This is a genomic window from Pseudomonas sp., assembly GCF_030147005.1.
Taxonomy (GTDB): Bacteria; Pseudomonadota; Gammaproteobacteria; order Pseudomonadales; family Pseudomonadaceae; genus Aquipseudomonas.
In genome coordinates this window covers 1-44,872 of record NZ_JASLAW010000070.1, presented here as the reverse complement: position 1 = coordinate 44,872, position 44,872 = coordinate 1, and the positions used below count along the sequence as shown (strand labels likewise).

The window sequence follows — 44,872 nt, the reverse complement described above, 5'->3', positions numbered from 1 at the left end:
CGCCACAGGTCGCAGGTTTTTCTGCTTTAGCGCTTAACTGACCGGCATTAGGGCAAGCGGCAAGCCCGCTCCCACAGTCGGGTTTTATGCCAGGCTTACATTACTTCTTGGCTTTAGCCTTGGCACCGCGCTGACGCCGGGCTTCAAACAGGCACACACCCGTCGCTACCGAAACGTTCAGACTGCTGACGCTGCCGGCCATCGGCAAATGCACCAGGTAGTCGCAATGCTCACGAGTCAAACGACGCATGCCTTTGCCTTCGGCGCCCATGATCAGGATGGTTGGGCCGGTGAGGTCCTGGTCATAAATGCTGACGTCGGCCTCCCCCGCCGTGCCGACAACCCACAAGCCACGCTGCTGGAGCTTTTCCAGGGTGCGCGCCAGGTTGGTCACTGCCACCAGCGGAATCACTTCCGCCGCGCCGCAGGCCACTTTACGCACTACCGGTGTCAGGGTCGCTGACTTGTCTTTAGGCACGATCACCGCCAGCGCGCCGGCAGCGTCCGCCGAACGCAGACAGGCGCCGAGGTTGTGCGGGTCGGTCACGCCGTCGAGCACCAGCAGCAACGGCGCGCCTTCGGTACGGTCGAGCAGCTCGTCGAGCATGGCTTCGCCCCACACCTGGCTCGGGCTGACATCAGCAACCACACCTTGGTGAACGCCTTCTACCCACACGTCCATTTCACGGCGTTCAGCCTGGCCGATGGCGACCTTGTTCTGGGTGGCGAGCTCCACCAGCGCTTGCACGCGTGGCTCGCTGCGACCCTCCGCCAGCCATACTTGCTTGACGCGCTTGGGGTGGTGACGCAGCAGTGCTTCTACGGCGTGCACGCCGTAGATTTTTTCCAGACTCATGACTTGGCCTTAGGTTTGCGCGACCCGCCGCTTTTCGCGGGGGCCGAACCCGCTTTGGGCGGGCCTTTACGGTGTTTACTGGGTTTGCTCGACGGTTTTTCCGCCCCTTGGGACTTTCCCCCAGACGCCGCTTTACCACCGCTTTTGGCTTCGTTGAGCAACTGCTGCTTCAACTCGCGGCTCTTGCGCAGCTCGGCGTTTTTCGCCGCAGCGTCGCTTGGGCGATAGGCTTCCGGGGCCTTTTCCTTGGCGGAAGAACGGCGACCAGCCTTGGCTGGCGCAGACTCGACGGCCGCCGCTTTCGCTGGAGCCCCTTTGCCTTTGGCAGCCGGTGCGGTGGTTTCGCCGCCACGTTTTTTACGACCCGTCGGCTCGACGGGCTTGTCAGGCATGCCGAAGTCGATCTTGCGTTCGTCGAGGTCGACGCGCATGACCTGCACTTCCACCGTGTCACCCAGGCGGAAGCTGCGACCGCTGCGCTCGCCCGCCAGGCGGTGATGCACAGGATCGAAGTGGTAGTAGTCGCCCGGCAAGGCGGTGACGTGCACCAGGCCCTCGACGTAGATGTCGGTCAGTTCGACGAACAGGCCGAAACCGGTCACGGCGGTGATCACGCCCGGGAACGACTCGCCCACGCGATCCTTCATGAATTCGCACTTGAGCCAATTCACCACATCACGGGTGGCTTCATCGGCGCGGCGCTCGCTCATGGAGCACTGCTCGCCCAACTGCTCCAGGGCCGCTTCGTCGTACGGATAGATCCGTGCCTTCGGAATGGTCATGGCACCGGCGCGCTTGACGTGCGGGGTGTTCTGCTTGGAGTGGATCACGCTGCGGATCGCGCGGTGCGTGAGCAGGTCCGGGTAGCGACGAATCGGCGAGGTGAAGTGGGTGTACGCTTCATAATTAAGGCCGAAGTGGCCCTGGTTATCGGCGCTGTACACCGCCTGGCTCAACGAGCGCAGCATCACGGTCTGGATGACGTGGTAATCCGGACGGTCCTTGATGCTGGCCAACAAGGCCTGGTAATCCTTCGGCGTCGGGCCGTCCTTGCCTTTGTGCAGGGACAGCCCGAGTTCGCCGAGGAATGCGCGCAGTTTTTCCAGGCGCTCCGGCGGCGGACCGTCGTGCACCCGGTACAACGCGGGAATTTCGTGCTTTTTCAGGAATTCAGCGGTGGCCACGTTGGCCGCCAGCATGCATTCCTCGATCAGCTTGTGCGCATCGTTACGCGTCGTCGGGGTGATCGCGGCGATTTTGCGCTCGGAGCCGAAGACAATCCGGGTTTCCTGAGTTTCGAAATCGATCGCGCCACGCGTATGACGGGCGCCCAGCAATACCTTGTACAGCGAGTAGAGCTGCTTGAGGTGCGGTACCACGTCGGCGTATTCGCTGCGCAGGGCCTTCGCTTCGCTGGTCTTCGGCGTTTCCAGGATAGTGCTGACTTTGTTGTAGGTCAGGCGGGCCTGGGAATGGATTACCGCTTCGTAGAACTGGTAGTCGGTCATTTCGCCGGTTTTGGAGATGGTCATCTCGCACACCATGGCCAAGCGGTCGACTTTCGGATTCAACGAGCAGAGGCCGTTGGACAGCTGCTCGGGCAGCATCGGGATCACGCGCTCAGGGAAGTACACGGAGTTGCCGCGCACCTGGGCTTCGTTATCCAGGGCCGAACCGATCTTCACGTAACTGGACACGTCGGCAATCGCGACGAACAACTTCCAGCCGCCGGAGAACAGCCGCAGCTTGCCCGGCTTGGCTTCGCAATAGACCGCATCGTCGAAGTCGCGGGCATCTTCGCCGTCGATGGTGACGAACGGCAGATGGCGCAGGTCGATGCGCTTCTCTTTGTCTTTATCTTCAACTTCAGGCTTGAGCTTGGCGGCTTCCTTGAGCACGGCATCAGGCCAGACGTGGGGAATATCGTAGGTGCGCAGCGCGACGTCGATTTCCATGCCCGGCGCCATGTAGTTGCCGACCACTTCAACGATATCGCCCTGCGGCTGGAAACGCGCGGTAGGCCAGTGGGTGATTTTCACCTCGACGAACTGGCCGACTTTGGCGGCGCCATTGCGGCCCGGGGTGATCAGCACTTCCTGCTGGACCTTCGGGTTATCCGGCACCACGAAGCCGATGCCGCCTTCTTCGAAGTAACGACCGACGATCGACTCGTGGGCACGGGACACCACTTCGACGATCACGCCTTCACGACGGCCACGACGGTCCAGGCCGGAAACACGTGCCAGTGCACGGTCGCCATCGAACACCAGGCGCATTTGCGCCGGGCTCATAAACAGGTCGTCGCTGCCGTCATCCGGGATCAGGAAGCCGAAGCCGTCCCGGTGACCGGCGATGCGGCCGAGGATCAGGTCAAGCTTGTCGACCGGCGCGTAAGTGCCACGGCGGGTGTAGATCAATTGAGCATCGCGCTCCATCGCACGCAAACGGCGGCGCAGGGCCTCGAGCTGGTCTTCGGTGGTCAGACCGAATTCTTCAACCAGCTGCTCGCGGCTAGCAGGCGAACCACGATCGGCGAGGTGCGCCAGGATCAGTTCGCGGCTAGGAATAGGGTTTTCGTATTTTTCCGCTTCACGAGCGGCCTCGGGATCGAGGGACTGCCAATCGGCCATTAGAGAGTTTTCACCTTGTCTATATGCGGGTTAGTTTGGCATACGCGTATTGAAACGGGAAATTTCAGGCATCAACAAGTGTTTAAAAGCCCTTTGTAGCCCACTCACGCACACCTTGCACGACCATTGACGAAATTTTCCAGGCTTTTTTCATAGCAGGGGTTTACAGCTTAAAAGGGGCTCCGTATAGTGCGCGCCATCAACAGCGGCAACGTTGTTCGATAATGCCCAGGTGGTGAAATTGGTAGACACGCCAGCTTCAGGTGCTGGTGATCGCAAGGTCGTGGAAGTTCGAGTCTTCTCCTGGGCACCAAATTCAGATAAAACCCGCGAAAGCGGGTTTTTTCGTTTCAGGCCTTTGATTTTTAACGAAAAACTTGATTTATTTTTTTGAATCAGGGGTTTACAGATCAAAAAGCCCGCCGTATAGTTCGCCCATCAACAGCGGCAACGTTGTTTGATAATGCCCAGGTGGTGAAATTGGTAGACACGCCAGCTTCAGGTGCTGGTGATCGCAAGGTCGTGGAAGTTCGAGTCTTCTCCTGGGCACCAAATTCAGATCAAACCCGCGAAAGCGGGTTTTTTCGTTTCCGGCGTTCGAAAACTTCATCCGCGATTATCCCCTCGGTCCGCACTTGAGAAGCTTTATCGTTTATCCTTGTAGTGATTTGTTGCACATAAGCGAGGAATACTTCGGATGATGATCCGCGACAACCGACTCAAAACATCCCTTCTGCGTGGCCTGACCCTCACCCTGCTCGGCCTGACCCTGCTCTCGCCCACCGCCTACAGCGCCGACAAGTTCTCCCTGACCCTGTACAACGGCCAGCACAAAGAGGTCGGCGATGAACTTGCCAAAGCCTTTGAAGCCAAGACCGGCATTCACGTCAATGTACGCAAAGGCAGCAGCAACCAATTGGCCAGCCAAGTCGTCGAAGAAGGCGACCGCTCGCCTGCCGACGTGATCTACACCGAAGAATCACCGCCGCTGAACAAACTCGGCGAGCAAGGTTTATTGGCGAAGATCGATGCCGACACCCTCGATGTACTGCCCCAGGATTACGTCGGCCGTAACGGCGATTGGATGGGCGTGACCGCGCGCACCCGGGTCGTCGCCTTCAACCCCAAACTGATTGCCGAAAAAGACCTGCCCAAATCGGTGCTGGATTTCGCCGGCCCCGAGTGGCAAGGCAAGGTTGGCTTCGTACCCACCAGTGGTGCGTTCCAGGAACAGGCTGTGGCGATCATCAAGCTGCACGGACGTGAAGCCGCCGAAGAATGGCTGACTGGCCTGCGCGCATTCGGCAAGGTGTACAGCAATAATATGGTTGCGCTCAAAGCCGTGGAAAACGGCGAAGTGGCCACCGTGCTGGTGAACAACTATTACTGGTTTGCCCTGAAGAAAGAAAAAACCAATCTCGACTCGCAACTGCACTATTTCACCGACGGCGATGCCGGCGGCCTGGTTACGGTGTCTTCCGCCGCCGCGCTGAAATCCAGCAAACACCCCAAGGAAGCCCAACAACTGTTGGCTTTCATGGCCAGTGAAGAAGGCCAGCGCGTGATCACCAACACCTCGGCTGAATACCCGCTGCGCAAGGGCATGCAATCGAATCGCGGCCTCAAGCCTTTCAGCGAACTGCAGCCACCAAAAGTCACCCCCGCCGACCTGGGCAATGCAGAAGAAGCCCTGGAACTGGAACGTGAGGTTGGCCTGAACTGATGAACCCATCGCTCAGCGCCGCAGGTTTCCGCCCCCGACGCAAACGCCCTTCAATCTGGCTGATGTTGCCGGTGCTGTTGCTGGTTGGCCTGAGCCTGCTGCCGCTGGCCTATGTCGGTCTCAAGGCCTGGCAGGCAGGCTGGGCGCAGGCGGTGCACCTGCTGTGGCGGCCTTATGTCTTCGGACTGCTGCGCAACACCTTGGCGCTGATGGTTGGCGTGACGGTGGTGTGCGGCGTGGTCGGCCTGTCCCTGGCCTGGTTGCTGGAGCGCAGCAACCTGCCTGGGCGACGCATCTGGGGGGTGATCCTGTGCCTGCCGTTTGCAGTGCCGGCGTTTGTCAGCAGCTTCACCTGGGTGTCGCTGAGCGCCAACTTCGAAGGCCTCGGCGGCGCGATACTGGTGATGAGCCTGTCCAAATATCCGCTGGTTTTCCTGCCGGTGGCCGCCACGCTGCGCAACCTTGATCCCGCCCTGGAAGAATCGGCGCGGACCCTGGGACTGAATCGCTGGGGCGTATTTTGGCGCATCACCTTGCCTCTGCTGTGGCCATCGCTGGTGGCCGGGGCGCTGCTGATTGCGTTGCACATGCTGGTGGAGTTTGGCGCCCTGTCGATCATCGGCTTGCAAACCTTTACCACCGCGATCTATCAGCAGTTCGAACTGGAGTTCAGCAATGCCAATGCGGCGATGCTCTCGGCGGTGCTGCTGGCGATGTGCCTGACTCTGCTGTGGCTGGAGTTGCGCGTGCGCGGCAAGGGCCGCCATGTGCGTATCGGCCAGGGCGCTGCGCGGCATGCCGAACAGGTGAAACTAGGCAAATGGGCGCCGTTTGGGCAACTGTATTGCCTGGCGCTGGCCATTATCGGCAGCGGCATCCCCCTGGGCATGCTCGGTTATTGGCTGGCCGTGGGTTCATCGGCGGCGTTTCCGGTAGCCGAAATCAGCGAAGCGTTGTTGTCGTCCCTGGCACTTTCCCTTGGCGGCGCAGCGTTGTGCCTGGCGCTGGCAGTGCCGGTCGGCTTGCTGGTGGTGCGCTATAAAGGTCAACTGGCGATCTGGGCCGAGCGCCTGCCGTACCTGCTGCACGCCCTGCCCGGCCTGGTGATTGCACTAACCCTGGTGTATTTCGCACTGCATTACGTGCCGGCGCTGTATCAGACGTCAGCGCTGCTGCTCATCGCGTACGCGCTGTTGTTTTTGCCCCTGGCCCAGGCGCCGATTCGCACGGCGCTGAACAAGGCCGCACCCCAGCTGGAAGAAGCGGCGCGGACGCTGGGCGCATCGTCGTTCAGTGCGTTTTGCCGGGTGACGTTGCCAATTATTTTCCCGGCTTTGGGCGCGGCGTTTGCGTTGGTGTTTCTGGATGCGATGAAGGAATTGACGGCGACATTGCTGCTGAGCCCGACCGGGCTGAATACCTTGGCAACGGCGGTGTGGGCGCATACGTCGAATGTGGAATTTGCAGCGGCGGCGCCTTATGCGGCGTTGTTGATCCTGGTGTCGGGGCTGCCGGTGTATCTGCTCACGACGCGGATGTATCTGAGCCGCTGAGACCGCTTTCGCGAGCAAGCCCACTCCAACGCCTGACCGCGTTCCAACTTTGGAATGCGATCAAGTGTGGGAGCGGGCTTGCTCGCGAAAGGGCCCGACCAGACGACGTTAGGCCCGGAACTGCCCCAGGCTGGCCTTCAACTGCGCCGCCAACCCATCCAGCACCTTGCCACTGGCCGTAGTCTCCACCACCGCCTGCGCGGCGCGCTCAGCCTGGGCATGGATCACTTCAACGCGCCCACGCACCGCCTGTGCGCCCTGGGCCTGATGCTCGGCCGCGCGTGTCGCCAGGCCGATCGCCGCATGCACCTGTTCCACCGAAGCCTGCACCGACTGCTGCAAGCGCACGCTGTCGCGCAGCACCCGCAACCCCTCATCGGCCTGGCGCCCGGCCTTGCCGATGGTGTCTACCGCCTCACGCGCGCCCTGTTGCAACGCCACGATATGCGCCTGGATGTCGCCGGTTGAGCTTTGGGTTTTACTGGCCAGTGCACGCACCTCATCCGCAACCACCGCAAAACCGCGGCCCGTTTCACCGGCGCGGGCCGCTTCAATGGCGGCGTTCAGAGCGAGCAGGTTGGTTTGCTCGGCGATGCCGTGAATCACCGTCAGCACCACCTCAATCTGCTCGCTTTGCTGCGCCAATCGCTCGATCACCTGAGAGCCTGCCTGCACCTGGCCCGCCAACGCCTCGATCAGGCCGCCCACTTCGGCTGAAGTACGCGAGTTCTCATCCGTCGCCTGGCGAATATCCACTACCTGTTGCAGCGCCGCCTGCATGGCATGGCTTTCGGCCTGGGCTTCATCGGCCATTTGCGACAATGCGCGCAGACTCTGCGCCACCTCATCACGCTGCAACCCGGCCGCTGCATCGGCACCGGCATTGCGCAAGGTCATCGCGCCGATTTCCACACCAGTGCGCTGGGCCACATCACCCGCCTCGCGCACGATGGGCTGCAACTTATCCACAAAGCGGTTGACCGCCGAAGCCATATCGCCGATTTCGTCCTTGCTGCTGATCTGGACGCGCTTGGTGAGGTCGCCCTCGCCCGCTGCCAGGTCATCCATGGCAGCGATCAACAGCTTCAGACGGTTGACCACGCGGCGGCCGAGCACGATTGCGATCAGCAGCAATACCCCGAGACCGACCATCGCCAGGCCCATGCCGATACGCCAGCGCAACGTGCCGGCAGCCTCCTGAACCGCGCTGGTGGTGTTGGCGGCCATCTGGGTGGCGGTGGTTTGCGCCGATTGCAGGCGCGCGCCCATGGCGGCAGCGCTATCGGCCGCTGCGCCTTTGAGGCTGTCGCCGACCAACTGATCACCGCTGGCAATCAGCGCGGCGAAACGCTTGTCCAGTGCTTGCAGATCCGCCTCGACCGATGCGGTCGACACCCCCATGCGGACTTTGCCGATTTCCACCCCGTTGGGGCTGATGGACGCCTCGACGTAGTACACGGAAGGATCAGTGCGAGCCGCGTCCAACACCTTATCCAACGCTCGGTCACCCGCGCCCTTGGCCAGCAGCGCCTGGTTGATCGGATTTTCGCGATTCAGGTAGCGGGTCAAATGCTCACCCGCCGCGTCGTCATAGACCACGAACAACACGTTGGGATTGCGCTGCGCCCGCCGGGCAAATTCCGACAATGTCGGCACATCGCTGTCCCACATGGCACGCGGCGCCACCGAAGCCAGCAGCTGCGCCATGTCATTGGCGGAATCCCGCAAGTCTTTTTCCAGGGTCGCACGCAGTTGCTTCTGTTCTTCCTGAAGACGCGTGGAAAGCCCTGCGGTCAAACGCTGGCGGGTACTGACGGACAAACTATCCAGGCTGGACGTGACTTCCTTGCCGGCCTGAGCCAATTCGCCGGACAGCTTCTGACTATCGATGCCCAGGCGGTTACCCAAATCAGCCTCCAGGGCGGTGACCGTGCTCCGCGTCAGCGCGACGGCCACCAGCACTTGCACCAAAAGAGCGATACCTAGGGTAACGAACACTGGCCGCAACAGCCGGCTTTGTAACAATGAGAGAACGGCAGACATCGGGAATCCCTCCACCACGGGTGCCATTAAATTGATAGCACCGCGAAAAAGAGAAACACAGCAAGGGTCGTGCCGCTTGCCGGACAGAAACGACAAAGGGCTCCCGAAGGAGCCCTTTGCTTTTTACATCAACAGCTTATTACGCGAACGGGTGACGCAAAACGATGGTCTCGTTGCGGTCCGGGCCCGTCGAAATAATGTCGATCGGTGCGCCGATCAACTCTTCAACACGTTTGATGTAGGCGCGGGCATTGGCTGGCAGCTCTTCCAGGGTCTTGGCACCCACGGTCGATTCGGTCCAGCCCGGCACTTCTTCATACACAGGCTGCAGGCCCACATAGCTGTCGGCGTCGGTCGGGGCAACGTCATTGCCCTCGGAGTCTTTATAACCGATGCAGATGTTGATGGTTTCCAGACCGTCGAGTACGTCCAGCTTGGTCAGGCAGATGCCCGAGATGCTGTTCACATCGATAGCGCGACGCAGGATAACGGCGTCGAACCAGCCACAACGACGGGCACGACCGGTGGTTGCGCCGAACTCATGACCTTGCTTGGCCAGGTGTGCGCCGACTTCGTCGAACAGCTCAGTCGGGAACGGGCCGGAACCTACACGCGTGGTGTAAGCCTTGGTGATGCCCAGGATGTAGTCCAGGAACATCGGGCCAACGCCTGAACCGGTGGCAACGCCGCCAGCGGTAGTGTTGGAGCTGGTCACGTACGGATAGGTGCCGTGGTCGATGTCCAGCAACGAGCCCTGGGCACCTTCAAACATGATGTCTTTGCCGGCGCGACGCAGGTCGTGCAGCTCGGCCGTCACATCCAGCATCAGCGGCTTGAGCAGCTCAGCGTATTCCTTGCACTCGGCCAGGGTCTTTTCGAACTCGATGGCCGGCTCTTTGTAGTAACCCACCAGCATGAAGTTGTGGTAATCCACCAGCTCACGCAGTTTGTCTTCAAAGCGCGGCATGTTGAGCAAGTCGCCCACACGCAAGCCACGACGCGCCACTTTGTCTTCGTAGGCCGGGCCGATGCCGCGACCGGTGGTGCCGATCTTCAGTTCGCCACGGGCCTTTTCACGGGCCTGGTCCAGCGCCACGTGGAAGGACAGGATCAGCGGGCAGGATGGGCTGATACGCAGGCGCTCACGCACCGGTACGCCTTTCTCTTCCAGCTTGGTGATCTCGCGCAGCAGGGCGTCCGGTGCAACTACCACGCCGTTGCCGATCAGGCACTGCACGCCTTCGCGCAGTACGCCCGACGGGATCAGGTGCAAGACGGTTTTTTCGCCATCGATGACCAGGGTGTGACCCGCGTTGTGGCCACCCTGGTAGCGCACTACGGCGGCAGCATGTTCGGTCAGCAGATCAACGATCTTGCCTTTGCCCTCATCACCCCATTGGGTGCCCAGGACTACGACATTCTTACCCATAACACTTGTCCTCATTCGCGCAAACTTGGTGCCGGCGATGGCCGGCAGGAAAACTCAAGAAGCCAGTGGCGATACTTGCCAAAGCCCGTTCTGCTGAATCAATTGCCGGTCGCAGTCCGCTTCACGGGCGGCGGCCAATGGCTGCCCAGGCAAGGCCTGGACGACACGCTGACCCTCACTGCGCAACTGGCAAACCTGCTGCCAGAGTGCCGCGTCCGTACTGTCGGGCATCCAGATGCCACCAGACGGCAGCTCGACCTCAGCACGCCCCAGGGTCACCAGGGTTTTCAAATCGGTGGAAAAGCCAGTGGCCGGGCGTGCGCGACCGAAGTCGGCGCCGATATCGTCGTAGCGACCGCCCTGAGCGATGGCCTGGCCAACACCCGGTACAAACACCGCGAACACCACACCGGTGTGGTAGTGGTAGCCGCGCAACTCGCCCAGATCAAAATACAGCGGCAGTTGCGGGAAGCGCGCCGATAACTGCTCGGCAATCGCCACCACATCGTCCAGTGCAGCCAACACCGGCGCCGGCGCATTGGCCAGGCGCTCACGCGCAGCCACCAGCACTTCACGACCACCGCACAGGTTGACCAGCGCGCGCAGCATGTCGGCCAGTTCAGCCGGCACGCCGGCGGTCAGGGCGATGACTTCATCGATGGCCTTGCGTTGCAGGGCATCGAACAACTGCTGCTCAGCTTCACCGGACAAGCCGGCCGCACGGGCCAGGCCGCGGTAGATACCGACGTGACCAAGGTCCATGTGCACGTCCGGCACGTCAGCCAGCTGCAACATGGCCAGCATCAGGCTGATCACTTCGACGTCGCTGCTCGGGCTCGCATCGCCATACAACTCGGCACCCAACTGGATCGGGCTACGGGAAGATGACAAGGCACGCGGCTGGGCATGCAGTACGCTGCCGGCGTAGCACAGACGGCTCGGGCCTTCGCGGCGCAGGGTGTGCGCATCGATACGCGCCACCTGCGGCGTGATGTCGGCACGGAAACCCATTTGCCGGCCCGATTGCGGGTCGATGACCTTGAAGGTGCGCAGATCCAGGTCCTGGCCCGCGCCGGTCAGCAGGGATTCCAGGTACTCGATATGGGGGGTCACGACAAACTCGTAGCCCCAGCTCTGGAACAGATCCAACACCTGGCGACGCGCTACTTCAATGCGCGCAGCTTCTGGTGGCAGTACTTCTTCGATGCCATCTGGCAGCAGCCAGCGGTCTACCGTTGCCATTACGCCATTCCCCTTTGATCCGGGCGGCCAGCCCTCGGCCGAGCCTTGAGTGAAGCAGAAAATACCCGCCGCCTGCATAAACCACGCGCAAGAGCGACGTGACGAACGACCTGTAACCGGCCTCGTCGGGCACTTTCCTCGAAAAACCTGTCACGCCTGCCGAATCAAACACGCAGACGCAAAAAAGCCGGGAATTTCCCGGCTGCCGCATCATACACCCGTTTTCTGAAAGGATCACCCCGCCAGGCATTTTAGCCGCCCGACGGAGTGGTTCCTACAAAGTCACAGGTCTGTTACTTGGACTTTTCCAGGTAGCGGAAGAAGTCGCTGCTTGGGTCCAGCACCAGCACGTCGGTCTTGTTCGCAAAGCTTTCACGGTAGGCACGCAGGCTACGGTAGAACGCGTAGAACTCCTGGTCCTGGCCGTAAGCCTTGGCGTAGATCGACGCAGCTTGAGCATCACCATCACCACGGGCCTCTTCAGACTCGCGATAGGCCTCTGCCAACAGTACACGGCGCTGACGGTCGGCATCCGCACGGATACCTTCGGCCAGCTCGTTACCCTTGGCGCGGTGCTCACGGGCTTCACGCTCACGCTCGGTGCTCATACGCTCGAACACGCTGCGATTCACTTCCTTCGGCAGGTCAATGGCCTTGACCCGGACATCGACTACTTCGATACCCAGCTCTTTCTCCGCCATTGTGTTCAGCGAACGGGTGATATCAGCCATCAGCGCATCACGCTCACCGGATACCACCTCGTGCAGGGTGCGCTTACCAAACTGGTCACGCAGGCCCGATTCCAGACGGCGCGACAAACGCTCGTCGGCAATCTGCTTGAGGCCGGAGGTCGCGGTGTAGAAGCGCTCGGCATCCTTGACGCGCCACTTGGCGTAGGCGTCAACCATCACGGCTTTCTTTTCCAGGGTCAGGAAGCGCTGTGTCGGTGCATCCAGGGTCATCAGGCGGGCGTCGAACTTGCGCACTTGGTTGACGTAGGGGACTTTCACATGCAGGCCCGGCTGGACATCCGCCTGGACCACGCGACCGAATTGCAGCAGCACCGCACGCTCGGTCTGAGCGACGATGTAGAAGCAGTTCCAGGCAGCGATGACCACGACGACGCCCACAATCAGGGCGGTCAGCGATTTATTGCTCATCAACGACTCTCCCTGGTACGTGTTTGCTGTTGCAGCAAGTCAGCGGCCGCACGGGCGCTCGCTTCGTTGGCAGCGGCATTCGAACCGGTGGACGGCGCGCTGGTGCCGCTACGACCACCTTCGATCATCTTGTCCAGCGGCAGGTACAGCAGGTTGTTCTGCCCACCCTTGCTGCCGGTCACGAGTACCTTGCTGGTGTTGCTGAAGACTTCCTGCATGGTGTCCAGATACAGACGCTCGCGAGTCACTTCAGGTGCCTTGCGATACTCGGCAACCAGTTTGGTAAAGCGGTCCGCCTCACCCTTGGCACGGGAGACCACTTCGTCGCGGTAACCGTTGGCATCTTCAAGGATGCGCTGGGCTTGACCACGGGCTTCCGGCACGACGCCGTTGGCGTAGGTTTCAGCCTGGTTGCGCGAACGCTGCTCGTCTTCACGGGCACGGATCACGTCATCAAAGGCTTCCTGCACTTCACGCGGTGCGGCTGCGCTCTGTACGTTGACCTGGGTGACGGTAATACCGGTGCGATAGGTATCGAGGAACCGTTGCAGGCGCTCCTTGATTTCGCTGGCCATCAATTCACGCCCTTCGGTCAGCACCTGGTCCATGGCGGTGGAACCCACCACGTGGCGCAGGGCGCTTTCGGTTGCGTGTTGCAGGCTGATTTCCGGCTGATCGACGTTCAGCACGAAGTCCTGCAGGTTGCTGATCTTGTACTGCACGGTCAGCGGCACTTCGACGATGTTCTCGTCTTCGGTCAGCATCTGGCCCTGCTTGGTGTAGGCACGCTCACGCGTGACGTTCTCCATGTACTTCTTGTCGATCGGCGGGAAATAGATGTTCAGGCCTGGCCCGACAGTCTCGTAGTACTTGCCGAAGCGCAGCACCACGGCTTGCTCCTGCTCGTCCACCACGTAGACCGCGCTGTACAGCCAGACGGCCGCGAGCACGACAAGGCCCAGGCCCAGCAGGCCATAGCCGCCGCCCTTGCTTGTACGACCGCCATCGTCACTACCGCGTTTTTTTCCACCACCGAACAACCCGTTCAGGCTTTCCTGCAGCTTTCGGAAGGCCTCGTCGAGATCCGGTGGCCCCTTGCGGTCGCCATTATTGCGGCGCTTACCACCCCAAGGATCCTGATTATTCGAGTTGCCACCCGGCTCATTCCAAGCCATAGCGCTCTCCATCTGATAAAGCAAAGACGCACCCACGGCGCGCCGACCAATGCTACAGAATGCCTGCTACCGCGGCACAACCGCTTTCTCAGGCTTTTATTGCAAAGTGTGTTGCTCGATAAACTCCGCCGGTACAACACCCTCGCGACTGACCAGCCGATTGAGCTCCGAGCGCGGCAATCGAACGGCCAGCAAGCTGACACCTTCTTCGTCGTGTTCTTCTTTCTGTACCGCGCCCAGCTCGAAAAACTGTGCACGCAGTCGAGCAAAACGTTGCGGCAAGCGCAAGGTGCCAATGAACAAATCGCTGCCGAGCAATTCGGCAATGGCTTGCTCAAGCAGCTCCAAACCACTGCCATCACGCGCCGACAGCCAGACCCGCTGGGGTTTGCCGTTCTCGTCGCGCTGGATTTGCGGCTCAACGCCTTCAAGCAAATCGAGTTTGTTATAGACCTCGAGGATCGGCAAGTCTTGTGCGCCAATCTCGCCCAGCACCACCATCACCTGCTCGATCTGGAGCATGCGATCGGGCTCAGCCGCATCGATCACATGCAACAGCAGGTCGGAATTACTCGACTCTTCGAGCGTAGACCGAAATGCCTCGACCAGCTTGTGCGGCAAGTGCCGGATGAAACCCACGGTGTCGGCCAGGACAATCGGCCCCAGGTCGCCGATATCCAGACGGCGCAAGGTCGGGTCGAGCGTGGCGAACAGTTGGTCTGCCGCGTACACGTCCGACTTGGTGACGTTGTTGAACAGCGTGGACTTGCCGGCGTTGGTGTAGCCCACCAGGGACACGGTGGGAATATCCGCACGCGAACGGCCACGACGCGATTGTTCGCGCTGACTGCGGACTTTCTCCAGGCGGCCCTTGATCTGGCGCAGGCGAACCCGCAACAGACGCCGGTCGGTTTCCAGCTGGGTTTCACCCGGGCCACGCATGCCGATGCCGCCGCCCTGGCGTTCAAGGTGAGTCCAGCCGCGGACCAGCCGGGTGCTCATGTGGTCAAGCTGGGCCAGTTCGACCTGGAGCTTGCCTTCATGGGTACGCGCACGTTGGGCGAAGATATCGAGAATAAGACCGGTGCGGTCGATCACGCGACACTCGAAGACACGTTCGAGGTTACGTTCCTGACTGGGCGTAAGGGTGTGATTGAAGATCACCAGATCGGCTTCTTCGGCATGAACCAGGTCGCGCAACTCTTCGACCTTGCCGCTGCCAATCAGATACTTGGCGGTTGGCCGATGACGCGGCACGTTAAAAAACGCAACGGTCTCGGCGCCGGCCGAATTTGCCAACTCCTGAAACTCCTGCGGATCTTCGCGCGCCTCAGGGTCCTGTCCATCCAAGTGAACGAGGATTACTCGCTCACCACCACCGTGGCGCTCAAAGAACAAAGGAGACTCCTATCAGGCGTTACCTGGCTCAGCGTCAGCTGCTTCATCACCTGCTGCGCTAGGCAGACGGATTGGACGAACAGGGACGACTGTCGAGATAGCGTGTTTGTAAACCATCTGGCTGACGGTGTTTTTAAGCAGGATCACGAACTGGTCAAACGACTCGATCGTACCTTGCAACTTGATACCGTTGACCAGATAAATGGAAACCCCCACTTTCTCTTTACGTAAGGTATTCAAGTAAGGGTCTTGTAGCGAATGCCCTTTTGACATGTGCCGCACTCCTTTAAGGATCAATAATAAAAAATCGGAAAATAAAATAGCTCATGGCCGCCACACCCCCAAGGATAGACGGCAATTGCAAGGACTCAGCTCAATATGGAGACCGTTCCCAAGTATTTCAAGGCGCGTGACAGATTGTCGCTGTCCAGGCTGTCCAGCCAGTGCAAATCGCTCCAGCTGCGCAGCCAGGTGAACTGGCGCTTCGCCAATTGGCGCGTGGCAATGATGCCGCGCTCCTGCATTTCGGCTGACGTCAGCTTGCCATCCAGATGATCCCAGACTTGGCGGTAGCCTACAGCACGTATCGAAGGCAACCCTGAGTGCAGATTACCTCTGGAACGCAGTGCTACGACCTCCTCCACAAACCCCTGTTCCAACATATTTGTGAATCTTTGCGCAATTCGTTCATGCAGCACCTGGCGATCTGCCGGAGCGATAGCCAGGTTCGCCACAGTATAGGGCAATTGTGACTGACCAGATGCGCCTGCATCAGCACTTTGCGCAGTTTGTTTCAGCCTGTGTTCAGTCATGGTCTGGCCGCTGACGCGCCAGACTTCCAGTGCACGGGTAAGGCGCTGGGGGTCGTTGGGGTGGATGCGCGCCGCGGACACCGGGTCTACCGCCGCCAGTTGATCGTGCAGGGCTTGCCAGCCGAGGCGTGAAGCTTGGTCTTCAAGCTCCGCGCGCACCTGGGCGTCAGCGGGCGGCATATCCGCCAGGCCTTCCTGCAAAGCCTTGTAGTAAAGCATCGTGCCGCCGACCAGCAACGGGATGTTGCCCCGCGCGGTGATATCGGCCATGGCGGCCAGGGCGTCGGTACGGAAATCCGCAGCCGAATAGCTCTCGCTCGGGTCGATGATGTCGATCAAACGATGCGGATGCCGGGCCAGCACCTCTTTCGAAGGCTTGGCCGTACCGATGTCCATGTCCCGGTAAACCAGGGCAGAGTCGACACTGATCAGCTCGCACGGCAAGACTTTAGTCAGCTCGATGGCCAGGTCGGTCTTGCCTGCGGCCGTTGGGCCCATCAAGAAGATCGCGGGGGGCAAGGCACTCATCAGCGACCGCGCAGGAACAGTTTGTCCAGATCATCCAGGCCCATTTGGGTCCAGGTCGGTCGGCCATGGTTGCATTGGCCGCTGCGCTCGGTGTTTTCCATGTCCCGCAGCAGGCCGTTCATTTCCGGCAGGGCCAGTCGGCGGTTGGCGCGGATCGCGCCGTGGCAGGCCATGGTGCCGAGCAATTCGTTGATATGCGCCTGGATACGGTCACTGGTGCCGTATTCCATCAGGTCCGCCAGCACGTCGGCCACCAAACGGTTGGCTTCAGCCTGTTTGAGCAATGCAGGAATCTGGCGGATCGCCAGGGTCTCGGGGCCCAGGCGTTGCAGCTCGAAGCCCAGCTTCTGGAACACGCCGTGGTGCTCTTCGGCACAATCGGCTTCACGCTGGCTGACGGCCAGGGATTCCGGCACCAGCAGTGGCTGACCACTGAGCCCTTCACTGGCCATGGCGATTTTCAGGCGCTCGTACATGATCCGCTCGTGAGCGGCGTGCATGTCCACCAGCACCAGGCCATGGGCATTTTCGGCAAGAATGTAGATGCCCTTGAGTTGCGCCAGTGCGTAGCCCAGCGGCGGAATATCACCGCCGCCCTCGGGCAAGGCAACGGTGCTCGGCTCGGCCCCCGGCAGCGGCGCGAAGAATTCACGGTAAGCCGCCTGCGCCTCGGCCACCGGCACGGTCGATTGCGGCCGCGGTGTGTATTGATACTGATAGCCCGCGCCAGCTCCCGAGTTGGGCGCCGTGTAACTCGGCTGCGGCTGCGGTGATTGCAGCAGGTTAGCGGCAAGGCTCATTTCGCCCTGGGGGCCGAACTCACCGGCCTCAGGACCGCTTGGTCGGACCACCGCCGTTACGATTGGCGCAGACAACTGATCATCCGGGCGCACATCGCCCAAGGCGCGGTGCAAGGTGCCATACAAGAAGTCATGCACCATGCGCCCATCACGGAAGCGCACTTCGTGCTTGGTCGGGTGCACATTCACATCGACCACCGAGGGGTCGACCTCAAAAAACAGCACAAACGTCGGATGCCGCCCATTGAACAACACGTCGCGGTACGCCTGGCGCACCGCATGGGCCACCAGCTTGTCCCGCACTGCACGGCCATTGACGAAGAAATACTGCAAATCGGCCTGGCTGCGGGAGAAGGTCGGCAACCCGACCCAACCCCATAGACGCAAGCCATTGCGTTCGATTTCTATCGGCAGCGCCTGCTCCAGAAACCCACCACCACACACTGCCGCCACCCGCCGAGCGCGCGCGGCGTCGTCATTGGCTTCGTGCAGGCTGAGGATGGTCTTGCCGTTGTGGCGCAGATGGAACGCCACATCGAAACGCGCCAGGGCAAGGCGCTTGATCACTTCTTGCAGGTGATCGAATTCGGTTTTTTCGGCCTTGAGGAATTTGCGCCGCGCAGGGGTATTGAAGAACAGGTCGCGCACTTCCACAGAGGTGCCCACCGGATGGGCTGCCGGCTGAACCCGGGGCGCCATGTCGCGGCCTTCGGTTTCCACTTGCCAGGCCTGTTCGGCGCCGCGCGTACGGGAAGTCAGGGTCAAGCGGGCCACGGAGCTGATGGAGGCCAGGGCCTCGCCGCGAAAGCCCAGGCTCATTACCCTTTCAAGGTCTTCCAGATCGCGAATCTTGCTGGTGGCGTGACGGGCCAGGGCCAGCGGCAGGTCATCCGAAGAAATACCGCTGCCATCGTCACGCACCCGCAGCAGCTTGACGCCGCCCTGCTCCACGTCCACGTCGATGCGCTTGGCGCCAGAGTCGATGCTGTTTTCCAGCAGCTCCTTGATCACCGACGCCGGGCGCTCGACCACCTCACCCGCGGCGATCTGGTTAGCCAGGCGCGGGCTGAGCAGTTCAATACGCGAGCCACTATTCAAGACAGATTCGCTCATTACTGCGCCGCCAATTCGGTGCCTGGGATGGTCAACACCTGGCCAATTCTCAACTCATCGGTTTTCAGGCTGTTGGCGCTGCGCAACGCTGCGGGCGTGACCTGGAAACGCACGGCCAGCATGGCGACGGTGTCACCGGGTTGCACGCGGTGATCACGCGGGCCCTGGGCAATCTTGCCGGAGTCGCGCAACCAGGCGATGTAAGTGCCCGGCGGCGGGTTCTGTTGGAAGAACTGGCGCACGCCGGCACTGATCGAACGCGCCAACGCTTGCTGATGGCTGGCACTGGCCAGCTTCGATGCCTCGTTGGCATTGGAAATGAACCCGGTCTCGACCAGGATCGACGGGATATCCGGCGACTTCAACACCATGAAACCGGCTTGCTCCACGCGCTGTTTGTGCAGCGAGGTGACCCGGCCGATGTTACTCAGGACTTTCTGGCCGACGTTCAGGCTGGACGTCAGCGAGGCGGTCATCGACAAGTCGAGCAGTACGCCGGCGAGCATTTTGTCTTTGTCATCGAGGGACACGTTGCCGGCCCCGCCGATCAAGTCGGAACGGTTTTCGCTGTCGGCCAGCCAACGGGCGGTCTCGGACGTGGCGCCACGATCCGACAGGGCAAACACCGACGCACCGAAGGCGGCGCTGGAAGGGGCGGCGTCGGCGTGGATCGATACGAACAGGTCAGCACCCTTCTTACGGGCGATTTCGGTACGCCCGCGCAGCGGGATGAAGTAGTCGCCGGTACGGGTCAGTTCGGCGCGATAACCTTTCATGCCGTTGACCTGGCGCTGCAGTTCGCGGGCGATGGCCAGTACCACGTCTTTTTCATGCTGGCCGCGCGAACCGGACGCGCCCGGGTCTTCGCCGCCGTGGCCAGCGTCGATCACCACGATAATGTCGCGCTTGCCTGCCGGCGCGGGCGGCGGCGGTGGCAGCTTGACCTGCGGCTGCGATGGGTTGACCGGCACCGCCGGCACCGTCGCCACGCTGGGTGTCGGCACGGGCGGCGGCGCGGCATCGGCGGGGTTGTCGAACAAGTCGACCACCAGGCGGTTGCCGTATTGGGCGTTGGGCGCCAGGGAGAAGCTTTTAGGGGTCACGGCCTTCTTAAGGTCGATGACCACGCGCAGATCGGTCGGCGTACGCTGGGCCGAGCGCATGGCGGTAATGGGTGTGTTGGCGGTGGAGACCTGCAGCGGCGCAGCCAGGCTCGCACCGTTGATGTCGATCACCAGGCGATCAGGCGCCGTGAGGGTAAAGACGCTGTGCTGGACCGGGCCCGACAGGTCAAACACCAGTCGCGTGTTATCCGGCGCTCGCCACAGGCGAACACTCTTCACCTGTGAAGCAGCCAGAGCATTGACAGTCATTGCCGCAAGCAACACCCCCACGACAGCAACCAACGCGCGAAAGCGCATACCTAACCCCACCAATTATTTGAATTCCAGTGCCAGAGCATCACGCCACGCTTGACCGCGCGGGCTCTGGGGCAACAACTTCAGCTGACGTCCGTGGTCATGCGGCGTAATGGTAATGGTCAGGTCCGGCTTTGGCAAAAAGCCTGTGCCTTTATTTGGCCACTCGATCAGGCACAACGCATCTTCGTCGAAGTAATCACGGATGCCCATGAACTCCAGTTCTTCAGGGTCGACCAGGCGATAAAGGTCGAAGTGGAAGGCACGCACGTCACCGATCTCGTAGGGTTCGACCAAGGTGAACGTCGGGCTTTTTACCGCACCGGCATGGCCCAAACCGCGAATAACTCCCCGGGAGAGCGTGGTCTTGCCCGCGCCCAGGTCACCTTCAAGAAAGATCAGCCCCGCCCCGCCCGTGATCCGCGCAATAGAGTGACCGAATGCGACCATCGCGTCTTCATCGGCCAGGAAAACACTTACTTCAGACACGGCGACTGCTCCTCCAGCAATTGACGAATGGCAGGTATGAGGTCGCTGGCAGCCAGACCGCGACCAAAAGTGCCCTGGCGATCCCCCGCCGTGGCGTGCAACCACACAGCCAGGCAGCTCGCTTCATAGGCGGGCATGCCCTGGGCCAACAGCGCGCCCACCAGCCCGGCCAATACGTCGCCCAACCCCGCCGTCGCCATCGCCGGATGGCCTTGATCGCAACGTGAAACACGCCCGTCCGGGCTCGCGATCAAACTGCCGGCACCCTTGAGGATAGCCACTGCATTGAAGGTCTGGCTCAACGCGCGCGCCACCTTAAGGCGATCGGCCTGAACCTCGGCTGTCGAAATCCCCAACAAGCGCGCGGCTTCGCCCGGATGGGGCGTGATCACGCTATCGCTCGGCAGGCTGACGCCGCCGGTGGCCAGCTGATTCAAGGCATCGGCGTCCCACACCTGCGGCTGTCTGGCGTTGGCGGCGACCGACAGCAGGCTTCTGCCCCAAGCGGCATCTCCCAGGCCGGGGCCAATGACAATGACCGAGATTTTTTCCAGCAAGCCCATCAATTGGTTGGCCGAACTCACACCCACGGTCATCACTTCGGGCAAACGAGCCAGCGCGGCGGGAACATGTTCAACTCGTGTCGCCAGCGACACCATACCCGCGCCACTGCGCAAGGCACTTTCGGCGCTCAGCAACGCTGCGCCGCCAAAGCCGCGATCGCCGCCGATCACCAACAGATGACCAAACTGGCCTTTATGGGCCTCCGGCGAACGCGCAGCCAGTTGCGGCAAGTAGCCTGGCAACAGTGACTGAACGTCGGTTATTTCGTGTTTTGTCTGAGGCATGCGTCTTCAAGCTCCGATGTCTGGCAGAATTATACGCATCTAACCTGTGGTTTCCCGTGTCTCATGCCCGCTATTACCTCCGATCTGCCCGCCCTCGCCCAATCGATCAAAGACTGGGGCCGCGAGCTGGGCTTCCAGCAAGTCGGCATCAGCGGCCTGGACCTGGCCGAGCATGAACAGCACCTGCAACGCTGGCTCGACGCGGGCTATCACGGCGAGATGGACTACATGGGCGCCCATGGCAGCAAGCGTTCACACCCTGACGAGCTGGTACCGGGCACCTTGCGCGTGGTGTCGCTGCGCATGGATTACCTGCCCGGCGATACTCATATGGCGCAACTACTGGCCGAGCCGGAAAAAGCTTACATCTCGCGTTACGCCCTGGGCCGTGACTATCACAAGTTGATCCGCAAGCGTGTGCAGCAACTGGCCAACCGTATCCAGGCACAGATCGGGCCGTTCGGCTTTCGTGCTTTCGTCGACAGCGCGCCGGTCCTGGAAAAAGCCATCGCCGAACAGGCCGGCCTCGGCTGGATCGGCAAAAACACCTTGGTACTCAACCGCAAGGCCGGCAGTTATTTCTTCTTGAGCGAACTGTTTGTCGATTTACCGCTGCCCGTAGACCCGCCCCACGCCACCGAACACTGCGGCCGCTGCACGGCGTGCCTGGACATCTGCCCCACTAACGCATTCATCGGCCCATACGTGCTGGACGCCCGGCGCTGCATTTCCTACCTGACCATCGAGCTCAAGAGTGCAATTCCCGAGGACCTGCGCCCGCTGATCGGCAACCGGGTATTTGGCTGCGATGATTGTCAGATCGTTTGCCCGTGGAATCGTTTCGCCCGGCCCACCGCCGAAAGCGATTTCAAGCCACGGCACAATCTGGATAACGCAGAACTTGCCGAACTGTTTATGTGGGATGAGGATAAATTTCTCAGCAGTACCGAAGGCTCGCCCCTGCGCCGTGCCGGATACGAGCGCTGGCTGCGCAACCTGGCGGTGGGACTGGGTAATGCCCCCTCAAGCATTCCGGTGCTGGAAGCCTTGAAGGCGCGGCGGGACTATCCGTCGGAACTGGTACGCGAGCATGTGGAATGGGCACTGAACCAGCACGCGGCCCGCTAGTGCACATCGTCGTTATAGACGAACTTGGGCATTTCCCAGTGAAAACGGATCGCCAGCAGGCGCAATAGAAAGCCGCTGAATAGCGTCAGCAGAATCGCCTGTTCGCTGGGCAGTTCCAGATAGAGGCACAGCAGATAGAACCATGCGGCCAGGAATGACACGCTGGCGTACAGCTCACGGCGGAAGATCAGCGGGATGTCGTTGCAGAAGATATCCCGCAGGATGCCGCCGAACACACCAGTGATCACGCCGCTGACCGACGCGACCAGCATGCCATGCCCCATTTCCAGGGCGGTCATACAGCCGATCAAGGTGAAGGCCACCAGGCCCAAAGCGTCCAGCGCCAGAAACAGCGAGCGCAGGCGGCGCATCAGCGGTGCGATAAAGATAGTCACCAGCGCGGCAACCGAGGTCAGCACCAGGTACTCAGGGTGCTTGACCCAGGTCAGCGGGTAATGCCCCAGCAACATATCGCGCACCGACCCGCCACCCAGCGCCGTCACGCAGGCGATCAGCACCACGCCAAACCAGTCCATGCCGCGCCGACCGGCGGACAAGGCGCCGGTCATGGCCTCGGCGGTAATGGCGATGAGGTAGAGCATCAGCAGCATGATGGCGATCCTTGCAGGGAGGCCGGCAGTCTAATCATTTGCTGATGGCACCAAAAGGGGGCGCTTGGCGAAAGACCGAGTCGCCCGATTTCAAGCCTTGATGAAATGTTTGCGGTAATGCTGCAACTCGGCGATGGACTCGCGAATATCATCCAGGGCCAGGTGCGTGCTGCCTTTATGGAAGCTGTCCTTGACTTCCGGCGCCCAACGCGCAGCCAGTTCTTTCAAGGTGGACACGTCCAGGTTGCGATAGTGGAAGTAGCTCTCCAGCCCCTTCATATGCGTATAAAGGAAGCGCCGGTCCTGGCAGATACTGTTGCCGCAGATCGGCGACTTGCCCTTGGGCACCCACTTTTCCAGGAACGCGATGGTTTCGGCTTCGGCTTCGGCCATGCTGATGCGGCTGTCGCGAACACGCTGGGTCAGGCCTGAATTGCCGTGGGTGCGGGTATTCCATTCATCCATGGTGGCGAGCACTGCGTCGCTGTGATGGATGGCGATCACCGGACCTTCGGCCAAGGTGTTGAGGTTGCTGTCGGTGACAATCGTGGCCATCTCAATGATGACGTCGGTGTCAGGGTTCAGACCGGTCATTTCCAGATCGATCCAAATCAGGTTCTGTGGGTTTTGCATGGCTTGATTCTCTTGGCACCTTGGCGTAGCTGCGCAGTTTAGCAGGCCGGGCCGTGCTAGACTCGCGACCGTTTTACCCAACTTTTGCATTATCGACACGGAACACCAATGGCCAAACGCCAGCTCAATCGTCGCCAAAACTGGCGCATCGAAAAGATTCAAGGTGAACGCGCAGCGCGCGCCGCCAAACGTGAATCCTCCGCCGTGGAAGCGCTTGAGGGCGGCGACCTGGGGCCCGAACAAACGGGCCTGGTGATCGCGCACTTCGGCGTGCAGGTCGAAGTCGAGGCGCTGGAAGGCGACCTCACCGGCCAGGTTTTCCGCTGCCATTTGCGCGCCAACCTGCCTGCGCTGGTGACTGGCGACAAGGTGGTATGGCGCGCTGGTAACCAGGGCATCGGCGTGATCGTCGCCCAGTTGCCACGCAGCACCGAACTGCGCCGCCCCGACAGCCGCGGCCAGCTCAAGCCGGTGGCGGCCAACGTCGACATGATCGTAATTGTGTTCGCACCGCTGCCCGAGCCCCACGCCAACCTGATCGACCGCTACCTGGTAGCCGCCGAACATGCCGGTATTCGCCCGCTGCTGCTGCTGAACAAATTCGACTTGATCGACGAGCAGAACGCTCCGGCGCTCAACGCATTGCTGGCGGTCTACCGCACCCTGGGTTATCCCGTGCTGGAAGTTTCGGCTCATCACGGCAACGGCATGGAACAGCTGCAACAGCAGCTGGACGGGCGCATCAGCGTGTTCGTCGGCCAATCCGGCGTGGGCAAGTCGTCGCTGGTCAACAGCTTGTTGCCGGAAGTCGAAACCCGCGTCGGCCCGCTGTCGGAACTGTCCGGCCAAGGCACGCACACCACCACCACCGCGCGGTTGTTCCACTTCCCCGGTGGCGGTGAGCTGATCGACTCCCCAGGCATTCGCGAATTCGGCCTCGGTCATGTCAGCCGCAGCGACGTGGAAGCCGGCTTTATCGAGTTCAACGACCTGATCGGCACCTGCCGCTTCCGCGACTGCAAACACGACCGCGAGCCGGGTTGTGCATTGCTCAAGGCGTTGGAGGATGGGCGTGTGCAGCAACAGCGAATGAACAGCTATCGGTCGATTATTGCGAGTTTGCCTGAGAGCAGTTACTAAGCTGCCTCCACCTCTGTAGGAGCGGGCTTGCTCGCGAAGGCCCCAAGAGCAACGCGGGCGTTCTGGATACAGGCGTTTTCGTTGACGTTTTTCGCGAGCAGGCTCGCTCCTACAACGAGACGGGCAGATACAACAAGGCCGCGATAATCGCGGCCTTGTTGTATTTAGAGCTTACGACCCCGGCGCAGGCGCCGTCGGGTCCTTCACTCCCCCGTCATCAAACAGGTTCAGCTTTTGGCGCAGCTCATGGGCCGGTAGCGGCTCTTGCCCTGGCGGAAGCGCATTCGGGTCCGCCGGCACTTCACCGGGGGCGCCCTCACCCTGCGCAGGCGCCGGTGGCGGCTGATCGCCCTCAATCGCACGCTGGGCCTTTTTGGTCAGCACGACGATATCGATCCGACGGTTGATCGGGTTGAACGGGTCTTTAGCATCAAACAGCTGCGATGAAGCAAAACCTACCACCCGCGCCACTTGCGGGTCAGGATAACTGCCGGCCACCAACGCGCGTCGGGCGGCGTTGGCGCGGTTGGCCGAAAGCTCCCAGTTGCCGAAGTCGCCCTGCCCCGCATAGGGCTTGGCATCGGTGTGGCCGCTGATGCTGATCTTGTTCGGCACCGCTTTGATGGTGTCGGCCATGGCCAGCAGGATGTCTTCGAAGTACGGCTTCAAACGCGCGCTGCCGGAATCGAACATCGGCCGGTTGGCCGCATCGGTGATCTGGATACGCAAGCCTTCGGGGGTGATCTCGAAGGAGATCTGATCCTTGAACTTCAGCAGTTGCGGGTTTTCCTCAACCTTGTTCTGCAGCTCTTGCAACAACAGTTCCAGGCGCTCTTTCTCGACCTGTTCGGCCATGGTCTCGACCTTATCGCGCTCGATCGGGATAATTTCCTGGGGCGATTCGGTCTGCACTTCCGGGTTGATGGTGCGCTCCGGCGCCAACTGCGGCGAGCCACCCAGGTCGATCACGAAGGGCGTACCACTTTCGGAAAAACCAATCGGGTCCTTGAAGTAACCCGCAATGGCGATCTTCTGTTCAGGGGTGGCGGTGGACATCAGCCACAGCACCAGGAAGAACGCCATCATCGCCGTGGCGAAGTCGGCGAAGGCGATTTTCCAGGCGCCGCCATGGTGCCCCGCTGCGAAGCGCTTGACGCGCTTGATGATGATCGGCTGGTTGTTTTCCATGGCTTAGCGACCGCGAACCGCTTGTTCCAGCTCGGCGAAACTTGGGCGATGTTTCGGGTACAGCACTTTGCGTCCGAACTCCACTGCCAGCGACGGCGGCATGCCGGACGCCGAGGCCACCAGGGACGCCTTGATCGCTTCGTAGAGGTTGATTTCTTCCTTGGCGTCGTGAGCCAGGGAGGTCGCAAGCGGGCCGAAGAAGCCGTACGCCGCGAGAATACCGAAGAAGGTACCGACCAGTGCCGCACCCACGTGCATGCCGATGGCCGCCTGATCACCCTCGCCCAGCGAAGCCATGGTCACCACGATACCCAATACCGCCGCGACAATACCGAAACCGGGCATGCCGTCGGCGATGCCGGTCACGGCGTGGGAGGGATGTTCCAGCTCTTCCTTGAGGCTGAACAGTTCCATGTCGAACAAGCCTTCGAGTTCATGGGGCGCCATGTTGCCGGAGGACATGATGCGCAGGTAATCGCAGATATACGCGGTCATGCGCTCGTCTTTGAGCACGGCCGGGTACTTGGCGAAGATCGGGCTGGCGGCGGCGTCTTCGATATCCCCTTCAATCGCCATCATGCCTTCACGACGGCTCTTGTTGAGGATCTCATAGACCAGCCCCAGCACTTCCAGATAGAACGTGTGGGAGAAGCGCGAGCCGAACATGGCCAGCGACTTCTTGATCACATGCATGGTCATGTAGCCGGGATTGGCCTGCAAAAAAGCGCCAAATGCGGCACCGCCGATGATCAACACCTCAAAAGGCTGAATCAGCGCGGCAATTTTACCGTGGGACAGGACGTACCCACCGAGCACACTTGCGAAGACGACAATGATGCCGATAATTTTAGCCATAGGGGATCTGTACTTGCGCCGTCGGGTTCATGGACATAGTGGGTGCCGCTGAAAAACTCTTGTTCTACTTATCGGCAAAACTGCGCCAGACTATAGCCCGTTAAGGCGAAAAGCCAATCCAGCCCGTTCCGGGTGTGTTGAACACATATGATGATCGCGCCCCAACCATGGCTAATGAAACGACAGTCCCAACTGCAAAACCCGCCACCCTCGCCGCCTGGATCAAGCGCCTGGACGATGTGCTGCTGCCTGTTCCCCAGGCCAGCCACGAACGCGTGTGCAAAGCCATTCGCGACAGTCGCAGCTCATTAAGAGACATTGCCGAGTTGATGCAGGACAGCCCGGCCCTGGTGCTCAGCGTGATGCGCGAGGCCAACAGCCACACGCATGGCAGCCTGGCGGAACCGGCGGAAAACCTCGAAGTGGCGCTTAACCGCCTCGGCCTCAAACGCGCCGAGGAATTGCTGGTGCGCCTGCCCTCGGTGCCGGCCCATGAAATTCCTGTAGCGCTGCGCCAACTGCTGCTGGTCAGCCAGCACGCCTCGCAGCAGGCAAACGGTTTGTTCGGCAGCCGCCTGGCGCGCTTGTGGCAGGACATTCACTGGGGCAGCCTGCTGTTTCTGTCACCGCTGTGGCCGATGGCCATCGCCTACCCCAAGCTTCTGGAGGAGTGGGAGCTGCGGGTGATCCATAAAGGCGAGCCGGCGCGCCAGGTCGAGCAGCAATTGTTCGGCGTGCGCCTGCTGGACCTGTGCCTTGGCATGACGGCGGCCTGGCACCTGCCGATGTGGGTGTCCCAGGGCTACAACCTGTTACTGGGCGAGCAGCGCCTGCTGGTCAAGGCATTGCGTATCGCGCGAGAAGACGACCCTCTGCGTCACCAGCAGTTGCTGGATGCCGAACCCAACCTTCGGCGCTGGCTGAATCAGCCGGCCAACACCGTACTGTTGGCCAACGGCCTGGCGATGTCGGCGCAAGAGTCCTGGACCTGCACGCACACCGAGCGCTGGCAATACCTCACTGCGCTGTATCTGCAAGAACCACTGGCGGACGTGCAGCAGCAGGTTCATCAGCAGGCAGTAACCAGCGCCCGCAGCACCTTGATGGCGGACCTATGGCACCCGGCCTTGTCGCTGATCTGGCCGTGGGACGCGCAAAAAGTCCATCGTGGCTTGTTACCCGCGCCGCCGCCCACGGCCGAAGCACTGGCGGTATGGCGCAACCGTTGCACGGAGCTGTTGGTCGAACCGAGTCGCTTTGCCAATGCGATGCACCTGACTACTTGCGCCAAGGAAGCCTTGGTGGCCAGCGGCATGCAGCGCGTCTTGCTGTTTATGGCCGATCGCGCCTCCAGCACCTTGCGTGTGCATCAGGCCGACGGCTTGCCGAAGGACGCTGCCAACCTCAGCCTGGATGTGGTCAACAGTACATTGCTGCAACGCCTGCTGGAGAAGTCCTCCCAGGTGCGTCTCGGCCCCGACAACCATGCGCAGTTCTTCGCCCTGCTGCCACCGACCCTGCGCCGCCTGTTTACCGGCGAACACCTGTTGTTGCGCTCGATGAGCTGCAATGGCCGCGTAGTGATGCTGATGGTGGCGGACCAGGATGGCGGGCCGTTCTCGGAAACCACCGTGCAGGCGTTCGGCAAAACCGCCCAATGCATCGAAAAAGCCCTGCATAGCTTTACCAACCGCGGCGCCTGATGCTTGCGCTACAATCGCCCTCCTTTATCGCCAACATTTGTGCCCAGGAGACCTCACATGCCTGACTTCTCTGGCTTGCCGCTGGTGATCGAATCCAACGACCTGCTGGGTCGCCTCGATGCCGAACACCTGATTCTGGTAGACCTCACCAGTGCCGCCCGCTACGCCGAAGGGCATGTCCCCGGCGCGCATTTCGTTGACCCCAAGCGCACCCAATTGGGCCAGCCGCCCGCGCCGGGCCTGCTGCCGCACAAGGCCGACCTGGAAAAGCTGTTCGGCGAGCTGGGCCACACTCCCGACGCCACTTATGTGGTCTATGACGACGAAGGCGGCGGTTGGGCCGGGCGCTTTATCTGGTTACTCGATGTCATCGGCCACCAGAAGTACCACTACCTCGACGGCGGCCTGCTGGCGTGGCTGGAAGACAAACACCCGGTTTCCACCGAGGTACCCGCGCCAGCCGGCGGTCAGGTCAGCCTGACGCTGCACGACGGCCCCACCGCCACCCGCGAATACCTGCAAAGCCGGCTCGGTGCGGCCGACCTGGGTATCTGGGATGCCCGCGGCCCGCTGGAGTATTCCGGCGAAAAAGTGCTCGCGGCCAAAGCCGGGCACATTCCCGGCGCGGTGAACTTCGAATGGACCGCCGGCATGGACAAGGCACGTAGCCTGCGCATCCGCCGCGACATGCCGCAAATCCTCGAAGACCTCGGGCTGACCCGCGATAAAGAAATCATCACCCACTGCCAGACCCACCACCGCTCTGGCTTCACCTACCTGGTGGCCAAGGCGCTCGGTTACCCGCGAGTCAAAGGTTATGCCGGTTCCTGGGGCGAATGGGGCAACCACCCCGACACCCCCGTTGAGATTTAAAGGTTAAGGACACTTAATGAAAAAGCAGTTGTTTATCCTCAGTCAGTACTTGCTGCCGCACCACCTGCTGTCGCGCCTGGCCGGCTGCATTGCCGAGTGCCGCGTGCGCTGGTTCAAGAACGCCTTCACTCGCTGGTTCGCCAAGCGCTACCAGGTGGACATGTCCCAGGCACTGGTTGAAGACGTGACCGCCTACGAGCACTTCAACGCGTTCTTCACCCGTGCGCTGAAAGACGGTGCGCGCCCACTGGATCAAACCCCCGGCGCCGTACTGAGCCCGGCCGATGGTGCCGTCAGCCAGCTCGGGCCGATCGAGCATGGCCGAGTGTTCCAGGCCAAGGGCCACAGTTTCAGCGTGCTGGAATTGCTGGGCGGCGACGCCGCGCTGGCGGCACCGTTCATGGGCGGCGACTTCGCCACTATCTACTTGTCGCCCAAGGACTATCACCGGGTGCATATGCCACTGGCCGGTACCTTGCGCGAGATGGTGTATGTGCCGGGGCGAATTTTCTCGGTGAACCAGACGACCGCCGAAAACGTACCGGAACTGTTTGCGCGTAACGAGCGGGTTGTCTGCCTGTTCGACACCGAACGCGGCCCGATGGCTGTGGTATTGGTCGGCGCGATGATTGTGGCGTCGATTGAAACGGTGTGGGCCGGGTTGGTAACGCCGCCCAAGCGCGAGCTGAAAACCTTCCGCTACGACGAAGCCGCGCGTGCGCCGATTCACCTGGAGAAAGGTGCGGAGCTGGGTCGCTTCAAATTGGGTTCGACCGCTATCGTGCTGTTCGGCCCGGATCAGGTGAAGTGGGCAGAAGCGTTGGCGGCGGGCACGCCGGTGCAGATGGGCCAGGGTATCGCTTTACCTAAAGCCTGACGCTGAACCAATGTGGGAGGGGGCTTGCCCTAATGCCAGTCAATTAAGACAGAACCGGTCCCTGTGGCGAGGGAGCTTGCTCCCGCTGGACTGCGCAGCCGTCCCATTTTCTGGGGTCGCTTCGCGGCCCAGCGGGAGCAAGCTCCCTCGCCACAGGCCGACGGTTGCCTGCTCTAGCGCTTAACTGACTGGCATTAGGGCTTGCCCGCTCCCACATTGACCGTATCGTTTCAATGATTACGGGTTACAGCTGCCCGTCGCGGTCACGCAAGCCCAGCAGATACAGCACCCCATCGAGCCCCAAGGTCGAAATCGCCTGCTTGGCCGATTGCTTGACCAATGGCTTGGCGCGAAACGCCACACCCAACCCCGCAATCGCCAGCATCGGCAAGTCGTTCGCACCATCGCCCACCGCAATGGTCTGCTCCAGGCGCAAGCCTTCCTTGTGCGCCAGCTCCTTGAGCAGGTCCGCCTTGCGTTGCGCATCGACAATCGGCTCCACCGCCACGCCGGTCACTTTGCCGTCCACTACTTCCAGCTCGTTGGCGAACACATAGTCAATGCCCAGCTTGGCCTGCAGTTGTTTGGCAAAGTAGGTGAAGCCGCCGGACAGAATGGCCGTCTTGTAGCCCAGGCGTTTGAGTTCGGCGAACAGCGTTTCGGCGCCTTCGGTCAGGCGCAGGGAGGCGCCGATTGAATCCAGCACGCTCACATCCAGGCCTTTGAGCAGTGCCAGGCGTTCCTTGAAGCTGGCGCGAAAATCCAGCTCGCCCGCCATCGCCCGCTCGGTAATTTCGCTGACCTGCTCGCCCACACCCGCCGCCTTGGCCAGCTCATCGATGACTTCGGCTTCGATCAGGGTCGAGTCCATGTCGAACACCGCCAGGCGACGGTTGCGCCGGAACAGCGAATCTTCCTGAAAGGCGATATCGACATTCAGCTCCTGGGCCACGCTCAAGAATTCGGCGCGCAGCGCTTGCGCATCGGCCGGCTCACCGCGCACGGAGAACTCGATGCAGCCCTTGCCTTTGTCCGCCGGCGTGTCCAGCGGCATACGCCCCGACAGGCGGTCGATATGGTCGATATTCAAACCGTAGTGCGCCGTGATCGAGCTGACGCGTTGCAACTGCTCGGCCGTCACTTTGCGGGTAAGCAACGTCACGATATGGCGTTTTTTGCCCTGGCCTTCGACCCAATGCTGGTAATCGGCCTCGGACACTGGCGTGAAGCGCACCTGCTGGTCCAGCTTGTAGGCGGTAAACAGGATGTCTTTGAGTACCGACGAGGCCTGCTCGGTGCTGGGGATTTCCACCAGGATGCCGAACGACAGGGTGTCGTGAATCACCGCCTGGCCGATGTCGAGAATGTTCACACCACCCTGGGCCAGAACGCCGGTAATGGCAGCGGTGAGACCCGGGCGGTCTTCTCCGGTGATGTTGATCAGGACAATTTCGCGCAAAGCGCACCCCCAGGCTGGAAAAAAACCGCATTCTACCCACTTTCAGTGACCATCGGGCACAGCCAGCGCTTTGCCGGTCATGGGCCTGTCGCTATACTGCGCGTCAACTTCACGGACCAAGAGCCGAGCGCAAGTGAACCGGCCCACGCCAGTAAAAACCGATAACTTCTTCCTGCTGATCTTCCGGGCACTGCGCCATCGCCGTGTACCGATTGCATTACGCATCGCCAGCCATAACGTGATCCTGGTCGCTCTGGCCCTGGTGATCTACGCCTGCGTGATGGGTTTGCAGTTCAAGCAGGCCATGCACGAGCAAGCCGACGCCTTGGGCGAGAGCCTGACCACCCAGACCGCCACCTCGGCGACTGAGCTGCTGGTGTCCAACGACATCCTCAGCCTCAACGTGCTGCTCAACAACCTGACCAAGAACCCGCTGGTGGCCCACGCCGCTATCTATAGCGTGGACAACCGGATCATGGCCGAAGCCGGGCAGCGCCCGAAAAACGGCCTGCTGGGCGAAGCCGAGGGCCTGTACCAGAGCAATATCACGTTTCAGGATGTGAAAGCCGGCCAATTGCGCATCAGCCTGGACATGCAGCAATTCCAGCAGCCAATGACCATCAGCCTGCAAAGCATGGGCATCTTGAGCGCGATCCTGCTGGCCCTCGCCCTGGCCTTGAGCCTGCGCCTGGGTCGACATATCTCCACGCCCTTGATGCAACTGCGCATCTGGCTGCGCGATATCGACGAACATACCCCGGCCACCGACCGCCAGGACGAAATCGGCGACCTCGCGCGCCAGCTGCATGCCAGCTTCGCCCCGGAGCCGAGCGTGCCTGAGGTTGAACCCGAGCCCGAGTACGACGACGCCGACTACAGCGACGACGACGAGTCTGAGTTTGAAGTACGCGACCTGCGTGACCCAGGCTTCGACGAAAGCACTCCAGTGGCGGGCTTGAAACCTGCGCCGCGACATGTGATCAAGGCCGAAGAAGACGAGTTGGACGACGAAGATCCGTTCGCCGACCTGCGCGATACCGCAGAGGCCGCTCCCGTCGTAGCGCCGAAAGCGCTTGCGTCCAAGAGCACCGAGCCCCAGTACAGCGCCGTACTCGCCGTGCAACTGGGTGCTCAGGACCAACTGCGCCGCCTGCCCCGCACCCGTTTGACGGAACTACTGGAACGCTACCGCGACTGCCTCGACCAGGCCGCCTCGCTCTACCAGAGCGAACTGCACACCCTTAATGACGGCAGCACATTGATGCTGTTCCACAGCGAAGACAGCGGCGAAGACTACCTGACCAACGCGATCTGCTGCGGTGAGCTGCTGCGCGCCCTGGGCCATGCCTTGCAGATCGAAGTGGCCGACAGCGGTATTACTTTGCACTTGCAGTTGGGTTTGACGGTGGGCGATGACCTGTTCGGCATCAGCCAAATCGACCTGCTGCTGAACGAGGTCGCCCAGGATGCCCTGGCCTTGTCGCAACACAGCCGCAACCTGCTGCTGGTGGAGCGCAAGATCAGTGAAGACACGCTGATCCGCCAACGCGCACGCATCCGCCCAATTGCCAGCCCTGAAGGCGCCAGCTGTGTGGAACGCTTGATGGAGCCTTATCCGTCGATGCTGGAGCGGCAACTGGCGCGGATGCATGAGACCCGCAACAAGAGTTGAAGAACACCGCTGAACCCACTGTGAGGTGGGCGTGTGCGGGAGCGGGCTTGCTCGCGAAGGCGGTGGATCATTGGCAGATTCATTAGCTGGGCGACTGCATTCGCGAGCAAGCCCGCTCCCACAGTTGATCTTCTACATGGCTCAAATCGCGCACAAACAAAAAGGCCCGCTGAATCAGCGGGCCTTTTGTTTGTGCGCGGCTCAGATCAAAACCTGAACACTTCCAAATCCGTACGAATCGGTGTCGCCATCGGCATCTTCGGCTTTTCCGGGGCTGCCGGCTTAGCCTGCGCCGGCTGCTTGCGCGGGGCCTCGGCAATCGGCGGCTGGTTGGCAAGCGGCTTGAGCGCCACCGACAACTGCTGCGCCAAGTGCTGCAACAATACGCCCTGGGCCTGAACCTGGGACGCCGTGGTGCCGGCATGCTCTTCCTGCAGGTGCACGATACGGTTGTCCCGTACTTGCCCGCGACGGTCGATCAAACGCCATTGCGCATCCAGGATCGCCGGTTGCGACTTGCCGGAGTCAAGCCGGGTGATGGTCAGCAGCACCTGCACATCCGGGGTGAACCCGGAGGGGCCTGGCGCCAGTACCACGCGCTGGCTGTCCAGCTGGCCGGCCACCTGCCGCAACATCAATTGATTGATGTCCGAGGAAAGGCTCCCCGCCCAACGACCATCAGTGGAACCTTGCAGGCTTCCGTCGTTCTGACGTTGCAGCAGGGTTTCGCGTTGCAGGTAATCAGCAACGATTACCGGACCCAGCAGAACAGCCATGCCGGCGGTTTGTGCCGGCTGAGCCGGACTTCCGCTGTCCAGCTGATACAGCGACACTGGTTGGTGTGTGCTGCAACCCGCCAGCCCTAAAAGGCCAGCGAGCATAAAAAATAGAGGAAGGCGTGGAGCAGTCATCATCCCATCCAGGTGGCTGCCACAAGGCGAACCACAATGTAATACTAAAAATAACCTAAACACGCTCAGCTACGCCGGCGCTGGAAAGGCCATATCATCCGTGAATATGCGTCATGACTCCAGCGCCAAAGCGTCGATCTACGCGTTAAATCGTAGATCGAGGTCTCTAGTACGCCTTAAGCAGGCGTTTCTACCAACAAAGCATCCACTCTCTGGAAGCCTCTAGGCAGTTTGTTACCGCGCCGACCGCGCTCGCCCTTGTAGTGTTCAAGGTCGTCAGGGCGCAGCGACAGCGTGCGCTTGCCGGCTTGAAGCACCAGCGTAGCGCCTTCGGGGATAACGGCGATGTCGGTCACGTACTCTTCGCGACTGGCCACCCGCTCTCCCGGGATACCGATGATCTTGTTGCCCTTGCCCTTGCCCAGCTGCGGCAGGTCGCTGATCTTGAACACCAGCAAACGCCCCTCGGTGGTCACCGAGGCCAACCAGTTATGTTCCCGGTCCTCCACCGGTCGCGGCAGAATCACCTTGGCATTGTTCGGCAGGCTCAACAACGCCTTGCCCGCCTTGTTCTTGGCCTGCAGGTCTTCACCCTTGACCACGAACCCGTAACCGGCGTCGGAGGCGATGACATACAGCGAATCATCGTCCGGCAGCAGCACGCATTCGAAATTCGCCCCCGGTGGCGGCGTGAGGCGCCCGGTCAGCGGCTCGCCCTGCCCTCGTGCGGATGGCAGCGTGTGGGCCGGCACCGAATAACTGCGCCCCGTCGAATCGATAAACACCGCAAATTGGTTGGAGCGCCCAGCCGCTGCGGTCTTGAAGCCATCACCGGCTTTGTACGAAAGGCCGGTGGCATCGATATCATGCCCTTTGGCGGAACGAACCCAACCCTTTTCCGACAGAACGACGGTAATTTTCTCGTTAGGCAACAGCTCGGTTTCTGTCAGAGCTTTCGCTTCAGCACGCTCGACGATCGGCGAGCGGCGGTCGTCGCCGTAGGTTTCGGCGTCTTTGATCAGTTCGGTGCGCACCAGCTTCTTGAGTTTGGCTTCGCTGCCCAGCAACGCTTGCAGCTTGGCTTGCTCCTTGAGCAGCGCGTCCTGCTCGTCGCGCAGCTTCATTTCTTCCAGGCGTGCCAACTGGCGCAAGCGGGTGTCGAGGATGTAGTCGGCCTGGATTTCGCTCAGCTCGAAGCGCGCGATCAACTCGGCCTTCGGGTGCTCGGCGGTGCGGATGATATGGATCACTTCATCCAGGTTGAGGTAGGCAATCAACAAGCCGTCCAACAGGTGCAGGCGGCGTTCGACCTTGTCGAGACGGAATTGCAGGCGACGGCGCACGGTCTGCACGCGGAACTCCAGCCACTCCACCAGCAAGTTGCGCAGGTTCTTGAGCTGTGGCTTGCCGTCCAGGCCGATGATATTGACGTTGACCCGGTAGCTGGACTCAAGGTCGGTGCTGGCAAATAGATGTTGCATCAGCACCTCATGATCCACCCGGCTATTGGTCGGGATGATCACGATGCGGCAGGGGTTCTCATGGTCGGACTCGTCGCGCAAGTCGGCGACCTGGGGTAATTTCGACGGTTTGGCCTGCATCAACGCGGCGATCTGCTCCAGCACCTTGGCGCCGGACACCTGATGCGGCAACGCGGTAACAATAATGTCGCCGTCTTCGACGTGATACACCGCGCGCATGCGCACCGAGCCCTTGCCGGTTTCGTACATCTTCAGCAGGTCGGCGCGCGGCGTGATGATTTCCGCTTCGGTCGGGTAATCCGGGCCCTGGATGTGTTCGCAAAGCTGCTCGACCGTGGCTTTTGGCTCATCCAACAAACGAACGCAAGCCGCGGCGACTTCACGCAGGTTGTGTGGCGGCACGTCGGTGGCCATGCCGACCGCGATGCCGGTGGTGCCATTAAGCAGGATATTCGGCAAACGGGCCGGCAACACCAGGGGTTCGTCGAGGGTGCCGTCGAAGTTCGGCCCCCAGTTCGCAGTGCCCTGGCCAAGCTCGCTGAGCAGTACTTCCGAGTAACGCGACAGGCGCGCCTCGGTGTAACGCATGGCGGCGAAGGACTTGGGATCATCCGGCGCACCCCAGTTACCTTGGCCATCGACCAGGGTGTAGCGGTAGCTGAACGGCTGGGCCATCAGCACCATGGCTTCATAGCACGCCGAATCGCCGTGGGGGTGGAACTTGCCGAGCACGTCACCGACGGTACGCGCCGACTTCTTGTGCTTGGAATCGGCGTCCAGGCCCAACTCACTCATGGCATAGATAATGCGCCGCTGCACCGGCTTCAGGCCGTCGCCGATATGCGGCAAGGCACGGTCCATGATCACGTACATGGAGTAGTTGAGGTAGGCATTTTCGGTGAAGTCAGCCAGCGATCGGCGTTCTACGCCATCTAAGCTGTCTGCGAGGATGTCACTCATGCGGGCCTCATCATGGGGTAAGGCGTAGCGGAACTGCCGCTGCGCTGATTCAATTTAAAAAGAATGTCGGTTCATGGCTGGGCACTCCAGCCATCGGCCGGGGCGGCGAAACGGTAGACCACCGGGCGCTTTTCACCATCGGCGCGCGCGCCGAAATTATTGTCGATGCCGATCCAGGCGCCGTCGGCGTCCACTACCAGGGCTTCGGCCAAGCCATAGGGCTGGGCGTAACGCCGTCCGGGCGCCAGTGTTTCGTCGGCGAACGACCAGCACAGCTCAACCTTGGCCGTCACCGCATCGCGCCGACAGATCTGGAACGCATTGCGTTCCAGGGTAAACAGCTTGCCGTTGAACAGCGTCAGGTCGGCAAAATCCTTGGAAACGGCCTTGGCGTTGGTGAACTGCGACGGTTGCACTTCCAGCCCGGCCTCGCTCAACAACACGCAAGGCCCGTCGCAATCCCACACGCTTTGCCCGCGTTTGATCGAGACCAAACCACGGCGCTCACGTTCGGCGGCCAGCCAGATCTGATTGCCTTCCGGGCTCACCGTCAGGCCCTCGAACAACGCATTGAAGTGCAGCAACATGCCACTGGCCCGCGCTTCGCGCACCATGCCGGGGGCGATTTTCAACCACTCGGGTGCGCCGGCTACCGGTACCTGCAACACCGCCGCATGGGCTTCGCTGACGATGTAACGGTTGCCTGCGGCATCACAGCTGATGCCTTCGAAATCCAGGTCTCCACCGCGAATGAACGAAGCCGCCTTGGTGCGCGAGCGCAACCCCCACGGCAGGCCGGATTCGGGCACGGGGGGTACGTCGATCTTCAGCACGTCGGCGTTCCAGGTCGGCTCGCGGGTGTCCAGACGATAAATCTGCTCATCATCGCGGTCCGATACGGTCCACAGCTCATTGCCGCACAGCGCCAGCCCCGACAGGTTCCCGCCGCGCATGCCGTCCACCGGATGCTCGGACACCAGCTTGAGCTCAGCCACGGGCGCGGCAACCACCTCGGTGGCCGCTAACCCGCACAACATCAGGGTCGCCAGGGCGACGCCTGTGCGCATCAGCCCAGAACCTCGGCCAGGTTACCTTTGGATTCCAGCCAGGCTTTGCGATCCGGTGCACGCTTCTTCGCCAGCAACATGTCCATCATTTCCGAGGTGCCGGCGAAGTCTTCCAGGGTCAACTGCACCAGGCGCCGGGTGTTCGGGTCCATGGTGGTTTCGCGCAGTTGCGGCGGGTTCATTTCACCCAAGCCCTTGAATCGCGTGACCTGTGGCTTGCCGCGTTTCTTCTCGGCCACCAGGCGGTCGAGGATGCCATCGCGCTCGGCTTCGTCCAGGGCGTAGAAAATCTCCTTGCCCAGGTCGATGCGGTACAGCGGCGGCATGGCGACGTAGACATGACCGGCATCGACCAACGGGCGGAAGTGCTGGACGAACAGCGCGCACAGCAGGGTGGCGATGTGCAGGCCGTCGGAGTCGGCGTCGGCGAGGATGCAGATCTTGCCGTAGCGCAGCTGGCTCATGTCCGCCGCGCCCGGATCGACACCGATGGCCACGGCGATGTTGTGCACTTCCTGGCTGGCCAGCACTTCGCTGCCATCGACTTCCCAAGTGTTGAGGATCTTGCCGCGTAACGGCAGGATCGCCTGGAATTCCTTGTCCCGCGCTTGCTTGGCGGAACCGCCGGCGGAGTCACCTTCCACCAGGAACAGTTCGGACCGCATCGGGTCCTGCCCGGCGCAGTCGGCCAGCTTGCCGGGCAATGCCGGGCCTTGGGTAATGCGCTTGCGCTCGACCTTTTTGCTGGCCTTGAGGCGGCGACCGGCGTTGTTGATCGCCAACTCGGCAAGGGCCAGGCCCAATTCCGGATGCTCGTTGAGCCACAGGCTGAACGCATCCTTGACCACACCGGAGACAAACGCCGCCGCCTCGCGGGACGACAGGCGCTCCTTGGTCTGGCCAGAGAATTGCGGCTCCTGCATTTTCATCGACAGCACGAACGCGATGCGCTCCCACACGTCTTCCGGCGCCAGCTTCACGCCGCGCGGCAGCAGGCTGCGGTATTCGCAGAACTCGCGCATGGCATCCAGCAAGCCCTGGCGCAAACCATTGACGTGGGTGCCGCCCTGGGCGGTGGGGATAAGGTTGACGTAGCTTTCCTGCACGCTGTCGCCGCCTTCGGGCAACCACAACAGTGCCCAGTCGACGGCTTCCTTGTTACCGGCCAGGCTGCCGCAGAACGGCTCGTTGGGCAGGCGTTCGAAGTCGCTGACGGAATCTTCCAGGTAGGAGCGCAGGCCGTCTTCGTAGTGCCACTCGACCTTCTCGCCGGTGCCTTTGTCTTCAAAGCTCACCAGCAGGCCCGGGCATAGCACGGCCTTGGCCTTGAGCACATGCTTGAGGCGGCTGATGGAGAATTTCGGCGAATCGAAGTATTTCGGGTCCGGCGCGAAGTACACGCTGGTGCCGGTGTTGCGCTTGCCGACGCTGCCGATCACTTCGAGGTCGGTGGCTTTGTAGCCATCGGCGAAGGTCATCTGGTATTCGTTGCCGTCGCGCTTGACCTTGACCCGCACCAGGGTCGACAGGGCGTTGACCACGGAAATACCCACGCCGTGCAAACCGCCGGAGAACTGGTAGTTCTTGTTGGAGAACTTGCCGCCGGCGTGCAGCTTGGTAAGGATCAGCTCGACGCCCGACACACCCTCTTCAGGGTGGATGTCCACCGGCATGCCACGGCCATCGTCGGACACTTCCAGAGAGTGGTCGGCGTGGAGGATGACCTGCACCGACTTGGCGTGCCCAGCCAAGGCTTCGTCGACGCTGTTGTCGATGACTTCCTGGGCAAGGTGGTTCGGCCGACTGGTGTCGGTGTACATGCCGGGGCGTTTGCGCACCGGGTCGAGGCCCGAGAGGACTTCGATGGCGTCGGCGTTATAAGAGCTAGCGCTGGGAGTGGCCATGGGGTCTCGTCGTGAGTCGTTCGATTAAAAAGTGACCTGCGATTTTTACAGTGACGAAAAATCGAAGGATTGATACTGATCAGCGCCAATGCCGGCAAAGCAGAGCAGTGCCGGCAATTGCCGGCCGAACCCCTGGTAACCATGTTCGCCACCGGCCTGGATGCGCAAGGCACAGGCCCGGTAATACTGCTGGGCCAGGCGATAATCCAGGGTTTCATCCCCGGTCTGCAACCACACCTGATAACGCGCGGCGTCTTGAGGGGCGGGTACTTCCAGCTCGGCCAACGCCGTGACGTGGTCGTGGGTCAATTCCCAGGTTTCGTCGGTGTAGAGGTTCTTCTGGGTACCCAGGTAACCGTCAAACATTCGATGAGGACTGACCGCCGGGTTGACCAGCAACGCCTTGAGGCCATGGCGTTCGGCAAGGTGGGTTGCATAGTAGCCGCCGAGTGAGCTGCCGACCAGCAGCGGCCTGCCGAGTTCGGCGATGGCCTCCTCCAATTGAGGAATGGCCTGACGCGGGTGGTGATGCAGCGCCGGGACACGCAACCGATCGGACAGGCCAAGGTTGTCCATTACGGTAATCAAATGGCTGGCCTTGGTGGAGACCGGCGCACTGTTGAAACCGTGGATATAGAGGATCGAAGCGGACATACCGGGCTCTCCGTGCAAAGAGAGCGCAGTTTACAGGGATCGGAGCGGTGTGTGATGACCTCAACCCAAAGGACACAGAGAAACCCATTTTGGTCAGCGTCTACAGGTTTTAATAGCCATTGCTGGTGTAGTCGACGGCGAAGGCGAAGTCTTTGATCCGCTCCACCCCTGTCTCCAACCGCCCGTCGGCATGCAAGCGCAGCCAGCGATAGCCCGGCGCCTGCTCACTGACCTGGAAATCCTCACTGCCGGGCGCGAACTGAATGCAGGTGGAAGGCGACGCCATCAGGCGCACGCCCTCGCGCTCGCAGTCGATTTCCTGGTGCACGTGGCCCCACAGCACCGCCTTCACTTGGGGAAAGCGGTCAAGCACGGCGAACAGCGCATCGGGATTGCGCAGGCCGATAGGCTCCATCCAGGCGCAGCCGAACGACACCGGGTGATGATGCAAGCACACCAGATGATGCCGATTTGGCGCTTCGCTCAAGGCCTGGGCGAGTAATTGCAGCTGCTGGTCTTGCAGGTAGCCGGGCACGGAGCCAGGTACGGCGGAGTCCAGCAGGGTGACGCGCCAGTTGCCGATATCGACCACCGGCTCCAGCAGGTCGCTATGCACGGCAGCGTGGGCCATGATCTGCGGCTCATCGTGGTTGCCGGGAAGCCAGCGCGCGGGGGCGCCTATGGGCGCGGTCATGTCGCGAAATTGCTGGTATGACGCCAACGTGCCGTCCTGGGACAAATCTCCCGTGGCCAGCATCAGATCGATATGCGGCTGCTGTTCGCGCACCAAGTCGATCACCCGCTGCAGGCTTTCGCGGGTATTCATGCCCAGCAGCGCGCCGTCGGCCTCGGCAAACAGATGGCTGTCGGACAGTTGCACCAACAGCGCAGCGTCAGGGTTCAAGGCGGATACGCTCGGCAAGGCGCTCTCCCTAGCAATCACAGGAATAGATAGTTGGGACGATTATGCCGGGGCGGGACACAAAGAGGAAACCCAAGAAATGGGCGCAGTTCACATCTACCGCACGACTTCGAACTCATGGCCCAAGGCCAGGCAGTGGCTCAACCATTCACCCAGGAACACATTGAGCTGTGCTTTCTCATCAGGCTGGTGCATGAACACATTCGGGTAAGGATAGATGCTGCGAAAGCGTCGCGCATGCTCGGCGCTGATCACCTCGGCCATGCGGGCATCGTGGTACACCTGCACTTCCAGCTGTGGCACCGGCAGCCAGGGCAGACTGTGTTCCTGGCGCACGCGCAGGGTGGTGGTGTAGGGGCAATTGACGATGACTTCCAGGGTCAGCACGCCGAGCATCTGGTCGCCGTGGGTCACGGCAATGCGCCGCGCCTCGGGGGTGTGACGCATGTCGGGAAGCAGGCGCATCAGCCGCGCATAGTTGGCCTCGCACGCAGCCTGCAGCCCGATGAGGTCAACTCGGTAACGTTCCCGTGCCTTTACTGCCATAACCCCCTCACTTCCGCGCGATTAAGCGCAAGCCATTGCAGGGCGATGATGCTGGCTGCGTTGGAAATCCTGCCGTCGCGTACCGCCTGCAAGGCATCTTCGAATGCCCAGGTGGTGACGCGGATATCTTCTGCTTCTTCCTCCAATCCATGGATACCCCCGGCCTGTGAGCTGTCGCAACGGCCCAGGTACAAGTGGACAAATTCGGTACTGCCGCCAGGCGATGGGAAATACTTGGTGATCGGCCACAGCGCGGAGAACGTCAGCCCAGCTTCCTCCTCGGCTTCGCGGTGCGCAACCTCCTCCGGCTGCTCGTCCTTGTCAATCAGGCCGGCGACCATTTCCACCAGCCACGGGTTGTCGGTACGGCCCATGGCGCCGACGCGGAACTGCTCGATCAGCACCACTTCATCGCGTTGCGGGTCGTAGGGCAGCACGCAGACCGCATCATGACGCACGAAGACTTCACGATTGATTACGCGGCTCATGCCGCCGTCGAACTTCTCGTGGCGCAACTGCACCCGATCGAGCTGGTAGAAGCCTTTGTAGGCATGGTCGCGCTGAACAATTTCGATTTTATTCGGCGTCGACTTCGTAAAATCCGTCATATTCTTCCTCGTCATAAGCCGTGCAGTGGGCGCCATCCTAACGCGGCCATGCGGGTTGGCGCAGCCCCTTTCCGGTTGCCGGGACAGACGGCGGGCGTCAAACTCAGTCTAATCAGTCTAGTGGCGAACTGGCGGCCTTGTTGGCAGTCCAAGCGCTACTCTTTTTCGCTTTCCACCGATTTACGAAGGACACACATGTCGCTTTTAAAAATCGCCTCCATGGCTTGTATCGCCTTGACTCTGGGTGCCTGTCAGAGCCTGTTCCAGCCCGGCCAGCTCAAGCCACTGGACGTCACCCCCGAAAAATCCGAGCACATCAAGCCCGGCTGCGGCAGCCCGGATTGCCCGCTGGTGAACATCGATACCTTGCATTTCCCCGACGACCCGCAACTCGACAGCCTGGTGGAGCAGCGCTTGCTGCAGATGACCCGCACCGCGCCCGGCGCGAGCGTGCCCGCGACACTGAATGCCTACCGAGACAAATTCCTGCGTGAATCCCCAGACCGCCACAGCATGTATTTGCAGGCCAAGGTCCGTGAGCAGCGTGACGGACTGGTGATCATTGAATTCGCCAGCTACCTGGACACCGGTGCGGCCCAGGGTGAACCTGGCCGCGGGTTCATCAACTATTCACGTGTGCTGCATAAAGAACTGAGCCTGGCCGACATGCTGCTGCCCGGACAGGAGCAGGCCTTCTGGAATACGGCAAAAGTTGCTCATAACAGTTGGTTGATCAACACCAAGATGGATCGCGACCCGGAGTTCGTGAAGAACTGGCCGTTCCAGAAAACCCCGAACGTGGCCTTGACCAGTGGCGGCGTGGTACTCAAGTACAACGTCACCACCATCGCCCCCTACGCACAGGGGTTGATCGAAATCACCATCCCCTATGCGCGCCTTACCGGTGTGATCAAGCCTGAGTTGATGCCCGCACGCCGCTGAAAGCCCGCGCCAGGATGAACTGCAGCAGCCCTGCCAGCAGCAATGCCGGCAGGGTTGCGCCGACATCCGGATACAGGTGCGCCAACACATGGTAGGCGCTGATGCCGCCCAGCCACGCCACCAGCGCCGGCCAATGCAGCAGAGTCACCGCGCCCTGGCGCCGACGGCGCAGGATGAAGTGATCCACCAGGACCACGCCGAACAGTGGCGCAAACACTGAGCCGATCAGCAACAGGAAGTTCTGGTATTGCGCCAAGGGCGCAAAGCAGGCGATCAAGGTGCAGATCACACCAATGGCCAACGCCAGGTGCTCGACTTTCAAGCGCAGCAGAGTCGCGCTCGACACCGCCGCCGAGTGAATATCGGCAAAAGCGTTTTCCGACTCGTCCAACAGAATCAGCAACAGCGGAATGCCCAGGCCGGCGCCGGCCAGAGCCAACAGCAATGCATTCACCTCACCGCTTGGCGCAAATGCCAGGGTGTAAGCCACGCCCAGGCTCATCAACCAGAAGTTACCGATAAAGAACCCCAGCGCAGTACCGCCGAAGACGCTTTTCGCGCGCTTGCCGAAACGTGAGTAATCGGCAATCAGCGGTAGCCACGACAGCGGCATGGCGATGGCTATGTCGAAGCCCACCGCAAACGGCATTGAGCCATCGCCGGCCTGGGCCCAGAGTGCGGCGAGGTCGGCCTTGGCGAACAGGTTCCAGGTCAGCCACAGACAGGCCGCCAGCAGCAGCCAAATGCCCCATTTGCGCAGAATCTGCCGCACGAACGTCAACGGGCCGCTCACCGCCAGCAAGGTTGCAAGGCCACCGAAAAACACTGTCCACAGTAAGGGGCTGGCCAACAGGCTGCCTTCACTGAAGGCTCTTGCGCCCAGCAAACTGGCGGCATCGCGCATCACGATGATCTCGAACGAGCCCCAGCCAATCAATTGCAGCAGGTTCAACAACGCCGGCAGGCTGGCGCCCCTGGCACCGAGGCTGAGCTTGAGCGCGGCCATGGCGGACAGGCCGGTGTCGCTGCCGATCACGCCGACCGCTGCCAGCAATAACACGCCCACCAGAGTGCCGAGGAAGATGGCCAGCAATGAACCGGACAAGCCCAGGCCCGGCGCCAACAGCGCGCCGGTTTGCAACACCATCAGGCCGATGCCGAGGGAGAACCACAGGGAGAAAAGGTCGCGGGCGCCAAACACTCGTTTATCCGCAGGCACCGCGACGTCAGGGGAATAAGTACTGGGTTGAATGCTCAAGGCTGTTATCTCTGGAGGAGGTATGGGTTGTTCTTCAGAACCCTATCGCGGGCAAGCCCGGCTCCCACACTTGACTGAATTGCACACAGGTCGTGTGTTCACAGCCGATCCCCTGTGGGAGCCGGGCTTGCCCTAATGCCGGTCAGTTAAGCGCTAAAGCAGAAAAACCTGCGACCTGTGGCGAGGGAGCTTGCTCCCGTTGGGGCGCGAAGCGGCCCCAAAAATGGGACTGCTACGCAGTCCAGCGGGAGCAAGCTCCCTCG

37 protein-coding genes and 2 tRNA genes are annotated in these 44,872 nt (G+C 61.2%); 11 read left to right on the top strand and 28 right to left on the bottom strand.

Features of this window, described 5'->3' with window-relative positions; translation table 11 throughout:
• Window positions 1-100: 100 nt before the first annotated feature.
• Window positions 101-856 (bottom strand): 23S rRNA (guanosine(2251)-2'-O)-methyltransferase RlmB, encoded by a 756-nt coding sequence (gene rlmB / locus Q1V60_RS07035; RefSeq protein ID WP_300628735.1) that lies wholly within the window; start codon window positions 854-856, stop codon window positions 101-103.
• The gene (gene rnr, locus Q1V60_RS07030; protein WP_300628732.1) at window positions 853-3,486 is read right to left on the bottom strand and encodes a ribonuclease R; all 2,634 of its coding nucleotides are present in this window, start codon (window positions 3,484-3,486) and stop codon (window positions 853-855) included. Before rnr ends, rlmB begins: the two co-directional genes overlap by 4 nt.
• 226 nt (window positions 3,487-3,712) lie before the next feature.
• Here rnr and Q1V60_RS07025 point away from each other — a divergent pair.
• The 4 genes from Q1V60_RS07025 (at window position 3,713) to Q1V60_RS07010 (ending at window position 6,762) form a co-directional block, all read left to right on the top strand.
• A tRNA-Leu gene (locus Q1V60_RS07025) sits at window positions 3,713-3,799 on the top strand.
• 152 nt (window positions 3,800-3,951) lie between these two features.
• Window positions 3,952-4,038 (top strand) — tRNA-Leu (locus Q1V60_RS07020).
• Window positions 4,039-4,183: 145 nt separating this feature from the next.
• The gene (locus Q1V60_RS07015) at window positions 4,184-5,209 is read left to right on the top strand and encodes an extracellular solute-binding protein (protein WP_300628731.1); all 1,026 of its coding nucleotides are present in this window, start codon (window positions 4,184-4,186) and stop codon (window positions 5,207-5,209) included.
• Window positions 5,209-6,762: an iron ABC transporter permease gene (locus Q1V60_RS07010; protein WP_300628729.1), complete on the top strand. Its 1,554-nt coding sequence runs from the start codon at window positions 5,209-5,211 to the stop codon at window positions 6,760-6,762. The genes Q1V60_RS07015 and Q1V60_RS07010 overlap by 1 nt, the downstream gene beginning before the upstream one ends.
• A gap of 108 nt (window positions 6,763-6,870) precedes the next feature.
• Here the strand turns inward: Q1V60_RS07010 and Q1V60_RS07005 are convergent, their stop codons facing one another.
• From Q1V60_RS07005 to Q1V60_RS06950, 12 genes are all read right to left on the bottom strand, one after another.
• A complete protein-coding gene (locus Q1V60_RS07005; RefSeq protein WP_300628728.1) occupies window positions 6,871-8,805 on the bottom strand; it encodes a methyl-accepting chemotaxis protein in 1,935 nt (644 codons plus the stop codon).
• A gap of 139 nt (window positions 8,806-8,944) precedes the next feature.
• Entirely contained in the window at window positions 8,945-10,234 is a 1,290-nt protein-coding gene (locus Q1V60_RS07000) for an adenylosuccinate synthase (protein WP_300628726.1), read from the bottom strand.
• Between the two features lie 54 nt (window positions 10,235-10,288).
• Window positions 10,289-11,476, bottom strand: a complete 1,188-nt coding sequence (locus Q1V60_RS06995; protein WP_300628725.1) for an ATP phosphoribosyltransferase regulatory subunit — start codon at window positions 11,474-11,476, stop codon at window positions 10,289-10,291.
• A 293-nt stretch (window positions 11,477-11,769) separates the two neighbouring features.
• Complete coding sequence (gene hflC, locus Q1V60_RS06990) at window positions 11,770-12,636, bottom strand: protease modulator HflC (RefSeq protein WP_076951864.1); 867 nt, start codon at window positions 12,634-12,636, stop codon at window positions 11,770-11,772.
• Entirely contained in the window at window positions 12,636-13,811 is a 1,176-nt protein-coding gene (hflK, locus tag Q1V60_RS06985) for an FtsH protease activity modulator HflK (protein ID WP_300628721.1), read from the bottom strand. The genes hflC and hflK overlap by 1 nt, the downstream gene beginning before the upstream one ends.
• Window positions 13,812-13,907: 96 nt before the next feature.
• A complete protein-coding gene (hflX, locus tag Q1V60_RS06980; protein ID WP_300628719.1) occupies window positions 13,908-15,209 on the bottom strand; it encodes a ribosome rescue GTPase HflX in 1,302 nt (433 codons plus the stop codon).
• 12 nt (window positions 15,210-15,221) lie between these two features.
• The gene (gene hfq / locus Q1V60_RS06975; RefSeq protein WP_016976904.1) at window positions 15,222-15,482 is read right to left on the bottom strand and encodes an RNA chaperone Hfq; all 261 of its coding nucleotides are present in this window, start codon (window positions 15,480-15,482) and stop codon (window positions 15,222-15,224) included.
• 95 nt (window positions 15,483-15,577) lie between these two features.
• Window positions 15,578-16,549: a tRNA (adenosine(37)-N6)-dimethylallyltransferase MiaA gene (miaA, locus tag Q1V60_RS06970; protein WP_300628715.1), complete on the bottom strand. Its 972-nt coding sequence runs from the start codon at window positions 16,547-16,549 to the stop codon at window positions 15,578-15,580.
• Complete coding sequence (gene mutL, locus Q1V60_RS06965) at window positions 16,549-18,447, bottom strand: DNA mismatch repair endonuclease MutL (protein ID WP_300628737.1); 1,899 nt, start codon at window positions 18,445-18,447, stop codon at window positions 16,549-16,551. Before mutL ends, miaA begins: the two co-directional genes overlap by 1 nt.
• Window positions 18,448-18,461: 14 nt before the next feature.
• Complete coding sequence (locus Q1V60_RS06960) at window positions 18,462-19,883, bottom strand: N-acetylmuramoyl-L-alanine amidase (RefSeq protein ID WP_300628713.1); 1,422 nt, start codon at window positions 19,881-19,883, stop codon at window positions 18,462-18,464.
• Between the two features lie 15 nt (window positions 19,884-19,898).
• Window positions 19,899-20,369, bottom strand: coding sequence for a tRNA (adenosine(37)-N6)-threonylcarbamoyltransferase complex ATPase subunit type 1 TsaE (gene tsaE, locus Q1V60_RS06955; protein ID WP_300628711.1), 471 nt, complete (start codon window positions 20,367-20,369; stop codon window positions 19,899-19,901).
• Complete coding sequence (locus Q1V60_RS06950) at window positions 20,357-21,217, bottom strand: NAD(P)H-hydrate dehydratase (RefSeq protein ID WP_300628709.1); 861 nt, start codon at window positions 21,215-21,217, stop codon at window positions 20,357-20,359. Before Q1V60_RS06950 ends, tsaE begins: the two co-directional genes overlap by 13 nt.
• Before the next feature lie 63 nt (window positions 21,218-21,280).
• Here Q1V60_RS06950 and queG point away from each other — a divergent pair, with 63 nt between their 5' ends.
• The gene (gene queG / locus Q1V60_RS06945; protein WP_300628706.1) at window positions 21,281-22,345 is read left to right on the top strand and encodes a tRNA epoxyqueuosine(34) reductase QueG; all 1,065 of its coding nucleotides are present in this window, start codon (window positions 21,281-21,283) and stop codon (window positions 22,343-22,345) included.
• Here queG and Q1V60_RS06940 read toward each other — a convergent pair.
• Both Q1V60_RS06940 and orn read right to left on the bottom strand, forming a co-directional pair.
• Window positions 22,342-22,959, bottom strand: coding sequence for a trimeric intracellular cation channel family protein (locus Q1V60_RS06940; RefSeq protein WP_300628736.1), 618 nt, complete (start codon window positions 22,957-22,959; stop codon window positions 22,342-22,344). The genes queG and Q1V60_RS06940 overlap by 4 nt on opposite strands.
• 87 nt (window positions 22,960-23,046) lie before the next feature.
• The gene (orn, locus tag Q1V60_RS06935) at window positions 23,047-23,589 is read right to left on the bottom strand and encodes an oligoribonuclease (RefSeq protein WP_003171343.1); all 543 of its coding nucleotides are present in this window, start codon (window positions 23,587-23,589) and stop codon (window positions 23,047-23,049) included.
• Window positions 23,590-23,697: 108 nt separating this feature from the next.
• Here orn and rsgA point away from each other — a divergent pair, with 108 nt between their 5' ends.
• On the top strand, window positions 23,698-24,729 hold the full coding sequence (rsgA, locus tag Q1V60_RS06930; protein ID WP_300628704.1) for a small ribosomal subunit biogenesis GTPase RsgA: 1,032 nt from the start codon (window positions 23,698-23,700) through the stop codon (window positions 24,727-24,729).
• Between the two features lie 171 nt (window positions 24,730-24,900).
• On the opposite strand, the gene motB is transcribed toward rsgA, so the two are convergent.
• Window positions 24,901-25,917: a flagellar motor protein MotB gene (gene motB, locus Q1V60_RS06925; protein WP_300628701.1), complete on the bottom strand. Its 1,017-nt coding sequence runs from the start codon at window positions 25,915-25,917 to the stop codon at window positions 24,901-24,903.
• A 3-nt stretch (window positions 25,918-25,920) separates the two neighbouring features.
• The gene (gene motA / locus Q1V60_RS06920) at window positions 25,921-26,772 is read right to left on the bottom strand and encodes a flagellar motor stator protein MotA (RefSeq protein WP_300628698.1); all 852 of its coding nucleotides are present in this window, start codon (window positions 26,770-26,772) and stop codon (window positions 25,921-25,923) included.
• A gap of 167 nt (window positions 26,773-26,939) precedes the next feature.
• Between motA and Q1V60_RS06915 the strand changes: the two genes are divergently transcribed.
• The 3 genes from Q1V60_RS06915 to asd are packed head-to-tail and all read left to right on the top strand — an operon-like array spanning window position 26,940 to window position 30,225.
• Window positions 26,940-28,475, top strand: a complete 1,536-nt coding sequence (locus Q1V60_RS06915; protein WP_300628696.1) for an HDOD domain-containing protein — start codon at window positions 26,940-26,942, stop codon at window positions 28,473-28,475.
• 57 nt (window positions 28,476-28,532) lie between these two features.
• Window positions 28,533-29,348 (top strand): rhodanese-like domain-containing protein, encoded by an 816-nt coding sequence (locus Q1V60_RS06910; RefSeq protein WP_300628694.1) that lies wholly within the window; start codon window positions 28,533-28,535, stop codon window positions 29,346-29,348.
• A 16-nt stretch (window positions 29,349-29,364) separates the two neighbouring features.
• On the top strand, window positions 29,365-30,225 hold the full coding sequence (gene asd, locus Q1V60_RS06905) for an archaetidylserine decarboxylase (RefSeq protein WP_300628692.1): 861 nt from the start codon (window positions 29,365-29,367) through the stop codon (window positions 30,223-30,225).
• A 244-nt stretch (window positions 30,226-30,469) separates the two neighbouring features.
• On the opposite strand, the gene serB is transcribed toward asd, so the two are convergent.
• On the bottom strand, window positions 30,470-31,684 hold the full coding sequence (gene serB / locus Q1V60_RS06900) for a phosphoserine phosphatase SerB (protein WP_057702577.1): 1,215 nt from the start codon (window positions 31,682-31,684) through the stop codon (window positions 30,470-30,472).
• A 133-nt stretch (window positions 31,685-31,817) separates the two neighbouring features.
• Here serB and Q1V60_RS06895 point away from each other — a divergent pair, with 133 nt between their 5' ends.
• Window positions 31,818-33,356, top strand: a complete 1,539-nt coding sequence (locus tag Q1V60_RS06895) for an AhpA/YtjB family protein (RefSeq protein WP_300628688.1) — start codon at window positions 31,818-31,820, stop codon at window positions 33,354-33,356.
• Window positions 33,357-33,562: 206 nt separating this feature from the next.
• Here the strand turns inward: Q1V60_RS06895 and Q1V60_RS06890 are convergent, their stop codons facing one another.
• From Q1V60_RS06890 to Q1V60_RS06855, 8 genes are all read right to left on the bottom strand, one after another.
• Window positions 33,563-34,270, bottom strand: a complete 708-nt coding sequence (locus Q1V60_RS06890; protein WP_300628685.1) for an ABC-type transport auxiliary lipoprotein family protein — start codon at window positions 34,268-34,270, stop codon at window positions 33,563-33,565.
• Between the two features lie 173 nt (window positions 34,271-34,443).
• Window positions 34,444-36,708 (bottom strand): DNA topoisomerase IV subunit A, encoded by a 2,265-nt coding sequence (parC, locus tag Q1V60_RS06885; RefSeq protein WP_300628683.1) that lies wholly within the window; start codon window positions 36,706-36,708, stop codon window positions 34,444-34,446.
• A 71-nt stretch (window positions 36,709-36,779) separates the two neighbouring features.
• On the bottom strand, window positions 36,780-37,775 hold the full coding sequence (locus Q1V60_RS06880; RefSeq protein WP_300628681.1) for an esterase-like activity of phytase family protein: 996 nt from the start codon (window positions 37,773-37,775) through the stop codon (window positions 36,780-36,782).
• Entirely contained in the window at window positions 37,775-39,679 is a 1,905-nt protein-coding gene (gene parE, locus Q1V60_RS06875; RefSeq protein ID WP_056860541.1) for a DNA topoisomerase IV subunit B, read from the bottom strand. The genes Q1V60_RS06880 and parE overlap by 1 nt, the downstream gene beginning before the upstream one ends.
• 45 nt (window positions 39,680-39,724) lie before the next feature.
• Complete coding sequence (locus Q1V60_RS06870; protein ID WP_300628676.1) at window positions 39,725-40,333, bottom strand: YqiA/YcfP family alpha/beta fold hydrolase; 609 nt, start codon at window positions 40,331-40,333, stop codon at window positions 39,725-39,727.
• 109 nt (window positions 40,334-40,442) lie between these two features.
• Window positions 40,443-41,255: a 3',5'-cyclic-AMP phosphodiesterase gene (cpdA, locus tag Q1V60_RS06865; protein ID WP_300628674.1), complete on the bottom strand. Its 813-nt coding sequence runs from the start codon at window positions 41,253-41,255 to the stop codon at window positions 40,443-40,445.
• Between the two features lie 96 nt (window positions 41,256-41,351).
• Complete coding sequence (locus tag Q1V60_RS06860) at window positions 41,352-41,801, bottom strand: DUF1249 domain-containing protein (RefSeq protein WP_003209507.1); 450 nt, start codon at window positions 41,799-41,801, stop codon at window positions 41,352-41,354.
• Complete coding sequence (locus tag Q1V60_RS06855; RefSeq protein WP_300628667.1) at window positions 41,792-42,409, bottom strand: NUDIX domain-containing protein; 618 nt, start codon at window positions 42,407-42,409, stop codon at window positions 41,792-41,794. Before Q1V60_RS06855 ends, Q1V60_RS06860 begins: the two co-directional genes overlap by 10 nt.
• A 195-nt stretch (window positions 42,410-42,604) precedes the next feature.
• On the opposite strand from Q1V60_RS06855, the gene Q1V60_RS06850 reads away from it, so the two are divergent.
• Window positions 42,605-43,351, top strand: a complete 747-nt coding sequence (locus Q1V60_RS06850) for an RsiV family protein (protein ID WP_300628665.1) — start codon at window positions 42,605-42,607, stop codon at window positions 43,349-43,351.
• Here the strand turns inward: Q1V60_RS06850 and cytX are convergent.
• Complete coding sequence (gene cytX, locus Q1V60_RS06845; protein WP_300628663.1) at window positions 43,320-44,609, bottom strand: putative hydroxymethylpyrimidine transporter CytX; 1,290 nt, start codon at window positions 44,607-44,609, stop codon at window positions 43,320-43,322. The genes Q1V60_RS06850 and cytX overlap by 32 nt on opposite strands.
• Between the last annotated feature and the right edge of the window lie 263 nt (window positions 44,610-44,872).

Bases quoted from the DNA above. Each gene is read 5' to 3' on its own strand.
- Q1V60_RS06890 (WP_300628685.1), bottom strand. From the start codon at position 34,270: ATGATGACTGCTCCACGCCTTCCTCTATTTTTTATGCTCGCTGGCCTT.
- Q1V60_RS06950 (WP_300628709.1), bottom strand. From the start codon at position 21,217: ATGCCTCAGACAAAACACGAAATAACCGACGTTCAGTCACTGTTGCCA.
- hflC (WP_076951864.1), bottom strand. From the start codon at position 12,636: ATGAGCAATAAATCGCTGACCGCCCTGATTGTGGGCGTCGTCGTGGTC.
- rnr (WP_300628732.1), bottom strand. From the start codon at position 3,486: ATGGCCGATTGGCAGTCCCTCGATCCCGAGGCCGCTCGTGAAGCGGAA.
- rsgA (WP_300628704.1), top strand. From the start codon at position 23,698: ATGGCCAAACGCCAGCTCAATCGTCGCCAAAACTGGCGCATCGAAAAG.
- Q1V60_RS06960 (WP_300628713.1), bottom strand. From the start codon at position 19,883: ATGCGCTTTCGCGCGTTGGTTGCTGTCGTGGGGGTGTTGCTTGCGGCA.
- motB (WP_300628701.1), bottom strand. From the start codon at position 25,917: ATGGAAAACAACCAGCCGATCATCATCAAGCGCGTCAAGCGCTTCGCA.
- Q1V60_RS06850 (WP_300628665.1), top strand. From the start codon at position 42,605: ATGTCGCTTTTAAAAATCGCCTCCATGGCTTGTATCGCCTTGACTCTG.
- hfq (WP_016976904.1), bottom strand. From the start codon at position 15,482: ATGTCAAAAGGGCATTCGCTACAAGACCCTTACTTGAATACCTTACGT.
- motA (WP_300628698.1), bottom strand. From the start codon at position 26,772: ATGGCTAAAATTATCGGCATCATTGTCGTCTTCGCAAGTGTGCTCGGT.
- Q1V60_RS07000 (WP_300628726.1), bottom strand. From the start codon at position 10,234: ATGGGTAAGAATGTCGTAGTCCTGGGCACCCAATGGGGTGATGAGGGC.
- Q1V60_RS07015 (WP_300628731.1), top strand. From the start codon at position 4,184: ATGATGATCCGCGACAACCGACTCAAAACATCCCTTCTGCGTGGCCTG.
- Q1V60_RS06870 (WP_300628676.1), bottom strand. From the start codon at position 40,333: ATGTCCGCTTCGATCCTCTATATCCACGGTTTCAACAGTGCGCCGGTC.
- parE (WP_056860541.1), bottom strand. From the start codon at position 39,679: ATGGCCACTCCCAGCGCTAGCTCTTATAACGCCGACGCCATCGAAGTC.
- Q1V60_RS06915 (WP_300628696.1), top strand. From the start codon at position 26,940: ATGGCTAATGAAACGACAGTCCCAACTGCAAAACCCGCCACCCTCGCC.
- asd (WP_300628692.1), top strand. From the start codon at position 29,365: ATGAAAAAGCAGTTGTTTATCCTCAGTCAGTACTTGCTGCCGCACCAC.
- hflK (WP_300628721.1), bottom strand. From the start codon at position 13,811: ATGGCTTGGAATGAGCCGGGTGGCAACTCGAATAATCAGGATCCTTGG.
- Q1V60_RS06855 (WP_300628667.1), bottom strand. From the start codon at position 42,409: ATGACGGATTTTACGAAGTCGACGCCGAATAAAATCGAAATTGTTCAG.
- Q1V60_RS07010 (WP_300628729.1), top strand. From the start codon at position 5,209: ATGAACCCATCGCTCAGCGCCGCAGGTTTCCGCCCCCGACGCAAACGC.
- miaA (WP_300628715.1), bottom strand. From the start codon at position 16,549: ATGAGTGCCTTGCCCCCCGCGATCTTCTTGATGGGCCCAACGGCCGCA.
- Q1V60_RS06860 (WP_003209507.1), bottom strand. From the start codon at position 41,801: ATGGCAGTAAAGGCACGGGAACGTTACCGAGTTGACCTCATCGGGCTG.
- orn (WP_003171343.1), bottom strand. From the start codon at position 23,589: ATGCAAAACCCACAGAACCTGATTTGGATCGATCTGGAAATGACCGGT.
- parC (WP_300628683.1), bottom strand. From the start codon at position 36,708: ATGAGTGACATCCTCGCAGACAGCTTAGATGGCGTAGAACGCCGATCG.
- rlmB (WP_300628735.1), bottom strand. From the start codon at position 856: ATGAGTCTGGAAAAAATCTACGGCGTGCACGCCGTAGAAGCACTGCTG.
- Q1V60_RS06880 (WP_300628681.1), bottom strand. From the start codon at position 37,775: ATGCGCACAGGCGTCGCCCTGGCGACCCTGATGTTGTGCGGGTTAGCG.
- Q1V60_RS06910 (WP_300628694.1), top strand. From the start codon at position 28,533: ATGCCTGACTTCTCTGGCTTGCCGCTGGTGATCGAATCCAACGACCTG.
- queG (WP_300628706.1), top strand. From the start codon at position 21,281: ATGCCCGCTATTACCTCCGATCTGCCCGCCCTCGCCCAATCGATCAAA.
- Q1V60_RS06995 (WP_300628725.1), bottom strand. From the start codon at position 11,476: ATGGCAACGGTAGACCGCTGGCTGCTGCCAGATGGCATCGAAGAAGTA.
- Q1V60_RS07005 (WP_300628728.1), bottom strand. From the start codon at position 8,805: ATGTCTGCCGTTCTCTCATTGTTACAAAGCCGGCTGTTGCGGCCAGTG.